Origin of the sequence: Archangium minus (genome assembly GCF_044360475.1) — a bacterium.
Lineage (GTDB): Bacteria > Myxococcota > Myxococcia > Myxococcales > Myxococcaceae > Archangium > Archangium minus.
In genome coordinates this window covers 4,422,330-4,480,000 of the sequence record NZ_CP043494.1, presented here as the reverse complement: position 1 = coordinate 4,480,000, position 57,671 = coordinate 4,422,330, and the positions used below count along the sequence as shown (strand labels likewise).

49 protein-coding genes (2 of these 49 cut by a window edge) are annotated in these 57,671 nt (G+C 66.4%); 33 read left to right on the top strand and 16 right to left on the bottom strand.

Annotation, left to right across the window (positions count from 1 at the left end; genetic code table 11):
* On the bottom strand, window positions 1-2,132 hold the 5' portion of the coding sequence (locus tag F0U60_RS18490) for a protein kinase (protein WP_395821676.1). Its footprint begins 163 nt before the window's first position; the window shows 2,132 of its 2,295 coding nt (coding positions 1-2,132); the start codon lies at window positions 2,130-2,132; its stop codon lies off the left edge, out of view.
* A gap of 162 nt (window positions 2,133-2,294) precedes the next feature.
* On the opposite strand from F0U60_RS18490, the gene F0U60_RS18485 reads away from it, so the two are divergent.
* From F0U60_RS18485 to F0U60_RS18475, 3 genes are all read left to right on the top strand, one after another.
* Window positions 2,295-3,104 (top strand): glycerophosphodiester phosphodiesterase, encoded by an 810-nt coding sequence (locus tag F0U60_RS18485; RefSeq protein WP_395821673.1) that lies wholly within the window; start codon window positions 2,295-2,297, stop codon window positions 3,102-3,104.
* A 24-nt stretch (window positions 3,105-3,128) separates the two neighbouring features.
* Complete coding sequence (locus tag F0U60_RS18480; RefSeq protein ID WP_395821670.1) at window positions 3,129-3,920, top strand: deoxynucleoside kinase; 792 nt, start codon at window positions 3,129-3,131, stop codon at window positions 3,918-3,920.
* 62 nt (window positions 3,921-3,982) lie between these two features.
* Window positions 3,983-4,456, top strand: a complete 474-nt coding sequence (locus F0U60_RS18475; protein WP_395825298.1) for an acyl-CoA thioesterase — start codon at window positions 3,983-3,985, stop codon at window positions 4,454-4,456.
* Between the two features lie 371 nt (window positions 4,457-4,827).
* Here the strand turns inward: F0U60_RS18475 and F0U60_RS18470 are convergent, their stop codons facing one another.
* Window positions 4,828-5,418 (bottom strand): hypothetical protein, encoded by a 591-nt coding sequence (locus F0U60_RS18470; protein ID WP_395821667.1) that lies wholly within the window; start codon window positions 5,416-5,418, stop codon window positions 4,828-4,830.
* Between the two features lie 162 nt (window positions 5,419-5,580).
* Here F0U60_RS18470 and F0U60_RS18465 point away from each other — a divergent pair, with 162 nt between their 5' ends.
* The 8 genes from F0U60_RS18465 to F0U60_RS18430 all read left to right on the top strand — a co-directional run bounded on the left by F0U60_RS18465 (window position 5,581) and on the right by F0U60_RS18430 (window position 13,149).
* Complete coding sequence (locus tag F0U60_RS18465) at window positions 5,581-5,880, top strand: helix-turn-helix transcriptional regulator (RefSeq protein ID WP_395821664.1); 300 nt, start codon at window positions 5,581-5,583, stop codon at window positions 5,878-5,880.
* A gap of 65 nt (window positions 5,881-5,945) precedes the next feature.
* Window positions 5,946-6,272: a hypothetical protein gene (locus tag F0U60_RS18460; RefSeq protein WP_395821661.1), complete on the top strand. Its 327-nt coding sequence runs from the start codon at window positions 5,946-5,948 to the stop codon at window positions 6,270-6,272.
* A 158-nt stretch (window positions 6,273-6,430) separates the two neighbouring features.
* Window positions 6,431-6,700: a hypothetical protein gene (locus tag F0U60_RS18455; protein ID WP_395821659.1), complete on the top strand. Its 270-nt coding sequence runs from the start codon at window positions 6,431-6,433 to the stop codon at window positions 6,698-6,700.
* Window positions 6,701-7,053: 353 nt separating this feature from the next.
* Window positions 7,054-7,947 (top strand): class I SAM-dependent methyltransferase, encoded by an 894-nt coding sequence (locus F0U60_RS18450; protein WP_395821656.1) that lies wholly within the window; start codon window positions 7,054-7,056, stop codon window positions 7,945-7,947.
* 719 nt (window positions 7,948-8,666) lie between these two features.
* Entirely contained in the window at window positions 8,667-9,023 is a 357-nt protein-coding gene (locus F0U60_RS18445) for a hypothetical protein (RefSeq protein ID WP_395821654.1), read from the top strand.
* 69 nt (window positions 9,024-9,092) lie between these two features.
* Window positions 9,093-10,445 carry a tyrosine-type recombinase/integrase gene (locus F0U60_RS18440; RefSeq protein WP_395821651.1) on the top strand — a complete coding sequence of 451 codons (1,353 nt, stop codon included), beginning with the start codon at window positions 9,093-9,095 and terminating at the stop codon, window positions 10,443-10,445.
* Between the two features lie 606 nt (window positions 10,446-11,051).
* Window positions 11,052-12,134 (top strand): protein kinase, encoded by a 1,083-nt coding sequence (locus tag F0U60_RS18435; protein ID WP_395821648.1) that lies wholly within the window; start codon window positions 11,052-11,054, stop codon window positions 12,132-12,134.
* Between the two features lie 694 nt (window positions 12,135-12,828).
* The gene (locus tag F0U60_RS18430; RefSeq protein ID WP_395821645.1) at window positions 12,829-13,149 is read left to right on the top strand and encodes a MarR family transcriptional regulator; all 321 of its coding nucleotides are present in this window, start codon (window positions 12,829-12,831) and stop codon (window positions 13,147-13,149) included.
* A 221-nt stretch (window positions 13,150-13,370) separates the two neighbouring features.
* On the opposite strand, the gene F0U60_RS18425 is transcribed toward F0U60_RS18430, so the two are convergent.
* Entirely contained in the window at window positions 13,371-14,159 is a 789-nt protein-coding gene (locus F0U60_RS18425; RefSeq protein WP_395821642.1) for an SDR family oxidoreductase, read from the bottom strand.
* A gap of 220 nt (window positions 14,160-14,379) precedes the next feature.
* The gene (locus F0U60_RS18420; protein ID WP_395821639.1) at window positions 14,380-14,763 is read right to left on the bottom strand and encodes a HesB/IscA family protein; all 384 of its coding nucleotides are present in this window, start codon (window positions 14,761-14,763) and stop codon (window positions 14,380-14,382) included.
* Window positions 14,764-15,009: 246 nt separating this feature from the next.
* On the opposite strand from F0U60_RS18420, the gene moeB reads away from it, so the two are divergent.
* A complete protein-coding gene (gene moeB / locus F0U60_RS18415) occupies window positions 15,010-16,170 on the top strand; it encodes a molybdopterin-synthase adenylyltransferase MoeB (protein ID WP_395821636.1) in 1,161 nt (386 codons plus the stop codon).
* Between the two features lie 11 nt (window positions 16,171-16,181).
* Window positions 16,182-16,514: a rhodanese-like domain-containing protein gene (locus F0U60_RS18410; protein ID WP_395821633.1), complete on the top strand. Its 333-nt coding sequence runs from the start codon at window positions 16,182-16,184 to the stop codon at window positions 16,512-16,514.
* 6 nt (window positions 16,515-16,520) lie between these two features.
* On the opposite strand, the gene F0U60_RS18405 is transcribed toward F0U60_RS18410, so the two are convergent.
* Window positions 16,521-18,878 carry a serine/threonine protein kinase gene (locus F0U60_RS18405; protein ID WP_395821631.1) on the bottom strand — a complete coding sequence of 786 codons (2,358 nt, stop codon included), beginning with the start codon at window positions 18,876-18,878 and terminating at the stop codon, window positions 16,521-16,523.
* A 129-nt stretch (window positions 18,879-19,007) separates the two neighbouring features.
* On the opposite strand from F0U60_RS18405, the gene F0U60_RS18400 reads away from it, so the two are divergent.
* From F0U60_RS18400 to F0U60_RS18340, 13 genes are all read left to right on the top strand, one after another.
* Window positions 19,008-19,652 carry a hypothetical protein gene (locus F0U60_RS18400; RefSeq protein WP_395821629.1) on the top strand — a complete coding sequence of 215 codons (645 nt, stop codon included), beginning with the start codon at window positions 19,008-19,010 and terminating at the stop codon, window positions 19,650-19,652.
* Window positions 19,653-19,829: 177 nt separating this feature from the next.
* A complete protein-coding gene (locus F0U60_RS18395; RefSeq protein ID WP_395821626.1) occupies window positions 19,830-21,062 on the top strand; it encodes a hypothetical protein in 1,233 nt (410 codons plus the stop codon).
* A gap of 15 nt (window positions 21,063-21,077) precedes the next feature.
* Entirely contained in the window at window positions 21,078-21,791 is a 714-nt protein-coding gene (locus F0U60_RS18390; RefSeq protein ID WP_395821623.1) for a VTC domain-containing protein, read from the top strand.
* Between the two features lie 6 nt (window positions 21,792-21,797).
* On the top strand, window positions 21,798-23,504 hold the full coding sequence (tmk, locus tag F0U60_RS18385; protein WP_395821620.1) for a dTMP kinase: 1,707 nt from the start codon (window positions 21,798-21,800) through the stop codon (window positions 23,502-23,504).
* Between the two features lie 19 nt (window positions 23,505-23,523).
* Window positions 23,524-24,231 (top strand): DUF4956 domain-containing protein, encoded by a 708-nt coding sequence (locus tag F0U60_RS18380; RefSeq protein WP_395821618.1) that lies wholly within the window; start codon window positions 23,524-23,526, stop codon window positions 24,229-24,231.
* Window positions 24,228-24,980 (top strand): hypothetical protein, encoded by a 753-nt coding sequence (locus tag F0U60_RS18375; protein ID WP_395821615.1) that lies wholly within the window; start codon window positions 24,228-24,230, stop codon window positions 24,978-24,980. Before F0U60_RS18380 ends, F0U60_RS18375 begins: the two co-directional genes overlap by 4 nt.
* A 180-nt stretch (window positions 24,981-25,160) precedes the next feature.
* On the top strand, window positions 25,161-26,588 hold the full coding sequence (locus tag F0U60_RS18370; protein WP_395821612.1) for a metallophosphoesterase family protein: 1,428 nt from the start codon (window positions 25,161-25,163) through the stop codon (window positions 26,586-26,588).
* Window positions 26,589-26,726: 138 nt separating this feature from the next.
* Window positions 26,727-28,127 (top strand): RsmB/NOP family class I SAM-dependent RNA methyltransferase, encoded by a 1,401-nt coding sequence (locus tag F0U60_RS18365; RefSeq protein ID WP_395821609.1) that lies wholly within the window; start codon window positions 26,727-26,729, stop codon window positions 28,125-28,127.
* Between the two features lie 68 nt (window positions 28,128-28,195).
* On the top strand, window positions 28,196-29,962 hold the full coding sequence (locus F0U60_RS18360) for a M61 family metallopeptidase (RefSeq protein WP_395821607.1): 1,767 nt from the start codon (window positions 28,196-28,198) through the stop codon (window positions 29,960-29,962).
* Between the two features lie 132 nt (window positions 29,963-30,094).
* Window positions 30,095-31,447: a tol-pal system YbgF family protein gene (locus F0U60_RS18355; RefSeq protein ID WP_395821604.1), complete on the top strand. Its 1,353-nt coding sequence runs from the start codon at window positions 30,095-30,097 to the stop codon at window positions 31,445-31,447.
* Between the two features lie 44 nt (window positions 31,448-31,491).
* Window positions 31,492-31,875 carry a carboxypeptidase regulatory-like domain-containing protein gene (locus F0U60_RS18350; protein WP_395821600.1) on the top strand — a complete coding sequence of 128 codons (384 nt, stop codon included), beginning with the start codon at window positions 31,492-31,494 and terminating at the stop codon, window positions 31,873-31,875.
* A gap of 75 nt (window positions 31,876-31,950) precedes the next feature.
* The gene (locus F0U60_RS18345) at window positions 31,951-32,805 is read left to right on the top strand and encodes a ribonuclease HII (protein WP_395821597.1); all 855 of its coding nucleotides are present in this window, start codon (window positions 31,951-31,953) and stop codon (window positions 32,803-32,805) included.
* A gap of 2 nt (window positions 32,806-32,807) precedes the next feature.
* A complete protein-coding gene (locus tag F0U60_RS18340; RefSeq protein WP_395821594.1) occupies window positions 32,808-33,437 on the top strand; it encodes a hypothetical protein in 630 nt (209 codons plus the stop codon).
* Here F0U60_RS18340 and F0U60_RS18335 read toward each other — a convergent pair.
* From F0U60_RS18335 to F0U60_RS18300, 8 genes are all read right to left on the bottom strand, one after another.
* Window positions 33,418-34,098, bottom strand: a complete 681-nt coding sequence (locus tag F0U60_RS18335; protein WP_395821591.1) for a hypothetical protein — start codon at window positions 34,096-34,098, stop codon at window positions 33,418-33,420. The genes F0U60_RS18340 and F0U60_RS18335 overlap by 20 nt on opposite strands.
* Before the next feature lie 15 nt (window positions 34,099-34,113).
* On the bottom strand, window positions 34,114-35,949 hold the full coding sequence (locus F0U60_RS18330; protein ID WP_395821588.1) for a hypothetical protein: 1,836 nt from the start codon (window positions 35,947-35,949) through the stop codon (window positions 34,114-34,116).
* Window positions 35,950-36,068: 119 nt separating this feature from the next.
* Entirely contained in the window at window positions 36,069-36,452 is a 384-nt protein-coding gene (locus F0U60_RS18325) for a hypothetical protein (RefSeq protein WP_395821584.1), read from the bottom strand.
* A gap of 474 nt (window positions 36,453-36,926) precedes the next feature.
* Entirely contained in the window at window positions 36,927-37,754 is an 828-nt protein-coding gene (gene istB / locus F0U60_RS18320) for an IS21-like element helper ATPase IstB (RefSeq protein WP_395817573.1), read from the bottom strand.
* Entirely contained in the window at window positions 37,751-39,238 is a 1,488-nt protein-coding gene (istA, locus tag F0U60_RS18315) for an IS21 family transposase (protein WP_395804709.1), read from the bottom strand. The genes istB and istA overlap by 4 nt, the downstream gene beginning before the upstream one ends.
* 369 nt (window positions 39,239-39,607) lie before the next feature.
* The gene (locus F0U60_RS18310) at window positions 39,608-40,525 is read right to left on the bottom strand and encodes a DUF2381 family protein (RefSeq protein ID WP_395821581.1); all 918 of its coding nucleotides are present in this window, start codon (window positions 40,523-40,525) and stop codon (window positions 39,608-39,610) included.
* A 102-nt stretch (window positions 40,526-40,627) separates the two neighbouring features.
* Complete coding sequence (locus F0U60_RS18305; protein ID WP_395821578.1) at window positions 40,628-42,916, bottom strand: serine/threonine protein kinase; 2,289 nt, start codon at window positions 42,914-42,916, stop codon at window positions 40,628-40,630.
* Window positions 42,917-43,009: 93 nt separating this feature from the next.
* Window positions 43,010-44,728 (bottom strand): alkaline phosphatase family protein, encoded by a 1,719-nt coding sequence (locus tag F0U60_RS18300; protein WP_395821575.1) that lies wholly within the window; start codon window positions 44,726-44,728, stop codon window positions 43,010-43,012.
* A gap of 290 nt (window positions 44,729-45,018) precedes the next feature.
* On the opposite strand from F0U60_RS18300, the gene F0U60_RS18295 reads away from it, so the two are divergent.
* The 4 genes from F0U60_RS18295 to F0U60_RS18280 all read left to right on the top strand — a co-directional run bounded on the left by F0U60_RS18295 (window position 45,019) and on the right by F0U60_RS18280 (window position 51,165).
* Window positions 45,019-46,341, top strand: coding sequence for a sodium:proton antiporter (locus F0U60_RS18295; protein ID WP_395821572.1), 1,323 nt, complete (start codon window positions 45,019-45,021; stop codon window positions 46,339-46,341).
* A gap of 1 nt (window position 46,342) precedes the next feature.
* Entirely contained in the window at window positions 46,343-47,278 is a 936-nt protein-coding gene (locus F0U60_RS18290) for a universal stress protein (RefSeq protein ID WP_395821569.1), read from the top strand.
* A 142-nt stretch (window positions 47,279-47,420) separates the two neighbouring features.
* Complete coding sequence (locus F0U60_RS18285; RefSeq protein WP_395821567.1) at window positions 47,421-49,934, top strand: PAS domain-containing protein; 2,514 nt, start codon at window positions 47,421-47,423, stop codon at window positions 49,932-49,934.
* Between the two features lie 136 nt (window positions 49,935-50,070).
* Window positions 50,071-51,165, top strand: a complete 1,095-nt coding sequence (locus F0U60_RS18280; protein WP_395821565.1) for a glycoside hydrolase family 76 protein — start codon at window positions 50,071-50,073, stop codon at window positions 51,163-51,165.
* 24 nt (window positions 51,166-51,189) lie between these two features.
* On the opposite strand, the gene F0U60_RS18275 is transcribed toward F0U60_RS18280, so the two are convergent.
* Window positions 51,190-51,582, bottom strand: coding sequence for an alpha/beta fold hydrolase (locus F0U60_RS18275; RefSeq protein WP_395821562.1), 393 nt, complete (start codon window positions 51,580-51,582; stop codon window positions 51,190-51,192).
* A gap of 298 nt (window positions 51,583-51,880) precedes the next feature.
* Here F0U60_RS18275 and F0U60_RS18270 point away from each other — a divergent pair, with 298 nt between their 5' ends.
* Both F0U60_RS18270 and F0U60_RS18265 read left to right on the top strand, forming a co-directional pair.
* Window positions 51,881-52,846 carry an SH3 domain-containing protein gene (locus F0U60_RS18270; RefSeq protein WP_395821558.1) on the top strand — a complete coding sequence of 322 codons (966 nt, stop codon included), beginning with the start codon at window positions 51,881-51,883 and terminating at the stop codon, window positions 52,844-52,846.
* Between the two features lie 47 nt (window positions 52,847-52,893).
* A complete protein-coding gene (locus tag F0U60_RS18265; protein ID WP_395821555.1) occupies window positions 52,894-53,304 on the top strand; it encodes a hypothetical protein in 411 nt (136 codons plus the stop codon).
* Here the strand turns inward: F0U60_RS18265 and F0U60_RS18260 are convergent.
* Together F0U60_RS18260 and F0U60_RS18255 are read right to left on the bottom strand one after the other, a co-directional pair.
* Window positions 53,259-53,480 (bottom strand): hypothetical protein, encoded by a 222-nt coding sequence (locus F0U60_RS18260; RefSeq protein WP_395821552.1) that lies wholly within the window; start codon window positions 53,478-53,480, stop codon window positions 53,259-53,261. The genes F0U60_RS18265 and F0U60_RS18260 overlap by 46 nt on opposite strands.
* Window positions 53,477-54,091 (bottom strand): transglutaminase domain-containing protein, encoded by a 615-nt coding sequence (locus tag F0U60_RS18255; RefSeq protein WP_395821549.1) that lies wholly within the window; start codon window positions 54,089-54,091, stop codon window positions 53,477-53,479. Before F0U60_RS18255 ends, F0U60_RS18260 begins: the two co-directional genes overlap by 4 nt.
* A 92-nt stretch (window positions 54,092-54,183) precedes the next feature.
* Here F0U60_RS18255 and F0U60_RS18250 point away from each other — a divergent pair, with 92 nt between their 5' ends.
* Window positions 54,184-57,671, top strand: partial view of a hypothetical protein gene (locus F0U60_RS18250; protein WP_395821546.1) — the 5' portion only. The gene runs 514 nt beyond the window's last position; the window shows 3,488 of its 4,002 coding nt (coding positions 1-3,488); the start codon lies at window positions 54,184-54,186; the stop codon falls past the right edge of the window.

Below are 57,671 nucleotides of genomic sequence, written 5' to 3'. Positions count from 1 at the left end.
GGCTTTACCCTGTTGGCTCCCACCTTTATCGACATGCTCGACGGAGCTTGGAACTGGACGCGAATCTGCGAGGCGGCCATGAGCGCCGAAGGGGGTTCGGCCGACCCCTCATCCGTTCCGGCGATCGGTACAATGGGAGCCGAGGACTCGGAAGTCTGGCCGGCTGCTGAGGCACCGTTCGTGTCCGCGCCGGTTCCCCTCACCGTCGAACCTGCGCCTGTGTCGGTCCCGCTCCCACCCGGGCGAGCTGTCGTTCGTCCCGTCCCCGACTCTGGAGTGGGAGCGCCGGTGCCCGTGGCGGTCCCGGTTCCGGTGGAGGCTGGAGGCTCGGCGGGTTGCTCCGCCTCGGACGAACGGGGCGCCGCGGTGGCTTTGGCGGGCGAGCGAGGAGCCGCCTCGGGCGCAGGCGAGAGGAACATCCACGCGGCCGCACCAGCGATCACGACGAGCAGCGTCACGCAAGCGACGAGCAGCATGCGCATGCCGCGGGATCTGCTGGAGGAGGCAGGGGCTCGCTCCGCCTTGTCGTTGCGAGTGAACTCGTCGTCCTCCGGATCCTTCTTGGGGAGTTGTGGTCCCTTGCGCGGCAGGTCCAGCGTCTCCGACACCTCGGCGTCATCCACATCCGAGACCTCGGAGCGGGTGTCGGGCACGGAGTCCTCGTCACGAAACGCGGACAGGGCCCGCGCGGGCACCCGATCATTCACCGTGGAGCCCGTGAGGGAGCCGGAGTGCGAGGCCTCGTCGTCCACCACCGGGGGCGAGCGGCGGCGGTCCAACGAGGCGACAGAGCCGGAGAGGGCCGGCTTGCGGACGGGTGTGGCTCTCCGAGCCGCCGCGGCAGCACCTCGCGCTGGCCGCTCCTGCAAGGTGGCTTCAGCCGAAACAGTGCGGGGAGAGGACCGGGCCGGTGCGACCGGAGGCTCGGGAGCACGCCCGAGGGGCACGGTGCGGATGGCCGTGGGCTCGTTGTCGTCCTCGTCGCCCAGGGCCGCGGCGGCGCGCAGGTCTGCCGGACGGGCCATCTCCGTGGCCGGCTCCGCGCCTTCGGGATCTACCGCGGAGGGAAGGTTCTGCGCGCTGGGCCGGCGCGTGGGGCGCGCGACGAGACCCGAGGGATGGGACCCAGAGGCCGACTCCTTGCGCCCGGCGGGGATCGGGACGTGGAGGACGGTGCGCTCCTCCTCCTCGCCCAGCAGTCGCGCGATATAGGCCTGCACATCATCGCTCTGCCGCATCACGCCCGAGGCCAGCAGCGCCTCCAGGTCCGCCTGCACCTGCGCCGCCCGCTGGTAGCGCTGGTTGCGGTCCTTCACCAGGCACTTCATCACGATGCGCGACAACTCCTGCGGGTAGTCGTCGCGGATGAGGTGGGGCGCCGAGGGGTTCTCGAAACGGATGGCGTAGAGGATGGCCTCCGTCGTCGGCCGGGCGAAGGGCGAACGCCCCGTGGTGATCTCATAGAGCATCACCCCCAGCGCGAAGATGTCCGAGCGGTGATCCAACCGCTCCTGCATCACCTGCTCGGGCGAGAGGTAGAGGAACTTGCCCTTGATGACGCCCGGCTTGCTGCGCTCGGCGAAGGCCTCGGCCTTGGCGATGCCGAAGTCCACCAGCTTCACCGAGCCGTTGTAGGCCACCATCACGTTCTGGGGGCTGACGTCGCGGTGGATAAGGCCCAGCGGGCGGCCATCCACGCCCTTGGAGTTGTGGGCATGCTCGAGGCCCGCGGCCACCTGGGCGCAGATGCGCGAGGCCACTGCGTAGGGCACCGCGGACGAGAACTTCGCCTCCTCCGCGAGGACGCGCCGCAGGTCCACGCCCTCGACGAATTCCATCGCGATGAAGATGCTCTCGTGGATGCGCCCCAGCTCGAACACCTGGACGATATTTGGGTGGTGGAGCTGTGCGGCGATGCGCGCCTCGTCCAGGAACATCTGGACGAACTCCGGCTCCTCCGTCAGGTACGGCAGGATGCGCTTGATGACGAACAGGTCCGGCCGAGGAGGCTCTTGCGCGAGGAAGAGCTCCGCCATGCCCCCCATCGCGAGCCGCTTGATGAGGAGGTACTTGCCAAAGGGGGTGGCAATCTGAGGAGAGTTCTCGGAAATGGGAGCCCCCTGAAGTCGCATAGACTTGAATAAAGCCCGAGGTTCTTCCCGAGCTTACCCGGAATTACCACCTGAAAGGTGGGGGTGGAAACCAAAGGTGGGATACCAGACCAGACCCCCCTCCGGCTACCCGCCCCACCCCACTCTGCCAGCATCCCACACGCCCGCGAGATCTCTCCCGCCATGCCGCCTCCCAGACATCCCTACTTCCGCGGCCTCTCTCCCACCCTGCACATCTCCCACCGGGGAGGCTCGCTGCTGGCGCCGGAGAACACCCTGGCCGCCTTCCGCATGGCGGTGGAGCGCTACCACACCCAGGTGCTGGAGACGGACGTCCACCTCACCCGCGACGGCGAGCTGATCGTGGCCCACGACAGCACCCTGGAGCGGTGCACCAATGGTGTGGGGAACATCGCGGACCACACGCTGGCCGAGCTCCAGCGACTGGATGCCGGCCACGGCTTCACCCCGGACGGGGGTCGCACCTTCCCCTTTCGCGGCCAGGACGTGCGCATGCCCTCCCTGCGCGAGCTGCTGCGCGCCTTCCCGGGGATGCGCTTCAACATCGAGGTGAAGCCGGACGTGCCGGGCATCGAGGACGCCTTCTTCCAGGTGCTGCGCGAGGAGGGCGCCCTGGAGCGCGCGTGCGTGGGCAGCGAGCTGGACTCCGTGGGCGAGCGGCTGGTGCGGGTGATGCCGGACGCCTGCCACTTCTATCCGCGTGACGCGCTGGCCGCCTTCGTGCTCTCGGTGCGGGCGGGCGAGCCGCCGCCGGAGGACTCGCACTACACCGTCCTGGACATGCCCCTGTACTTCGGCGACGTGCGTCTGGTGGACGAAGCCCTCCTGCGCGCCGCGGACGCCCGGGGGAAGTGGATCAATGTGTGGACGGTGGATGACCCCCAGGAGATGCGTCAGCTCGTCACCGAGGGCGTGGGCGGTATCATGACGGACAGGCCGGACCTGCTGCGCCAGGTCTTGGACGCGCGTTAAAACCCGAGTTAAGCCCCATCCTGCATGCCTCGCTCACCCCCGCGTAAGCGCGCCTCGAAGGCCGCGACAGCGCCTAACGCCGTACTGACTCCCGCCGCGCCCGAGCCGGCCCTGGGGTCCCGCCCCGCCGACGCTCCGGTCCCCGCGCCCGAGGCCCCCACGCGCAACACCGTGCGCCGCCTGCGTGCGCCCCGCACCAAGCGCTTCGTCGCCCTGGCCGGCAACATTGGCGCGGGGAAGACGACGGCCGCGAAGATCATCAGCCAGACCTTCGGCTTCGAGCTCTTCGACGAGCCCGTCATCGATAACCGCTTCCTCAAGGACTACTACGCCAACATGGGGCGGTGGTCCTTCACCCTCCAGCTCGAGTTCCTCATCCGCCGCGTCGAGCACCACGAGCTCATCCACTCGGTGAAGAAGAGCTGCGTGCAGGACCGCACGCTCTACGAGGATCCGGAGATCTTCGCCAAGTACCTGCACGGCCTGGGGCACATGACGAACCAGGAGCTGGACTTGTACTTCGAGTACTTCCAGCGCCTGACGAAGAGCATCGTGCAGCCAGACAAGGTCATCTGCTTCGACGTGCCCACGGTGGACGTGCTGCTGGGGCGCATCCTCGAGCGCGGCCGCGAAGAGGAGAAGGGAATCCAGAAGGGCTTCCTGCGGGGCCTCAACGGCTACTACGCCACCTTTCCCATGGTGCTGCAGAACAAGTACGGCGTGGACTGCCTGGTGCTCGACGTGACGAACCAGGACATCCGCACCGGCCGGGGACGCGAGGAGTTCCTCGACCGGGTCTCGACCTTCCTCGCTTGAGGTGTGACGTGTCCGAGCAGTCCGAGCTCCCCGCCAAGAGCGCGCGTGAGTCCGAAGTGGTGATGACGCAGATGATCCTCCCCTCGGACGCCAACTCGGTGAACACCGCGTTCGGCGGCAAGGTGATGGAGTGGATCGACGTCTGCGCCGCCATCGCCGCCCAGCGCCACTGCCGGCAGGTGGTGGTCACCGCGTCCATGGATGACCTGCACTTCCACGCCCCCATCAAGGTGGGCTGGAACGTGACGCTGCACTCGCGGGTCATCGCCACGTTCCGCACGTCGATGGAAGTGGGCGTCACGGTGACGGCGGAGAACCCGCTCACCGGTGAGAAGCACCTGACCACCAGCGCCCTGCTCACCTTCGTGGCGCTCACCTCCGAGGGCAAGCGGATTCCCGTGCCGCCCCTGAAGATCGAGACGGAGGAGGAGCGCGCCGCCTTCCGCGAGGCCGAGCAGCGCCGCAAGGAGCGGCTCTCGCGCAAGCAGACGAGCCTCGCCTGGCAGAAGGTCATCAAGCCCGGCGCGGCGGGGTGAGACGCCGAACCTGAGTTCCTTCAAACTTCCCCGTGGCCATTTCCCCTCTCCCCCTGGGAGAGGGACGGGGTGAGGGTATCGGGTGAACCCAGGTTGAATCCCCTGTCCACACTGTGGGCCACGGGCTGAAGAACGGGCTCGACTACCCTCACCCTAGCCCTCTCTTAGTGGGAGAAAAAACGCTTCCTCAAGAGTTTCAGGCACTTAGACCGAATTGATGGGGGGTCAAAAACCATCAATTCAGGTCTCCTCTGGCGCTCGTAGCTACATCCGCAACTACACGGGACACGCACCGGAGGTGAAAAGACTGCCGGGGTCATTCTGGCGGGGTATCTCGGCAAGTCGGCTCGGTGCGTGCCCTCCTGGCCCGCTTAGGTGGGCCCGGGAGCGACCGGCGGAGTCTCCTTCGGCGCCGTTCCTTGAACGTTGAGGGCCTGGGGGGCTTGTTCCTTCGGCTCCTTCGCCTTACGCCCCTTCCGGTCCTTCACCTTCCGCCCCTCCGGACTCTTCGCCTTCCGTCCCCGGGGCTCCTTCGCCTTCCGCCCCTCCAAGCCCAGCGCCTGCCGTTCCTCCACTTCCTTCGGGTCCAGTCCCCATCCAGAGGGGCGGGCGAGTACCAGCGGCATCCCACGGGCGTTCCAGGGGAACAGGACAATATCCCCGTCAACGTCGGCCAGTGAATCGGGAATGGAAATCGCGTTGTGGGCCCCCCAAAGCCGTTCCGGGTCCTCCTCCCCCCGAATCACCCGCCGTACTTGCTCAAGGCGACCCCCCAGCAAGGAGAGGATGGAGAACACGCACTCCGGCGCATCGACCTCCGACTCTTCATCCAGGTAGCCCTGACGCATCTGGTAGTCCGCGAGGATCTCCGCGCCCCTCATGGCGGCCTCAATGGTGGATAGCTCCAAGTCCAGGCTAACCACCATCGGGTCCCGTCTCGTGACTTCGGTCTCTTCGGTCATGTAGGCCGTCCTTTCGTCGGTTGGGCCTGAGAGCATGGTAACTCATGAGCAGTGCAACTCAACTGTTAAGTTACCTGTGAGTTAACGTGCTCCTGGCCCTCCAGTCAGGTCGGCAACATACGAGTTGTGTAACTCGAAAGTTGACCCGGCCAATGTCGCCCTGTGCCTACATCCGGCAAGTCACCTCACTCCCACGGACCTTCCGAAGTACGGACGCGGAAGGACTTGGCCCCTGTCATCAAGCGGGAGCTAAAGCGCCTCGGGACGCGCCTCCGAGAGCTTCGGGAACAGCGGGGGCTCACACAGGAGCAGGCAGCCGAGCTTATGGGGGTTCACCCTAAGTCGATGCCGCGCATAGAAGGTGGCACCGCGAATCCCACCGTTGCCACCCTGGTAGCCGCGTCCGTGGCCTACAAAGTGCCGCTACGTGAACTGTTCCCCGAGGAAGCGAAGGAGCACTGATCTAGCGGGCTGGCCTAGGGAGGCCGGGAGCCCTAAAAGCGTGTTTGGAAGAGGAGAGTGAGAGAATGGCGAAGAGCATCAAAATCCCGCGTTCCCGGATGTCTGCGGTTGACCGCTTGATTCGATTCGACTTCGAGGTGCCTCGCGGCGCAACGCCAACGCCAGGGGGGCTCCGTGAAATCATCGCGCAAGCCGAGCAAGCAGGGGAGACCTTGGAACTCCTCGATCCGGAAGGTTCCATTTCGCTGGGGCGAGTAACGGTGTTCGAGCAGAGGGTGCATTCCCTTGAAAACACGGGCCTTGATCAATGGGTTGTTCGCTTACGAGCGGAGGACGAGAAGGCTCAAGACACGCTCGCAGCGCTTCCTCCTGGTCCCCCGGATCCGTACTAAATCGTGCCAGTTCCAAGAGCGCCTAACAGAAGTAAGGGCTGGGCCCTTTTCCTGAGGAGAGGACTCCCTCAGACCGGACTTCTGCTAGGCGTTCCAAGCTGATGATTGGTTTTACATCGAAGATATTCATCGTGCTAGAAGAGAAAGGACCTCACCGCATGACCAAGAAAACAGACCTTGAGCAACTTACAGCTCACTTTGGAATGCGTATTATTTCCCGAAGAGGGAAACATCGTTCGCCAGGTGGTGACTACGTCTATGGCGCAAGTGGTTCTTTGCACCGCCTTGACGATGAATCTCTCATCCACAGCGCACATTGTTATGGCGATGATGCACAGGAGGCCGACGACAACGTACGAACTCAATTACTGGCTTTTGCGGAAGCCGAAGAACTCAAACTTAGAGCACCTGACAAAAATAAGGACTGAGCACTCCTCCCGGAGGCTGCTTGGATGAGCACCCACTGCTTGCTTGTCGGGCAGGTCCGCTTGCGAAATAGGCTTATATGTTAGGCGCTCTAAATGAAACTGGCTCAGCCAAGCAGACGTACGGGAATGAGTGAGACACAATTCGCAGGAGCCCCGTAGAGCACCGCAGCGCCAGGGGGGATGACCGGGGCCAGGGGGTTGGCCTTCGTGGCTTGGCGAGCCCTTCCCATCAGCGTGGAGAGCATCACGGTTTGTGCTCGCCGGAACAGCGAGCCCTCCTAGTGATGTCCGTATTTCTCAAGGTGCGGCAGGTAGAAAGATACGCAGTGCTCTGAACACGGAGACAACTGAATATGGGCAAGCAGTCTCGAAAGAAAAAGCTCGAACGGGAGCGAAAGCAGGCGATAGAGGCCGCGAAAACCCTGCCTGGACTAACTCACGAGCGTGAACTATATGCGAAGTCATGGAGCCAGCATGATGCCGCCAAGTTCGCACAAGATGCGCACTACGCTTGGATGGCTTCATTCACTGCGGGCTATGATCGCATTCTTGAAATCGGCACTGGTGATGGGCGCGGCACGATCGAGCTGCTTCGCGCCGGTCATTCGGTCGTAAGTATCGATGAGAATCCTGCGTGTCTCCATATTGCACAACGAAAAATAGAAGCGGCTGGATTTGCTGTCGCAGTGGAGCAACGAGAAACGCTTCAGCAAGGCAATGATGGCTACGCGATCACGTATAAGCCACCAACATCGAATATGCCTGTCTCGGGGGCACTCCTCCTTGAAGGAGATTTGCTTAACGATCCTTCCCTGCTCGCGTGGCTCAAGGGCCTGCCGCGATTCGACGCGGTAGTTTGCTGGCTCATGGGGAGTCATCGTGCGCGGCCATTCAATACTGCGCTAGAGCCACTGCCCGCAGGGGCTTACCGTCTACGTGTTCAGAATCAAGTTTATAGGCTCGCTGATACTGTTCTTCGAACTGGTGGAATACTTCACATTGTTGACCGAGCCGAGATTAGTTCTTCGGAGAAAATGGCGGAGCTTCTGAGGCTTGATACGCAGAAAGCCCATGAAGAACAGGCTTCAGCCTTTTCGTCTCTGCGTGTCGATCCGAGGATTGAGGCACGACCCTACGAACCACCAGAAAAGCCCGGCGTTTTGATGGGAATGACTCCCGGACTTTCTGGCAGAATTCCTATGAGCGACAAAACTGGACTTGTGTCGATCATTTCGCGGAAGCCGTAAATGAGTAGCGGCTCAGACCGAGCATGGGGATTTGTTGATTAATCGTTTGTGGGTCTGAGCCCTCTCTTGGGGCCCCCAGCGCCCTGATGGCGTTTTCCCTGGGGGCGATACCCCAGGCCCTGCCCCCTCCCCACTGTCCGGTCCTCTTCCGGCCTTCCGCGCCACGTCACCCACCAGCCGACCGGGCCCGGGAAGCTGCCCGCGAGCCGTTCCGCTCCCATCCCCTGCCGACTGAATAGTGGGAGATTGGCGCCTTTCCTCTGCGCTTTCGAGGGGTTAGCGGCGACCGGGCGAGCGGATGTAGTGGATTCTGTAGTTACGGGCTCCGGAATGAGCGAGCGGGCGACCATGACCGGGTTCCGCACCACCACCAGGCCCCCGCCAACCTGTCCCGCTCCGGGCCCGCTGTAGCCGTCCGGGCCCGAACTGCTCCCCATGGCCGTCCAGATGCACGATCAATTCCCTACGGCCTTTCTAGGGCCCTTGGGGCGCGTTCCCGTTGAAGGCCACCCACGCTCCCGGACCCCTCCCGGTCCGGGCCTGTTCGCCGCGCCGTCTGTTAGGCCCCTGTTCTCAGGGCTGGCGCTCCCTTGCCCCACGTCCGGCGCTTCCTGAACCCCCGGACCGGGCGGTATAGGCGTCCCATGCCTTCCGAAACTGCCTCTTGCGATGCCCAGCGCCACCGGGAGCCTGTACCGGCTGAGCGATGGTCCCCGGTCGTGGAAATGCGCCTGTGCGGTGCCTGCTACCGGAAGACCTACCGGGAGACGAAAGCCAATGGAACGGGCCCCGAGGTCGTCTCGGCGCTCCGGGCATGGCTTTCCGAGGGCGGCAACGTGGACCGGGCCCGGACGGTCCGGATGACGGGGGCGCAGATGACCCCCGAGAATGCCCAGTTACTCGACGTGATGGCATCTGAGCGCGGACAGACCCAATACGGCTACGTGGGCGACCTAATCGAGCGAATTTGCGAGTTACGCCGGGCGGTTGAGTCTGGCGATGCTGGCTTAACGGACGCTGAATTGGCGCGAGTTTTTGCAATGGTTGACCCTGACGAGCCCAAACTACAAACCTAGTGCGTTGACATGGCACAAACCGCGTGTCACAACAATCCGCGTCGGCAATTCATGCCGCACGGAGAATTTATGTTTGACACGAGCATCCCCGACACTTCCGCCGCTCTCTCCCTTCCTCCTCTCCCGACCGGGCCTGTAGCGTCCGAGTCCACCAGCAAGCCCGCCAGCCCTAAGACCAAGCGCAGGAAAAAGCCCCGTTGCGCTTCCGGGCTGGGGAGCGTGTATTTCCGCGAGTCCGATAACCGTTGGTGCGCAACCTGGAAGACCAGCGGAACCGATGGCAAGGCAAAAACCCGCGTCGTCTACGGTGCGACCCAACGCGAGGCCATCGAAAAGCGGGAAGCGGCCAGGAAGGAAGCCGAGACGGTAGCCGAGAACGCCACGAAGGAAACCGTGGGGGACTTCCTCCGGCGCTGGCTTGATATTGTCAAAACGAAACTCCAGCCCACCACTGTCGCGGCCTACTCGGAGCAAATCCGGCTCTACATGGCCCCAGAAAAGGACGTGGGCATGGGGCTGGGCATCGGTCAAATCCCTCTGTCCAAGCTGTCCCCGTTCGATATTGAGACGTGGCTTGCATCGCTCGAAAAGCGCGGTGTCTCGGCTGCCCGTCGTCGGGGCTTGTGCGTTCAATTGAAATCCGCTCTCGGGCGCGCGGTTGCATGGCGGCAGTTGAAGGAAAACCCCATGGCCGGGGTGGAGTACCCCACGGTCAAGCGCGAGCAGATGAAGGTTTGGGACTCGGACGAGGTGGCCGCGTTCCTCCTGGCCTGTGATGGTGAGCGGTTGGAGGCGCTGTTTGTCCTCGCGATTGAAACCGGGATGCGTCAGGGCGAATTGCTGGGGCTCCAGTGGGATGACGTGGAATTGAAGGAGGACACCGACCCCACGACCGGCGCCCCCCGCTACTCCGGGCAAATTCACGTCCGGCACAACCTGCAAGAGGTCAACGGCAATCATCAACCGTTGTCGGGCCCCAAGACCCAAGCGGGCAACCGGATTGTCACCCTCTTTCCTGAAACCGTGCACGCCCTCATTCAGCACAAGGAGCGCATGAGGAAGGAAGGCAAGGGAGCGCATCCCTACGTGTTCCCGAGCACGACCGGGCGACCCGTCTTCAAGCGAGCGCTTCGGGATGCCTTCAACCGGATTATCAAGACGGCCGGATTGAAACAGATTCGGTTCCACGACATGCGCCACACGAATGCCACGATGATGATTAGCGATGGCGTAGACGTCAAAACCGTATCCTCGCGTCTCGGGCACTCGACCACGAGCATTACGCTCGACATTTACACCAAATTCATGCGTAAGGCGGACGAGCGCGCGGCGGGAGTGATGGCCAGCATCATGGCCAAGAAGAAAATCCTAGCAGCCGGTTCTGGCATGGGCGATAGGTCCGGCGCCTCTGTTCCGAATTGATGGGCGATTCTGAGGGGCTGGGCCTGGAAGTGGGTCCGGCCCCTCTGCTTTTGAGAGGCCCGGGGGCAGCCGTCTCTAAGGACGCTGGCGTAAATTACTTTGCCAACCTCTATGCCCGTTGCACAGCGGAGCAATGCCATAAGGTGGAAAATTAATTTACGCCAGCATCCTAAATTAAGAGTGTTGGCGTACGTGAAGGGAGCAGGAGGGGTGAGAGCGATTGTGGAGCACCTGGGGTTGCCCAGGGCGAGTGCGTACTTGGCCCCTTCGCTAGGGCCACCCCAGAGCGCGTGGTGTTGAAGCGCAAGTCGCCCCATCCAGCCAAGAGAGCCAAGCACCTGCCGCGCCCCTCCTGGGAAAGCGGCTGGGCTGGACAGGCGTGTGTCTGCTGGAGATGAAAGGCTCTGCGCCAGCTCGGCGTGCGGCTCATGGGCTCCCCGTCAGCGTCCCTCACCTCCCGCTCTGCTCCCACTCACTACGCCCAAGGGGGCTCCTGTCCTTCCTATGCTCGCCAACGAAATTGTCTTTCCGAAGGGCCCTACTCCGCCATAAGATCCACACGAAAAGCTAAGTCTGCTCAGCTTAACCCGAACCGAGAATTGACATATGGCATTCCTACTCGACTCAGGCTTTCCCGAAGAAGAGATCCAGCGCTTCGTCGAAATTTTGCTTTCAAAATACGGGAAGGTTACTCACAGAAGCGGAGGAATGTGCGGTTCCGTCTTCTTTTTCGACCAAGGAGAAAACGCTCATCCCCGATACATTGCAGTTAAGGTGCCAAGAGCGCCATCCGACAACCCAGCGGAACGCCACCGGAGATTTCTGCGCGAAATCCAAATTCAACACAATACTTTCTCTCATGAATTTGTCTGCCATCCTTTTGATTATGAGATCGTGTTTGACACCCCTGTAGCACTCTATAGAGCCACGAGCGGTGATCTTTCTAAATGGATCCCGCAGGCAGGTTTCTCGAATGCCGGTCGGCTTTCTACCCTGTCATATCTCTGCGCTGCCCTGATCCATTGCAGACAACGAGGTGTTCTTAATCATCAGGATCTGAAGCCACAAAATGTGCTCATGAGAGATTATCGCTCCGACTTCGACGGCCTCCCAGTTGAAGACGTGTATACGGTCCCGCTCCTCGCCGATTTTGGGCTCGCGAACATGAGTTTGGAGCATGATCGAGCAGATGGGCCAAAGCCCTATATGTCCCCGGAGCAGTGGTCCGAAAACAAGGCTAATGGTGCTTCGGATGTCTTCTCATTTGGCGTCATCATGTATGAAGTGATGACCCGTGGCATCCACCCTATTGGCGAACGCGTTAGTGACTGGTGGCCGACCCCGCGTGAAGGAAATTCAAAGAAATGGTTGAGGGACGATCATTGGAAGCGATGGGCGAAAGCGGGTAACGCCATCGCGCCAAATCCCCAAGTTTCGGGCGACTTCGAGCGCCTTGTGCGCGACTGCATGTCGCCGAAGCCGGAACTACGGCCTTCATTTGAGGAGGTTCAGGGACGTCTGCTTCGGCTTTTGCGTTCCCTTGATAGCAGAGCATACGCTCAAGCAAATTTTCGCATCAACTATGCAAACAGTAACGTCGGGACCGTTGATGATTGGCCGTACCGCAACCACCGGCTTGAGAGGCTTCTGAAACTTCTGGAAATCGACGAATCCGGCATTGTCGGTTAATAAGGACGCTGGCGTAAATCACTTTGCCAACTTCTATGCCAGTCGCACAGCGGAGCAATGCCATAAGGTGGAAGTTTAATTTCCGCCAGCGTCCTAACGGACTACAGAACGCGGCGCCTCGGGCCTCCGCTACTTTGCAAAGGGCCCATCTCGCATTTGTTCTTTCAACAAGTGGCCTCGGCGCCATGGCTGGGCAGAGTCGGGACAAGGGCCACCCATCCAATTTCTAGGTGTCTAACCCCTTGTACTCTCTACTCTTCTTCTTTCTTCTTCTCTTCTTGGTAGGGTAGGAAGAGGAAGAAGAGAGTAGAGAAAGATGCAGCAAGAGATAGTTGGTAGAGTGATATAGCAGTAAGTAGCTCTAACTGTAGCCACATATAGACGAGGGATGGGACAGAGGGGATAGGCCAGCCCAACCCAACCGGACCGGGCGCGGGGCCTAGCTGCTGCCGGTGATTGGCGGCACGTCCGGCGGGCATCCCAGGGAGCTAATGAAAGCCGGACTCCCCACCTATCCGCCCTCCCGAGGCTCTTTGACAGCGCAAATAAGCGGTCGTAACCGGTTGGGATGGAATCGAAGCAACCGAATTTCCGCAAGCTGACCTTTGCCGACGCTCAAGCCATCCGCACGGCAAGGGAGCAAAACCCCGCCCTCTCCCTGGCCGATTTGGCGGCCAAGTTCGGCGTTACGCCCATGAGCGTTTCCCGAGTGCTTCGCGGGGTGGTCCACCGGAAGGAGCGGGCGCGCAAGCTCACCCCCCAGGAAGTCCAAGAACTTCGCTACTTGGCGCGGACGGGCACCTTCACCCAAGAGGACTTGTCCATGCGGTTCGGTCTCTCCCAGGGCGAGGTGTCGCGCATCGTGAACGGGGAGCTTTACGCCCACGTACCGCCCGCCACGAAGGAACAGGAGCAGGCTGCCCGGAAGAAGGCGAGGGACGAGTGGATTGAGCGCGAATACGCCAGGGCGATGGCGAGCATCCCGCTTGAGGACGACAGGCCCCCCAGGATGTAGGAAGGTCCGTTGCAGCCCCCTGATACCGGACAGCAGCAGACCGGACCGGGGGGGCCTTCACAGAGAGTGCACAGCGATGCGTTGGCCCGATTCGCTACAGCACCCGCCAAGCTACAGATTCACTACACGAACAATTTGCAATAGGGCCTAACCTCTCGGAATCACAGGCCCTTTCAACAAAGCTCATCGTACCCCTCTCCCAGAGGGAGAGGGGACTTCCGCTAGACCTTGCGCCAGTCGTCGTTCTTCAGGCCGTGCGCACCGATGGCGGCCATCAACTCAAGGCCCCCGTCGATCACGAGCGACGTCCCCGTGATGAAGGCCGCCGCCGGGGTGGTGAGGAAGACGACCAGGCCCGCCACCTCGCGCGCATCACCCGGCCGGCCCAGCGGATAACCCGGTCTCCTGACAGTGCGCGGGTTCACGTTGTCCTGATCCGTCATCGGGGTCGAAATCTCCCCCGGGGCAATCGCGTTGACGGTGATCTGGTGCTGGCCCAGCTCCGCCGCCATCACCTTGGTGAGCAGCCCCAGCCCTCCCTTGGCCGCGCAGTACGCCGAGGAGCCCATCAGCGGCACGTGCTCGTGCACCGAGGTGATGGTGATGATGCGCCCTCCTCTCCCCTGCTTCACCATCCGTCTCGCCGCGCGCTGACAGCAGATGAACGCGCCATCCAGGTCCACGCGCACCGTGTGGCGCCACTCCTCCCAGCCCAAGTCGAGGAACGCGGCACTGCTTCCCGTTCCCGCGTTGTTCACGAAGACGTCGAGCCCTCCGAGCGCATCCGCCAGCTCGTCGATGACGCCTCCAGCCTCCGGAAGCTGGTTCAGGTCCAGCCTGCGCACCTCGGCCCGGCGCCCCTTCGCCCTCACCTGGGCGGCGGTGTCCTCGGCACCCTTCTGGTCCTCGTGCCACGTGATGCCCACATCGAAGCCCGCCTCGGCGAGCGCTACCGCGGAGGCCTTCCCAATTCCCGAGTCCGACCCCGTGACGATTGCCACACGCGCCATGCTTCCTCCCGGATTCGCGTTGTGGCCGCACCGTAGTCACGGCGCTGGAGGGAGGCCGACGCGCGTGCATGTCGTGGGTCCACGTCTCGACAGCTCCGGAGCGCTCCGCGCGGAAGTGCACACAGGCCCTTGAAATAGAAAAGGGGCGAGGGGCTCGCTCAGGAAGCGGCTACCCTCACCCCGACCCTCTCCCGGAGGGAGAGGGAGTGGCGTTCCGTTATCAGGTCGAGAACGAGGTCCCGCAGCCGCAGGACGACTTCGCGTTCGGGTTGTTGAACTTGAAGCCCGCCCCCGTCACGCTCGACACGAAGTCGATCTCCGTGCCCGCCAGGTACTTGTTGCTCAGCGCGTCGGTCGCGATCTTCACGCCGTCCTGCTCCCAGGTCAGGTCGCCCGACTTGGTCTCGCGCACCAGGTTCAGATCGTAGCCCAGCCCGCTGCAGCCGGCCGGCACCACCCGAATCGAGAAGAAGTAGCCCTGGAAGCCCTGGTCCTGGATGACCTTCTTCACCTGGGCCACGGCGGCCTCGGTGAGCTTCACCGGGATGGCCGGCGTGCCCTGGGGGGCGGGGGTCGTCTGAGCGGAAGTCGTGGTCGTATCCATGTAGGTCGGTCTCCTTACAGGCGCCTTATAACGCCCCTCGCCAAAATTGCCATCCAGCCCGTCCACCGGCGGAATCTGTCCCAGACGGAAGGTGTGCCCCGTGTGGAAGAAACGCACGGCCCTCCCCCAAGGTCCTGGGGTAGACCCAGGCGATTCTGGACAATCCGCTTTCGCGCCAGGCCGGATGTCGGGGTGGCGAGCATCGGAAGGGAATTCACCCCGGGCACGGGTTATACGAGAGCCCCCATGAGCGCTACCTTCCGCGAGCTGCTGTCCGCTACGAAAAGGGAGATCCGCGAGGTCTCCATCGAGGATGTCAAGCGCCTGCTGGACGCACGCGCCCCCATGAAGCTCATCGACGTGCGCGAGGGCGACGAGTACGCGGGCGGCCGGCTGCCGGGCGCGGTGCACATCCCCCGCGGCTTCCTCGAGCTGCGCATCGAGGACAAGGCCACTCGCGACGAGGAGCTCGTCCTCTACTGCGCCGGAGGCACCCGCTCGGCCCTGGCCGCCCACACCCTTCAGCAGATGGGCTACACGCGCGTGGCCTCGCTCGCGGGCGGCTTCAACCGCTGGAGCGACGCGCACCTCCCGGTGGAGAAGCCGGTGGTGCTCACCCCCGCCCAGAAGGAGCGCTACCGCCGCCACCTCATCCTCCCCGAGGTGGGCGAGGAGGGACAGGCGAAGCTCCTCAAGGCCCGGGTGCTGCTGCTGGGCGCGGGTGGGCTGGGCTCGCCGGCCGCGCTCTACCTCGCCGCCGCGGGTGTGGGCACGCTGGGCATCGTCGACGCGGACGTGGTGGACCTGAGCAACCTCCAGCGCCAGGTGCTCCACACCCACGAGCGCGCCGGCCAGCCCAAGGTCGAGAGCGCCCGCGCCACCCTCGAGGCCCTCAACCCCGACGTGAAGGTGGTGCCCTTCGCGGAGCGGCTCACCTCGCAGAACGTGCTGCGCATCCTCGAGGGCTTCGACCTCGTCCTGGATGGCGGGGACAACTTCCCCACCCGCTACCTGCTCAACGACGCGTGCGTCATGCAGGGCAAGCCCAACCTCCACGGCTCCATCTTCCGCTTCGAGGGCCAGGTCACCACGTTCGTCCCCGGCCAGGGCCCCTGCTACCGCTGCCTCTACCCCTCCCCTCCGCCTCCCGAGCTCGCCCCGTCCTGCGCCGAGGCCGGCGTACTCGGCGTGCTCCCCGGCATCATCGGCCTCTTCCAGGCCAATGAGGCCCTCAAGCTCCTCCTCGGCGTGGGCGAGCCGCTCGTGGGGCGCCTGCTCACCTTCGACGCGCTCGGCACCCGCTTCCAGGAGCTCAAGCTGCGGCGCGACCCCAAGTGCCCCGTGTGTGCCCCCGGAGCGAAGGTGGAGCTCATCGACTACGAGCGGTTCTGCGCCGCACCCGCCTGAACGGAGACCCCGTGCCCATCCCGGAGATCGACCCCGCCACCCTCGCCGCCCAACTCTCCGGCCCACCCGAGTCGCGCCCTGTGCTGCTCGACGTGCGCTTCCCCGAGGAGCACGCCTATGTGGCGCTCCCAGGCTCGGTGCTCATCCCCTTACCGGAGCTGGACGAGCGCGCCGAGGAGCTGGAGTCCTTCCGAGGCAAGCCCGTCGTCGTCTACTGCCACCATGGCGTGCGCAGCCTGGACGGCACCGCGTACCTGCGCTCGCGCGGCCTGGAGGCGGTGTCCCTGCGCGGGGGAATCGACCTCTACTCCCGCGCGGTGGACCCCAGCCTGCCGCGCTACTGACGCACGCTACTGCTGGAGGTACTGCGTCACGTCCACCATCTTCTGCTCGGTCTCGCCGGCCTTCACCACGACATCCACCGGCACCGGCTCCTTGAAGGAGGTACCGCGGAGCTCCAGGTGGTGCTCTCCCTCGGCCAGCTCGTACTTCTGCCCGGGCTGGTAGAGGTAGAGCTTCTCCCCCTCACGGAAGATCTCCGTGTTGGGGAAGCTCTTGTTGGGGTTGGAGCGCAACGTCAACTTGAAGTGACCCGTCTTGAACTCCTCGTGGATCGTCTTCGTCTCGTTGGGCTCACCGTAGTTGAAGGTGATCTCCTTGCGGATGCCCCGGGACTTGTTCTCCAGGATGACGGTGTCCTGAAGGTGCGCGCCCGCCGCATGCTTCAACGAGCGGGTCGGCTCCATGGTCATCTGGGTGATGGGCACAGGGCTGCCGCAGGACTGGCTGTGCCTGACGGAGACCTGAACGGGCTCATTGGTCTCCATGTCGATGTAGATGCCCTGCCCGTCCATCGCCGTGCTGCCGAGCATGTCCAGCAGGGACTGGCGATAGAGGAACCCCACGACTCCCACGGCCAGCACCACCGCCACTTGGAGCAGGGTCTTCAGGGGCAGCGACCGGCCGCCCTTGGCTGGCTTGGAGTTGGAAGTGCTGGCCTCGTCGTCCGCCTCCTCGGCCTTCTCCACATGGGACGTACGCCGACGGGGCGAGGGCGGCGCCTCGGGCATCTCCGTGCGGCTGCTCGTGCGCCGCCGCACAGGAGGCTCGGCCTGTTGGGGAGAAGGCGCTACACCCGTGCGCCGACGCGGAGGCTCTGCGGGCTCCGGCGCTGGCGGCGGAGGCAACATCGTGCGCTCGGGATCCTCGTCGTCCTCAAAGGGCCGCGAGCGCGGGTTGACGGCCGCAGCCCCCCGAGAGAGCCGGGGCTGAGGCACCTGCGCGTCCGCTGCCGGCTCGGCAGCCACCCGGGTCCCGGTGCGCCGTGGGACGGCAGACTCAACGCCCGTGCGCCGCACAGGGGGAGCCTCGGTGCTGCTGCCGCGCGTCACGTCCACGCGGCTGGGCGCGCGCCCCACCGCCGTGGAACCCACCCCCGTGCGTCGCGGAGCGTCGTTGTTCGTGCGACGGCGGTTGGGGACCTCCGTGGCCGGAGGCGCCTCCCACTCCTGCACCTCGGGCGTGTCGCGCAGGGGCGAAGGGGCCGATTCGGCGCGCTTGTTGACGACCCCCGTGCGAGTACCCGTGCGCCGCTGCTGCGGCATCTCTCCCGGTGGCGCCTCCCAGTTCATCTCCGTGGCAGGACTGGAGGAACGAGGCTCCACACGTGAGCTGCTCCGCTGCGACGGAGCGGGCTCCTCGGGCGGAGGCTCCACCGGCACGGGCTGCGCCGTCATCGAGTCCTCGCTCCGAGGCTCCGGATTGCCGCTGCGCCGCTCCTCGTCCAGCCGATCCGCGAAGAGCGTCTCCATCAGCTGGGAGATCTGCACCGAGCCCGCCACCCAGCGCTGGCTGACGAGGAACTCCTCCAGGGCGAGCTGGAGCTGGCGCGCATCCCGGTAGCGATCGTCCGCTGCCTTGGCCAGCGCCCTCATCACCACCTCGTCCAGCTCCGGCGGCACATCTGCCACCTGAGAGGGCGGGAGGATGTTGCACTCCATCGCGGCCTGCAGCGTGCCCAGCTCCGAATCCCGCTTGAGCGGGCGCGTGCCGGTGAGCAGCTCGTAGAGCACCAGCCCGATGGCGAAGATGTCCGCGCGGTGATCCAACGGCTTGCCCGCGGCCTGCTCCGGCGCCATGTAGGCGAACTTGCCCTTGATGGCGCCCGACTTCGTCGCCGAGGCCTGGTCCGCCGCCTTGGCGATGCCGAAGTCCACCAGCTTCACCGAGCCGTCAAAGCTAATGAGGATGTTCTGCGGCGAGATGTCCCGGTGCACCACCTTCAGGGGCTTGCCGGTCACCTCATCCACGCGCGTGTGGGCGTAGTAGAGGCCCTCGCACGCCGAGGCCACGATGCGCATGGCCAACGGGAGGGCGATCCACCCCCCGGCGTTGTACGCCTTGCGCATCACCCGGCCGAGGTCCTCGCCGTGGATGAACTCCATGGCGATGAAGTAGGTGCCGTTGGCCTCGCCGAACTCGTACACCTGGGCGATGTTCGGGTGGTTGAACTTGGCGGCGATGCGCGCCTCGTTCCCGAACATGTCCACGAACTCAGCGTCCTCGGCCAGGTGCGGGAGGATCCGCTTCACCACCACGTTCTTGGCGAAACCCTCGATGCCCTTCTGGCGCGCGAGCCACACCTCGGCCATGCCACCGGTGGCGAGCTTCTTGAGGAGCTGATATTTGCCGAAGAGTTGAGGGTTCATCCCGGGTGGCTCGCCGGGGGGAGCAAGCGCGAAGTGGAAGACGTCAGGGCGTTGCATCTTAGGCGACGTGCCAGGGCGAGGCAAAGACGACCCGCGAGAAACCCTGGATTTCTGCTGATTGCCGGTCTGTTGCTGGCCACCGCCGCCGTCGCGGACTCGTGGCTGCCCCGGGGACCCTCCGATCAGATCGAGGTCGCTCCCCATGAGGATGGGCTGGAGCTCTCCTGGTCGGACACCGAGGAGCTCCTCAAGGGGAACATCCGCCCGGCCGTGCCCCGGAAGGGTGAGCCCCTCCACGTCAGCCTCGAGGTGGGCAGCTTCGAGGGCGCCCCCTTCGAGGGTCCGCTCATTCTCACTCTGCGTGAAGCGGGTGCCCACCATGGGCAGAGCGTCACCGTGAAGCGGGGTGCGCGCCACTGGGAGGCGACCTTCACGCCCGAAACCGAGGGCCCCTACCTCCTGGATGTGGGCTTCCGGACGACCCGACACAAGGTGCTCCATGCCGCCTTCACGGTGGGCGCCTCCCCGGTGCCCCGAATGCTCGGATGGGGCGTACTCGGACTCGGGTGCCTGGCACTGCTCGGGTACACCGTGCGCAACCTCCTGAAGGGAGACGCGCAGAAGGAGCGAAGCCCCCCCGCCTCCGCCGCAGAGCCAACACCCGCACCTCCCCCGGAGCCCTCTCCGGAGCCCTCCGCGGTCTCCGAGCCCGCGGCAGCTGATCCCTCCCCCGCCACGACGGAGGCTGAAAACAAACCTCCCGTGGAGCAGTAACTTCGAAAGCCTCTGCCTCACCCTCGGTTGGAAATTTCCTTCCTGGTAACGGCTGCGTAACGCCCCGGTGGCGGTGGCTTTTGGACGCCAGGGGGCTGGGCTGTCGGCTCCTGGACGCCTTCCACCCGGGCACCCCGGTTGCACAGCCCTCCCACGGATTGGGGCGGGGAGGCGAGCATGGGTGAGGGAAAATGGGGCGGCAAAGGACGTCGGGGGCTCCTCGCCACGGTCATCCTTCTGGGCACGCCCGTGTTGGCGGCAGAGCCTGTTCCGGAGGCGGAACCGGCACCGGAAACTGAACCGGCACCGGAATCGGCACCCGAAGCACAAGCGGCACCGGAGGCTGAGCCAACGCCCGAAGCAGAGCCGACAGCCGTCGCGGAGCTGACGCCGGGAGCGCAGCTGACGCCGACGGTGGACGCGCCGAAGCCCAAGGAGAAGAAGCCGAAGCCCGGGGCTGGCGCGGTGACGGAGCCCATCTCCGAGGGCGGCGAGGGCCAGTCCGCGAACCAGGAGAAGACGAAGGGACTGCAGGTTCGCCCCTTCGGGCGCGTCTACGCCCGGGTGAGCGCGGACGAGCGCGATCAATACGAGCGCTCGCTGTCCATCGCGTCCGCGCGCGTGGGCCTGCAAGCCTCGCTGTCCCACGTGGACGCGGAGGTGACGGCGGACCTGTCGTCCAAGTCGATCCTCAAGGACGCCTTCGTGCGCGTCGCCGATGGAAAGAAGCGGCTGCGCCTCTACGGTGGCCAGTTCAAGGCACCCTTCCTGGAGCGCGAGCTCGAGTCCTCCTGGCGGCTGCCGTTGATGCGGCGCGGACTGGTGGCGGACTACCTGGAGGATACACACCATCTGGGCGGTCGCCGGCTCGGACTGATGGGCGAGGCGAGCATCAAGCAGGCCTGGAAGCTGAAGGTGTCCGGTGGCGTCTTCCAGGGCGCCAGGGACGAGGACACAGACACGATCAACGGCGAGGACGCCGCGCTCCGAGTGAGCGTGCGTCCCTTCAAGGTCCTCACCATTGGGGCGAGCGGCTACATGACGGAAGTCTTCAAGGGCATCCGCAACTACGCGGTGACAGCGGATGCGGCGCTGCGGTTGGGAGGGTTGGAGCTGTCAGGTGAGTACGTCAACGGGGTGCTCTCGGTGGGGCCCTTCAACGCGCAGCTGGGGTTGGCCAGCTACACGCTGCCCGTGGGCGAGGACGGGTGGGCGGTGCAGCCCGTGGTGGGCGCCGAGACGCTGCAGCTCCTCGGCCCGCTGAAGGCGCGTGGCTATGGCGTCGTGGGGGGCTTCAACGTCCTCTACTCGGAGCACTTCAAGGCCCAGCTGCAAGCCGAGCACGCGCTGCGCCCGGGCGACGAGGCGGCGGGCCTGGAGTACTCGCTGCAGCTCGCCATGCGCTTCTAGGAACGGAGATCGACCATGCTCCAGTTCGCAGAAGGACAAGTCACCAAGCTGCGACGGGAATTCAAGCTGGTGGTGGACATGAACGAGGCGGTGGCCCTGTGCACGCGGCTCTCCGCGTCGCTGGGCGGCTACCTGTCTCCGCCCACGCGCATCACCTCCGTCTACTTCGACAAGCCGGGCTACCCGCTGGCCATGCGCTCGCTGCGCACTCCGAATGACTGCCTCAAGGTGCGCACCAAGGAGTACTCGCCGGACGTGGGCGCCGGTGGCGTGGAGCGCGTGGTGCTGGAGGTGAAGCGCGAGCGCAACGGCGTCACGCAGAAGCGCCGGGTATGGGTGCCGCGTGCGCAGCTCGGCCAGGCCCTGCAGGGCGGTGTGCGACTGCTGCCGCTCATCGCCGGGGGCGGACTGATTCCGGTGCTCGCGGTGACCTACCGGCGGCACGTGTACCAGTGCTCTCAAGCGTGGCGGGTGACGGTGGACCGGGACATCGGCTTCCACCGGGTTTCATCAGAGCTGGCACTCAGCGAGAGGACGCTGAGCGCGGAGCGGTTGGGCGAGCCACTGGCCCTGGACGGGCGGGTGGTGGTGGAAGTGAAGCACCTGGGAGAGGAGCTGCCCGAATGGCTCGCGGCACTCAACCCCGGGCGCGAACCGGCGTACAGCAAGTTCGCCGAGGGCATGGCGAGGGTCCACGACTTCGTCGCGGACGGGATTCTGGGGGGCTGAGCAACCGTGTTTATCGACTTCGAAGGCATTGACGGCAGCGGCAAGACGACCCTGTCCAACCTCCTGGCGCAGCGGCTGCGGCGGCTCGGCTACCGGGTGGCCCACGCGCGCGAGGGCGGGGAGCTGCGCTCTCCCATCGCCCGGCGTATCCGCGAGCTCACCCGGGACTCGACGCTGCTGGAGATGTCGCCGCGCACCGAGTTCTTCCTCAACCTGGCCCGCGACGCGCAGCAGCTGGAGGAGGTCATCGCTCCCTCGCTGGCACGCGGAGAGGTGTGCATCAGCGATCGCTACCTCTACTCCCAGCTGGCCCTCAGCGGTGGCGGGCGGGGTCTGCCTGGCCAGTCGCTCGAGCCGGCGTGCGAGCTGGCCTCGCAGGGGCTGTGGCCGGATCTCGTCATCCTGGTGGACGTGGAGCCGGACCTGGCTCGGCTGCGCAAGCGGCTGGGGAAGAACAAGAGCGAGCGGGCCTCGGACTCGGACAGCCGCAAGGGACTGGCCGGAGCAGGCCTGGCCGTGCGCACGCGAGAGGCCTTCCTCGACATGGCGCGGAGGGATCCAGCGCGCTGGCTCGTCATCGAGAACAATGATCAGCCGCTGCACGTGCTGGAGCAGCGCATCGTCGAGGCGGTGGTGGCGCGGCTGGAGGGGCGGGAGCTGCCGACGCAGCGGATAACCCCTCCTCGCGACGCGCCGGTGCGGGTGCCGACGCAGGTGGATGACGTGGAGGAGCACTTCTTCCGCCTGCTGGACGACCTCGAGGTGCGCGAGCCCCAGCTCGCGGTGTGGCTGCTGGGCGGCATCCCCGGCTTCGCCGCGCACCAGCGACGGCTGGGCTTCGTGGAGCGCTTCCCGGGACTCACGGTGCGCAGCCTCATTGGCCTGGACGACGAGCCAGCCTGGGCCCTGCGCGAGCTGCTGGCGGAGGTGGTGCCGCAGGAAGTGGCCACGAGCCTCGGCGCCAGCTCGGTGCCGCAGGCCATGGCCCTGCGCGAGCGCCTCTACACGCACGCGCCCGCGGAGGTGCTCTCGGGCCTCAAGCGCAACGACTCGCCCGAGGCCTGGGCCCTGCGCGAGCACGCCCTGCGTGAGGGGCGCCTGGGCGAGGTGCTCTGCGGACTGGCCGGGGTGGATGACGAGCCCGCCTGGGAGGCGCGGGAGCTGGGCGTGCGGCGCGGGCTGTACACGGACGTGGCGCGAAGCCTGACCGGCCTGGACTCGGCCCGAGCGGACACCCTGCGCCAGAGCCTGCTGTCCCACAACAGGCTGGCGGTGCTGCGCAGCATCCAAGGCTTGGACACGCCCTTCGCGCGAGAGCTGCGCGTGGCACTGGAGGACAAGGCGCTGAAGCTGGTGCTGCGCTCACTGACGGGACTCACCACCGAAGAGGCCTACGCCCTGCGCGAGCGCGGCGCTCCGCTGACAAAGGAGGCCCTCGACTCGCTGGACGGGCTGGATGACCCGCGCGCGTGGAGCTTGCGAGAGGCCTTTGTGTCGCGCTGGCCCGCCACGGTGGTGTCCTCGCTGGAGGGGCTGCCACTCTGCGAGCGTGCCGAGGCGCTCGTGCTGCGCGCGCTCACGCTGACCTCCAGCCGCCTGCCGGTGCTGCGCAACGCCTACCGCATCATCGCCGCCGCGCACACGGCCGTGCAGCCCTCGGAGCGCATGGCCCAGCGGATGGCAGCGGACGACGCACAACGGCCGGCGCTCTGAACCAGAAAGGAACGGGACCATGGAGCCGTTCTTCTCGGAGCTCGCCAACGATGTGTCCTCCGGAATCTCCCTCCAGGACGCGGGCATGATGGTGCCGCGTCTGCTGGCGGCGGTGACGCTCGGCACGGTGCTCGCGCTGCGACCGTGGCGACTGCTCACCGGCAAGCCGTTGCCCAAGGCGGAGATGGTGCAAGCCCAGGTGCTGCTGTGCACCGCGGCGGCCGTCATCACCGCCGTCATCGGCAACAGCATGGCCAAGGCCTTCGGCCTGGTGGGGCTCGGCGGCTTTGTGCGCTTCCGCTCGGGACTGAAGGATCCGCGCGACGCGGCCATCCTCTTCCTGGTGATTGGCCTGGGCATGGCGTGCGGACACGGCAGCCTGGGACTGGCCGGAGTGGGCACCGTGTTCGTCGGCGTGCTGCTGTGGGTGCTGGACTTCTTCGACAAGAAGGAGGCCACCGCGCCGAAGCAGCGGATGCTGGTGTCGGCCCAGGCGGATGACCTGGTGGGCGCGGAGGCGATCCTGAGGAAGGCGCTCGGCGAGCGCAACGTGCTGGTCCGCAGCTGCGCGCTGGACTTCGACGGGCGGCGGCTGGAGCTCGAGGTGGAGGAGAAGGAGCCGGGGATGCTCGCGTCGGCGCTGAGCCGCACGGCGGGCGGCCCCCTCCGGGGACTGCGGTGGATGGAAATGCCCTCTGGCAAGGGCAGTTGGGAGGAGCGGGGATGAGGCGTTGGAGGTGGGCCGCACTGGTGGCGGTGGGATGTTGGGTGGGGTGTGGCGAGGGCGGGAGCCTGCCCACGCAGAATCAGGATCCGCCGGCCGTGACGAACCCGGATGGGACGGTGGATCTGCCGGACACCCCTCCGGGAGATGGCACGGACACACCGGCCACGCTCACGACTCTCTGGCCGCTCACGAAGGATTCGACGTGGACGTACCGCATCGACGACCCGAAGCTGGGGCGATTCGAGAAGCGGGTGGAGGTGCTGGGAGAGCAGCCGGTGCCGGAGACGACCATGACGGCCGTCGCGATGCGCAGCACGCAGCCCCACCTGGAGGAGCTGTCCTGGCAGATCGCGAAGGACGGAGTGGTGTACCGCCTGCGCGAGGAGGACCACAAAGCGGGCGCGCTGGCGCGGGTGACGACCTGGAATCCCGCGGCGATGAAGTCGCTCGACCAGGAGCGGCCCATGGGGTGGAACGTCGAGTCCAGCCTCAACGAGCTGACGCGCTATCCGAACAGCTCCCGGGAGGATGACACCGACAAGAAGAAGTACATCTGGAGCGTGGAGGCGGTGAACGACACCGTCACGACCCAGGCGGGCACCTTCACGAACGCCATCCGCCTGAAGCGCGAGCGCAAGGACAAGAACGAGCCGGTGCGCACGTACTGGCTGGTGCCCGGCGTCGGCAAGGTGAAGGAGACGGGCGAGCGGACGGAGGAGCTCATCTCCTACGACGTGAAGAAGCCCTGAAGCACACGACCTGGAGGCAGGGGAGCCCTCTCCCCTCCTCCATTGTGTGAAGCCTCGGAAGAGGCCCATCAAGCCCTCGCCGCCCCGCCGCTCAGCGAGCGAGCGACCGCGAGTGAGCGGATGGATGTCCAACGGTGGACGGTTGCAACCCCGGTCCGAATGGCTCGGACAGGAGGCTCCATGCACCGTCTGTATTCCCTGGCGCTCGGCGCCACAGCCGCCGCGCTCACCCTCACCGCGAGCAGTGCCAGCGCCGCGAGCCTGACCCGTCAGCCCTACCTCCAGAGAGTGGGCCCGGATACCGCCACCATCGCCTTCCGCCTCGATGCCTCGTGCGTCCCCTCGGTTCGCTACGGCACCAACGGCCTCACGGATCAGTCCGCTCAATCAGCGTCCAGCAGCCGTAACCACGCGATCGTCCTCAACGGCCTGCAGCCTGGCACCGAGTACACCTACCTCGTGGATGCCTGCGGCGCCCGCACCAACCCCGTGCGCTTCTCCACCGCGCCTGTCCCCGGCACGCGCCGCGTCCACTTCACCGCCGTGGGCGACTTCGGCATGAACAATGCCAACCAACGCAACGTGGCCAATGCCATGCTCGCCCGCAAGCCCGAGCTCTTCCTGATGCTCGGCGACAACGCCTACGATGCTGGCACCGAGGCCGAGTTCCAGAACAACCTCTTCGTGCCCATGGCGCCGCTGCTCTCGCAGGTGCCCTTCTTCGCCGTCCCTGGCAACCACGAGTACGTCACCAACAAGGGCCAGCCCTACTTCGACAACCTCTACCTGCCCACCAGCAAGAGCGGTGGGGAGTACTACTACTCCTTCGACTGGGGCCACGTGCACTTCGTGGCCATCGACTCCAACTGCGCCATCGGCCTGTCCTCGACGGACCGCTGCACGCTCGCCGCACAGAAGAAGTGGGTGGAAGAGGACCTCGCCGCCAGCACCGCCCCCTGGAAGGTCGTCTTCTTCCACCATCCGCCCTGGAGCAGCGGTGAGCACGGCTCGCAGCTCCTCATGCGCCGCGAGTTCACCCCCCTCTTCGAGAAGCACGGGGTGGACCTGGTGCTCACCGGGCACGACCACCACTACGAGCGCACCCATCCCATGAAGGGCACCTCGGTGGCGCCCTCGAATACCCGCCAGCCCGTCTACCTCGTGGTAGGCAGTGGCGGCGCGTCCCTGCGCCCGCTCGAGGGCAGCAAGCCGTCCTGGGCCGCTCTGCGCAACGACAAGGACCACGGCTACCTCGACGTGACAGTGGAGGACGGCACCCTCTCCGCCCAGGTGCTGACGCCCTCGGGCAAGACGCTGGACAGCTTCACCCTCACCAAGGAGCTTCCTCCGCTCGAGGCGGAGCCGGAGCAGCCGGGCCCGTCCGAGCCCTCGGGCCCCCCGGGAACCGAGCAGCCGGGTCCGACCCCGCCGTCCACCCCCAATCCGGACCCTGTGACCGGGAACCCTGGGCTGCCCACAGGCCCGGATGACTCGGAAAACCTGGACCCGAACTCGCCTCCGGGCTGCTCGGCCGGGCCGGCCATGGCGCTCTTCCCCATGGGCGCGTGGGTGCTCGCCGGAGTCCTGCGCCGCCGTCGCCGCCGCTAGCCGGGAGGCCAGGGGAGAGGGCGGAGGCGCCCTGGAAACGCCAAGGAGCGCCTCCACCCTTGTCATTGAGCCCCCGGGATGCGATTCGCCTGCCTGCCGACAGTGCAGGCCCGCCTTCCGGGCCCCCCGGAGCCTTTCATGAAGAAGAACCCCCGCCCGCCTACCCGGGCCCCCCAGCCCCGACGAGACTCCCCCGCCGGTGAGGCGTCGCGCGCGCCTCGCCCGGTACGTGAGGACCTCGTCCTTCAGGCGTGCCTCGAGGCCTACGGCTTCGTCCGCCACGAGGGTCGCCTGGCCGACCGGGCCCTGGACTTCACCCTCCGTCACAAGCGCAACCTCTACTCCAACGAGCGCCGGGCCGTCGCCGAGCGGGTGTACGCCCTGCTGCGCCGCCAGCGCACGGTGGACTTCCTCCTCGAGCACGCCCACCGCGGCTTCATCCGCCTGGACAAGACGCGCCAGGACGTGCTGCGGCTGGCCGCCTCGCGCATCCTCCACGGCGAGCCCCCGGAGGTGGTGGCACGCACCTCGGCGCTCACGGGCCAGGACGCGGACGCACTCGCCGCACTCCCCACCGCGGCCCGGGCGCTGGAGTCCCTCCCGCCGGAGAAGCGCTTCGCCATCGCCGCCTCGCTGCCGGACTTCCTGGCCAGGCGCTTCCGCGAGGTGTTCGGCGCGGACGCCGAGCGCGCCGCCGAGGCGATGAACGAGCGGGCGCCCCTCACCGCGCGCCTCAACGGCTTCAAGGGTGACCGTGAGCAGCTCCGCGCTCTGCTGGAGAAGGAGGGCGTGAGCGTCACCCCCACCCCGCTGTCACCGCTCGGGCTCGTCCTGGACACGCGCACCAACGCCTTCTCGCTGGACGCCTTCCGCGACGGCTGGTTCGAGCTCCAGGACGAAGGCAGCCAACTGCTCGGCATGCTGGTGGACGCGCCGCCCACGCGGGTGGTGGACGCGTGCGCGGGAGCGGGGGGCAAGACGCTGCAGCTCGCCGTGCAGATGAAGAACCGGGGCGACCTGCACGCACTGGACGTGGACGAGGGCCGCATCGACGAGCTGCGCAAGCGCGCGCGCCGGGCCGGGGTGCACAACGTGCGCACCCAGGTCATCCCCGCCGAGGGCCCCGAGGCAGACGCGGCGCTCGAGCCCCTCAAGGGCAAGGCGGACCGGGTGCTGGTGGACGCGCCGTGCAGCGGCACGGGCACCTTCCGGCGCAAGCCAGACGCGCGCTACCGCCTCACGCCCGAGATGATTGAGGACCACGTGGCGCGGCAGAAGCGGCTGCTGGAGCGCTTCTCCCAGATGGTGAAGCCGGGAGGCCGGCTCATCTACGGCACGTGCAGCATCCTGCGCGAGGAGAACGAGGCCGTGGTGGAGGACTTCCTCGCCAGGCACCCGGACTACTCAGTCCGTCCGGTGGCGGAGGAGCTCGGTGCGGAGCTGGGGGCGAAGGTGGGCCCGGGGCCCTTCCTGCGGCTCGCCCCGCATCAACACGGCACGGATGGATTCTTCGGGGCCATCCTCGTGCGCGCGAAGTAGCGTCCCAGGGAGGCGGCCCGGCCCGCCCCGTGGGATGATGTCACCTTCGCCCGATTGGAGGGCTCGGTATGACGGAAGCGGTCCACTATCGCGTGTCGATGCTCCGCCCGCACTCGCACCTCTTCGAGGTGGAGGCCACCTTCCCCGCGGGCCCGGACGCGCTCGAGGCCGTGCTGCCAGTGTGGACGCCGGGCAGCTACCTGGTGCGCGAGTTCTCGCGCCACGTGCAGGACATGAGCGCCTCGGGCCCGGGCGGCGAGCCCCTCCAGGTGCGGCGCCAGGACAAGCGCACCTGGCGCGTCCAGGCGCAGGGGCGAGCAGTGACGCTGCGCTACCGCGTCTACGCCAACGAGCTCACCGTGCGCACCAGCCACCTGGATGGGAGCCACGGCTACTTCAACGGCGCCACCCTCTTCCTCTACACCGAGGCCACGCGAGGCCTGGAGCACCACGTCACCGTGGAGGCCCCCTCGGGCTGGACGCCCTTCACCGCATTGGAGCGCCGGGGAGAGGCCTTCGTCGCGAAGGACTACGACGAGCTGGTGGACAGCCCCTTCGAGGTGGGGCCCCACACGCCCCACACCTTCACGGCGGCGGGCGTGCCGCACGAGGTGGTGGTCTGGGGGGACGTGGTGCCGGACGCGGGCCGGCTGTGCTCGGACCTGCAACGCATCTGCGAGGCTCAGGCGCGGATGTTCGGCGGCCTGCCCCTGAAGCGTTACGTCTTCCTCGTCTACCTCACCGACAAGGGCCGCGGAGGGCTGGAGCACAAGGCCTCCACGGCGCTGCTCTTCCCGCGCGCGGGGCTGCAGAGCCCGCGAGGGTGGGAGGACTTCCTCACCCTGGCCGCCCACGAGTACTTCCACCTGTGGAACATCAAGCGGGTGAAGCCCCGGGCGCTCGTCCCCTTCGATTACAGCCAGGAGAACTACACCTCGCTGCTATGGGCCTTCGAGGGGGCGACGTCCTACTACGACAACCGCTTCGTGCTGCACGCGGGGCTGATGAGCGCGAGCCGCTACCTCGTCCGCCTGGGCGAGACGCTCTCCACGCTGCACGCCACACCGGGCCGTAAGACGCAGACGCTCGCCGAGGCCTCCCTGGTGAGCTGGGTGAAGCACTACCGCCCAGACGAGCACTCGCCCAACAGCGCCATCTCCTACTACCTCAAGGGCGAGGTGGTGGCCGCGCTGCTGGACCTGGAGCTGCGCCGCGCCACGAGCGATGCGCGGGGCCTGGACGATCTGATGCGCCTGCTGTGGCAGCGCTACGGCGATGAGTCCGGCGTGCCCGAGGACGGCGTGGAGGCAGCCGCCTCGGAGCTTGCGGGCAAGGACCTGAGCGCCTTCTTCGACCGGGCGGTCCGGAGCACGGAGGAGCTGGACTACTCCGTCTTCTCGCACGTGGGCCTGGAGGTGCGCTTCCGCCCGCGCGAGTCCTCCAGCGACAAGGGAGGCAGTCCTCCTCCCCGCGTGAAGGGCGAGGTGAAGCCCAAGGGCTGGCTGGGTGTCACCACCAAGGGGAACTCCACGCTCGCCACGGTGCTGGACGGCTCGCCGGCGCAGGAGGCGGGGCTGTACGTGGATGATGAACTGGTGGCGCTCGACGGCTGGAAGGTGGACGCGGCGGGGCTGCTGTCTCGCACCGAGGACAAGTCCCCCGGTGACACGGTCCGGCTCACGGTGTTCCGCAGGGACAAGCTGATAGAGGTACCCGTGACGCTCGGCCAGAAGCCCGCGGACGCCGCGTGGCTCGCCCGGGTGGACAAACCCACCGACGCGCAGAAGGCCGCGTACCAGGCGTGGCTGGGCACGCTCTGGGAGGATCCGGGATAAGCTCCGCGCTGGAGCCTGCCCATGCCGCCGAAATCTCCCGCTCGCTGCAAACGCCACCCCTCCTCTCTTGCTGGCTGGCGCTGCGACGGTTGCGGAGCCGCACTCTGTCCGGAGTGCGTGGAGGCGCGACGGATGCAGACCGTGGATCTCCTCGCCTGCCGCGCGTGTGGCGGCCGGGCCGAGCTGCTGATCCTCCACCGCGCGGAGCAAGCCTCCTTCTCTGACCGGCTGGGCCAGGTGTGGCGCTATCCCTTCACCCGGCAGGGCCTGATGTTCGCGGCGGGGCTCGGGGCGGTGCTGGCCATCGTCGGCTTCGTGACACAGGTCACGTTCATCGGGGCGCGGATGCTCCCCGCCACCATCGGTGCCGGCCTCTTCTGGGGCAGCTTCTTCACCATCATGCGCTCCACCACGCGCGGTGAGACGGAGGTGCCCCTCCCGGACTACGGCGACGTGTTCCACGACTGGCTGCTGCCGGCACTCAAGGGCGTGCTGGCCACCAGCGTGGTGTGGCTCCCCCTGCTGCTCTACCTGGTGTTCGTCGGCGGCTGGGACGTCGTCCAGTACAAGGATCGCCTGCTGAACGATCCCATGTTCTACACGACCGGCAGGTTCCACTCGCTCCCAGGCGAGACGCTCCTGGACGACCCCATCGCGTGGCTGCTGGGACTCACCACCCTCGCCTACCTGCCCATGGCGCTGATGCTGGCGATGACGAGCAACAGCCTGCTCGACATCTTCAACCCGCTGAAGGGCGTGCACGGCATGGTGCGCCTCGGGCGGGACTATGGGGTGGCGCTGGGCGCCCTGCTCACCCTGGGTTGCGTCTACGTCGTCGTCCACCTGGTCAGCTCCAGCCTGCGCGAGGTGGCCTTCGAGCTCATCGTGTCGCGCTGGCTCGCCCAGGTGCTCGAGTGCCTGGTGCTCTTCGTGATGGCGCGCGTGCTCGGGCTGCTCCTCTACACGCGGGGAGACGCCCTCGGGTATGGCGCCCCAAACGACTACCTCCAACCCGTGTTGCCCAACGCGGCGCCGAGCACCGTGCTGAACGTGGGCCCCACCACCCTGCCCCCGGCCCAGGAGCCCGCAGCGGCCAGTGGGGAGCCCGCCCTCTCCACCGAGGCCCGGGTGCAAGAGCTCGCCGCGGCGGTGCGCGCCCGCAACGTCTCCCAGGCGCTCTCGCTCTACTCCGCGCTGGGCTTCCTGCCGAAATCCGCCATCACCCCGGAGGTGCACCTCTTCGTCGGACAGGCCGCGGCCTCCCTGGGGAACAACGACCTGGCCGTGCACGCCCTGGAGTCCGCGGCGGACTCCGCCCCGGAGGATCCGCTCGCCCCGCGCGCCCTCGTGCTCCTGGCCCGCGTCCTCGGCGAGCGCATGCAGGAAGCCGCACGGGCCCAGGACGTCTACCGCTACATCGTCGACCGGTACCCGGATACGGACGCCTCGCGCTTCGCCCAGGCCCGTCTTCCGCCCACCAGCTGACATCTGGCGTTGCCGCCGCGGAGGGTCGTGCGCAATCCCTCCGCATGCTCCTGGCACGCCAGCGATTTCTCTTTCTGGGCCTCGTGCTCCTCGCCTCATGTGACGGGGGCCTGCGGGTGAAGCGCGAGGGTGATCCCTGCTCCGACAACCTCGTCACGCTGCGGGTCGAGGTGGTGGACGCGGGAGGCGGTACGGTCCGCGACGCCATCGTCACGGCCACCAACGTGGACACGGGGCACACCATCACCAGCACCACCGGTGAGAAGGGTGTCACCACGGCGGTGAACGAGGACATCGGCGAAGGCCTCGTGCGACTGACGGCCACCGCGGGCTCCAAGGTGAGCGCCCCCGCGGAAGTCACCTGGACGTGCGACGAGTGCCACTGCAACCCCGCTCCCGACACCGTCCAACTCCAGCTCAACCCGTAGGACGCTGCGCTCGAACGGCTGATTGCTTAATCAGCGTTTGTCGGGGGCGCCCCGACTCGCTAGGTTGAGGAGGTCATGTCGAGTGTGGAAGACCTCCTCCGTTGCTCCCTCGTGGAGCTGACCGAGCGCTTCGTTACCCAGGCCCGCTCCGTACCCGTGGGCCTCCTGGAGGCACTGGAGGCGGATCCACGCCAGGGCGCGAAGTCGCTCGCCCGCCGCATCCGAGGCCGTCAGGGGAAGAACCGCGCCGAGGGCCAGCGCCTGCGCCACCTGCTGCGCTTCGAGACGGAGCTGTGGGAGCAGGGACACACCCACATTGCTGGAGTGGACGAGGCAGGCAGGGGCCCGCTCGCAGGCCCCGTGGTCGCAGCGGCGGCCATCCTCCCCAAGGGCTGGAGGCTGGAGGGCTTGGACGACTCGAAGAAGATCGCCGACGAGGAGCGCCGGGACGAGCTGGCCGAGGCCATCAAGCGGGGCGCGGTGGCGTGGGCGGTGGGGAGCGCGGACGCGGAGGAGATCGATCGGCTCAACATCCGTCGGGCGAGCCTGCTGGCCATGCACCGGGCGGTACAGGGGCTGGGCATCCAACCGGACTACGTGCTGCTGGACGCCTTTACGATTCCCGAGTGCACCCTGCCCCAGCGCGGCATCATCAAGGGAGACGCGCTCTCACTGAGCATCGCCGCGGCGTCGGTGCTGGCGAAGACGACGAGGGACAGGATGATGCGGGAGCTGGACGCCCAATACCCGGGCTACGGCCTGGCCGAGCACAAGGGCTACCCCACGGCCTCGCACGTGCAGGCCATCCGGGAAAGAGGGGTGCTGCCCATCCACCGCCGCAGCTTCGCGCCGGTGCGCGAGGCCCTCGGCGTGAGCGATCCACCACCCGCGGGGTCCATCCAGGGAGAGCTCTTCACGAGGAACGGCTAACGGTGAGTGCGGACAAGGACATCGATGGATGGTTCGCCGAGCGAGGCATCACCCTCACTGACTCGCGCAACCGCGCCCGCACTGTTCTGGAGGAGGCGGGACTCACCAGCGCCCGCAAGGTACGCATCAGCGAGACCAAGCTGCCGAGGGCCGAGCAGCTCCTGACCGAGCGTTTCTACCGGGTATGCGCCGCGTCCGAGTGCCAGCAGGTGGCGAGGGCGAGCGGGCGGGAGCCACTGCTGGTGGAGCCACGCAGCCACTGTGAGCACTGCGGGGGCTCGAACAACCGGCGGGCGGAGGTGGCCTTCCTGGATGCATGCAAGCGCCACGGGGTGAGCCGAGTGGTGGTGGTGGGAGGCTCGCCGGCGGTGCGCGAGGAACTGGAAGACAAGCTCGGCGGGCGCATCGACCTGCGCATGGTAGACGGCACCGAGCGGCGCACGGCGGGCAAGGCGCAGAGTGACCTGGAGTGGGGAGACCTGGTGCTCGTCTGGGGCGCCACGGAGCTGCACCACAAGGTGAGCAGCCACTACACGGCACCGGGCACGCCCCACCGCCACAAGGTGGTGCACGTGGCCCGAAGAGGTGTCGCCGCGCTGCTCGAGGCAGGAATCACCCACCTGAACCGCTGACCCGAGTGCCCATGACCCTGGCGGCCCAGCGGCGCGTCGAGTCGTCCCCATTCTTCATCAACGAGTTGAAGCGGCCCGCACGCATCAGCTCCACCAACCACTCGTCCCGCGCGAGAATCTCGGTCGCATCCCAGGGGAAGAGAAGCTCCGTCTCTCTCGACTTTTGGTAGCGCACGTCCGCGACCAGATTTTCCAGGTAGCGTGAGTAGCTGTCGAAGAACCGGTCCACGTTCGAGGCTATCGGCATGACGTGGGCATCGGGCTCGTAGGTGTCCACTCGCACCACAGGCTGCCTTCCCCACTCATCCGCGAGTTCGGGCACCGTGGCATAGGTATGGATATCGCCACCGAAAACAATCATGGGTGTGCCCAGCTCTTGCCACCATCTCTCCCGCCACGACTTGTTGTTTTCTTCCAGTTTGTGAACCTGGTCGTCGGAGCGGTCGAGGATCCACCCTTTCCCCATCAAGTCTGTGGCGAAAGCCGCGTGCCCCAAGCGAGCATAGACACTCGCCAGTACCGGGTCGAAGGGGAGTCCCTCCAACAAGCACCCAGCTCTCAACGGTTCACGAGCGGGCGGCGAGGTCTCCAGCCTCAAATTCAACCGCCGGCATACCTCCATCAGCCGCTTCAACCCAGGCAATGCCATGAGCTGCTCCATCCGTTTATCTCCCTTCTACTCGAGCCCACGGAATCGACTCCGCAGCTCGCGTAATGCAGCCTCTCTGGCATCGTCTACGGTCTTCAACATTCCAGGCGAATCAATAGCGCGGTGGTACCAGGGCTCGAACTGCCTATCAATGGCTTCGGCTGCTCGTCTCACGTCATCCGCTGTCGGGTTGGGCCTGGCCTTTCGGAACTTGCCCCACAAGAGGTTGATTTCCTCATGGACGTACTTCTGCAACATCGCCAGGTTTTCCCCGGCATTGATGTTTTCATCCGGGAAGAGGTGCGCATATTGAAGCGGACGCCGGTGGTGGATGGGAAGCTCCTTGCCCTCCTTCTCCAAGAGTTCGGCGAACTGAGGGTACAGCTCCGCGTAATACTTGCGAGCCTCTTCTCGAAGCTTTCCTTTCAGGTCAACATCCAACGGTTGCTGGACGGCCTGCTCGAGTCGAACAAAAAAGCCCCGCAGCGCCTTGCGTTCGCTTCGGCTCAGCGCTTGCTCGCCTTCCAGTAGCACCTTCCCCCAGAGCTGCTCGAAGGTCGCCCGCTCCTCTCCCGGCAGGCGCTTGAGCGCGGTGCGCAACCACCCGGCCGCCACCTCGGGCTCGCGACCCAGCGCCCGCGTCACCCACTCCAGCCCGTCAGTCGCGAAGAAGCCCAGGCCTTTCGCGATGATGCCTCCCACCAACCAGAGGGTCAGCTCCTCCACGCCCCACTGCGCCAGCCAGGCCGAGCCCTCCACCACGCCCTCCCGCCAGCGCAGCAGGACGGATTCATGCATGGACAGGTACCAGCTCGGCCCGGGTGGCTGCGGCGAGCGCTCCACCCGCGCAGACTCCACGCGGCCCCGCACCTCCGCCTCACCCAGCCGGTGCTCGGCGCTCAGCACCACGTGCACCGTGCGCGCGCCCAGCCCCTCGGTGAAGGGCAGCAACACCTGGACGAGAGGCCCCATCGTCTCGGGCGAGAGCGGCCGTGGGTTGCCTCCCGCCCCCTCGCGAGTACGCCGCACCTCGCGCAGTTCCCAACCAGCGAGCCGACCGTCCTCCAGCCGAACCTCGAGCTCCACCCGAGCACCGCCGCCAACCGGCACCCGTACAGCGCTCGCCCACTTCCCGGCCGCTTCGTGGAAGGCAAGGAAGGTATTCGCCGGGGTACCTCGAGTACGCACCGGGAGGGTCCTGGCCTCGGGAGGCCGGGCTGACGAGCGCGTGGCATCGTAGGCTATCGCCCAGCGCGTCTCCTCGCGCCGCAGCCTCAGCACCACCTCTCCCGTTCGTCGGCCCGCGTACTCGGTGAAGACGCGGCGCAGCATCCGCGCCAGGCCCTCTGCGTCCACGGGCCGCCCAGCGCGCCCGCCGCCGCGCTGTTCCTGGTACCCCACCTGTGTCAGCGCGCCGCCTTCCACCCAGAAGGTGAAGGCCAGCACCGCCTCCAGCTCCTCCACTCCACTGCAGAGACCCACCACCCGCGCCACGGCCCTGTCCACTTCGGATTCCCTTGCCGCCTCGTCCTCCTGCGGGCCACGCCCCTCCCGCCGAAGCTCCAACACCAGCGCCTCCGCGCGCGCCGCCTCCACTTGCCGCGCCCGCTCTCCGACCCTTGCCCCGCTGAGGACTTCGACATCCTGCGCCGGGCTCGGACGCTCTGGAGAGCCCCTCGAGGACGGAGCTGCCTTCACACCATGGGGCACCAGCGGCCGGTACCGGTAACCTCCGTGGCTGCCTTCCAACGGCGCACCCGTTGCGCAGCCCATCTGGAGCGCGAAAACAACCAGGGCCAGCACGAGCAATGCGAGACGCTGCCAGGATTCCGCCGGGCGCGGCCCAACGAGACGGGTGGACATGCCGCACCTCCCAGCGAACCGCGAAGCCTGGAAACCGTGGCCTCGGGAGTACAGGAAACGCAGGCACGTCCGTCAACACATGGGGAGGAAAAGAGTTGGAGGCCCCGCAGGAGAGGAGCTCAGAAGAACGAGACGCCCAGGGTGCCACTGAAGAGGAAGCCCCCGTGCTGGATCAGCGAGATGGCGGCGTCCGTGAGGCCATCGGGCGGTTGGCCATCCCGCATCTGGAAGTTGTCCTGACGCAGCCGCCAGCCCCAGCCCACGCGGGAGGAGACGAAGAACAGACGACCCAGACTCAAGCGCGAGCCCACCGCCAGGGTGGCCACGGGTGTGAGCAGCATGTCGCCGTCGCGCCGAACGCCGTTGACCTCCACCCACGTCCCACCGCCGAAGTTGAGGCTGGTGCCCGCCTCGAGGAAGGGGCTGAGGGGCACCTCCCCGAGCGGGTAGAAACGCACCTGCGGGCCCACGCGCACGCCCCACATGCCGCTGCCGCCGCTCACGTTGAGGCCCAGGGTCGGAAGGATGCGGTACTCCAGCTCCGCGCCGTAGATGCCCGAGGGACTGTTGAACCCGAGCGAGGCTCCGAAGTCGAGCTGGGTGGACCCGACCTTGTCCGAATAGCGCCAGAGGCTCTTCTTGGGGGCCGGAGCACTCTCGAGCTCGGGTGGAGGAGTGGACGGTGCGGCCTCCTGCTGAAGGCTGGGGGCATCCGGAGGAGGGCTGGATGCGTCCGGAGAGCTCTCCGTCGATTGAGCGAGAACAGACAGGGGCAGCAGTGCCCAGCGTCAATTACTTTTTCCCCTTGGCGACAATTACACTTCCCCATCGGGTTGATGCCCTGACTGCGTTCACTTCGTCGTCGCCGTAGTCGTCGTCACGTCCATCGAAGCCTCTGGGTCGGTCACCTCCTGTGCTGTGGGCAGGGCTGTGGATGAGGGGGCCCGGGGGGAGACTCAAAACCTGTGGACAGGCTGTTACTCGTCCCCGGGCGCCTTGCGCGGGGCCTTGTCGGCCGTCTCCCGGCTCCTGGCCTTCTCGCTGCGGTAGCTCTCCCCGGTGAGCTCCAGAATCAGCGCGTGGTGCACCACCCGGTCAATCGCCGCCGCCGTCGTCATCGCGTCCTTGAAGATTCGGTCCCACTGCGAAAACACCAGGTTGCTCGTAATCAGGACGCTCCTGCGCTCGTAGCGCTGGGCCAGGAAGGTAAACAGCACCTCCATCTCCTCCCTGTCCTGCTGGATGTAGCCGATGTCGTCGATGATGACCGCGTCGTACCCGTCCAGCCGCCGCAGCTCCTTCTCCAGCAAGAGGCTCTTCTTGGCCGAGAGCAGTCGCTGCACCAGCAGCACCGCCGGGATGAAGAGCACCTCGTAACCGCGCTGCACCAGCTCGTGGCCTATGGCGCTCACCACGTGCGTCTTGCCGCGGCCCGGCAGCCCGAAGGCCAGCACGTTCTCCGCGCGCTCGACGAAGCCGCCCTCGCACAGGGCCGGTAGCTGGCGGCGCACCTTGGCCGGCAGCTTCTCCTGCTCGAGCGTGGCGAGCGTCTTGTCCGTGGACAGCCCCGAGGCCTTGAGCAGTCGCTCTATCCGCCGGCCCCGGCGCTCGCTCAGCTCCAGCTCCACCAGTTGGCGCAGGTAGTGCGGGCACGTCCATCCCTCCTGCCCGGCGCGCCTGGCCAGCTCCTCGTGGTGGGCTGCAAACGCAGGCAGCTTCAGCGCTCGCAGCAGCATGGCCAGCGTCTGCTGCTGCTCGTCGGCGGCGCTCGCCGCTGCTCGCAGGGACGTGGAGGTGGTGCTCATGAGGCCACCTCCCGCTGCGCCACCAGCAGCGCGTCATAGCTGCTCAGGTCCACCTCGGGCTGTGCCAGCTCGGGCACCTCGGGCCTGGCTGGCGCCACCAGCGCCTTCACCTGCTCGGCACCGCGCAGTCCGCCCTCGGCCAGCAGTCGCGTCAGCACCTGCTCCACCTGGGACTCCAGCGTGGAGGCCGAAAGGTGAAGAATCCGCAGGTACTCCACATCCGCGGCTCTCCCCTCGTGCACCCGCTGCAGCTCGTCATACGCCTGGCGGAATACCAGCGAGGGGAAGAGGTCCTCCCGGTAGCGGTACTGCGCGAAGGCCCCTGGCTTCTGCACCAGCGACCAGATGATGTGCCGGTAGTTGATGCGGTGTCCGTTGCGGCCCACCAGCCTGTCCACCACCAGCTGCGGCTTTCCCGCGTGCAGCACCTCCAGCCTGTCGTCGTACACGCGCACCCGCACGCGCTGGCCCACCAGCCGCGAGGGTACCGAGTACGTGTTGTGCTGCACCCGGATGGTGCTCCATGCCGTGACGACTACCTCCAGCTCGCTGTACTCCACCAGCCGCTGCACCGACAGCGGCCTCATCGCCGCGAGCTCCTCCTCCACCTTCGCGCCGCGCAGCCGGTTGGCCTTCTCCAGCACGCTCTGCACCCAGCTCTCGTACGCCGCGGCGCTCTCGAAATCCCGGCTGCCGCGCATCAGCAGGTGCTGCAATAGCCGGCGTTTGAGCGCGCCGTTGAGCGCCTCCACGTCCCCGTTCTGCTCCTTCTTCCCCACTTCAATGGTGCGCGGCTCCATGCCCAGGTGCTTCATGAGCGCGAGGTACTCGGCGTTGAAGCCCCGCTTGCCGTTGCGCAGGTCGTGCGTGGCGCTGGTGGAGTTGTCCGTCTGGTGGTAGCGCGGCACCTTCCCCAGCCGGAAGACGGCCGCCTGCACTCCTCGCTTGATGGCCGCCATGGACTCCGAGTGGCACACCGTCGCCCATTCCCAGTTGGAGTAGGGCAGCACCGGGTGGCACAGCAGGTGCGCGAAGGGCTCGCCTCCCACCGTCACCTCCAACTCCTTGGCCCAGGTGAAGTCCGTCTGCATCGCTTCCCCGGGCCGATGCTCCTGGGCGAAGAACACCTGCTTCTCCGGTCCCTGCTGCGCTCTCCACTGGCGCACTCGCCGCTGCAACGTGCGCAGCTGCCCCGGCTTGTAGCGGCCCGGCTCGCGAGCACACAGCTCCTCGAAGAGCGTCTTGGCCTCCAGCTCCGGCGCCTCCTTCAGCCGCTCGGCCAGGCTGTCCCACTGCTCCTCGAACGGGTCCTCCCGTGTCCTCCAGGTGCGCTCCTGCTTGAGCTCCGAGGGGAACTTCCCCTCCTTCACGTACTTGCGTGCCGTCTTGCGGTCCATCCCCGCCCGGGCCGACGCCAGCCCGAGGCGACCGTGCTTCGCCATCTCTTCCATCAGCTTCCTCACCTGGGCATCCGTCGTCCTCACCCGTCCATCCGAACCTCCGGAGTCACCGGGTTTCTACCGACGGCTGCCGTCACTCTGGATGGGGAGGTGTAATTGTCGTTGATGGGGAGGTGTAGTTGTCGCTGAGCACAGCAGGGTCGCGGCCAGCAGAGTGCTGGCACGCGCCCGAAGGGCCAGGGTGCGCATGAATGAGTCCAGTTGTGTGGGATTGTGAACTGCGGCGAGATGGACTGTCCGTCCAGCCGGTTATTCACGGGGCGTATTTATTTTCGTCGCCAGGGGATTCCCCTCCGGTCCCGTGACGGAGGCACATGCGACGCGCCGCTCGCCAAACGACTGGGACAGGTTGCCCTGGGGGATGATGCCCACCTGGAAAGGACAGCCCGCCACCTACGGAAACATCACGCCCTCCACGACAACGCTCGCGGGCTCACCGTCCTGCCAGAGCGAGAGCGTGAAACGGCCCCGGGCCTCCGTCTCCGTCGCCTCGGCATCCACCACCACGCGCTGCCTCTCCGAGCCAGGGAGGATGGGCTCCAGCGGCCATATCCGCAACACCTTCAGCCGCACACCGCCCTCACCCACCAAGTGCGCCCCCGCCGCCGTCCAGGGGCGCGGGGAGAGGTTCTTCACATTCAACTCCACCGCCACCAGGCCCCGGGCGCGATAGCTCATTGCCTCGGATATCAGGAGCGGCTCGCTTGGTCGCTGGGTGAAGTCCTTCCCTCGCGACGCTCGCCGGGCGGTAACACCCTTGTCATCCAATTGCCCATTGGCAAGCAATCCGGTGAGCCCATCCGGCCTCTTTCGCATCCACTCCAGTCCCGCCCGACGCTCCTGGGTTTTCGCGCGCTCCTCTTCGACCGCCTGCCAGCAGGTGTCCGCTATGGGTTGCTGGAACTCCACGTTGACCTGACGCTCGGCCTGGAGGGAATCCACCACCAGCAGGAAGTCCGCGCTCGCGGGTACCGCTCCGTCCACGAAGCGCACCTTCAGCTTTAGAATCCTCCCAGCGTTGAGTGAATTGGAGGGAACGAGCAGGAGTGCATCCTCCAACACGGTTTTCCGAGAGAAGAGTCCCTGTTCCTCAAGCTCCACCCCTGCAAGTCTCAAGGGAGAGCCAAAAAGCAACGCGGTGAGGATATCCGGACTGATGCGCAGCTCGGGCACAGCCCTCTGACCCACCGCACCCAACACAATAGTACGGCGCGCGACACCCGATGTTCCAGATGGGGTGGATGGTTGCGCGGGAGCGCTACCCGCCAGGAGGACAAACAGCGGGACGGCAGTGGCGAACAAGACAGGCATATGAAACAGAACCTCCGGAGTGGTGAAGCATAACAGGGACCTCCGACGTTGGCCCCTGCCATCTCATCCCCTCCGACCACTCACGCCCAGACCAGAATGCCTCTACTCGAAGCGCTCCACCGCCATGACGTGCGGGTAGGCTTGTACCTTCGCGGTGTCCACTCCGCTATGGGGCTCTCGAACCATACCCCGCCCATAATCAGATCCCCAGCTCCACGCGTCCAGACAGACAGGGATCGAATCCCCGCCACCGGGCCTGTGTGCCTGGGTGAATCGGCCGTGCACCCGCTCCTTGCCGAAGATGAATGTCCCCGTCAGCACCGTGCCTGCCTCCAATTGTCCCAACGGTTCTCCCAACAAAAGCCGGGCTCCAGGCCCTTCACGTACGGTGACGAAAGAGGCTTCGCCGATGCCAGGGAACTCCGCTCCAGTCTCTTCACCGATATGGATGCCCAACTGCTTCATGGAATCCAGGGCTCCGACCGGGCACGCCTCGGGTTTGGGCTCGGTACGTACTTGAGCACCGGGGCAACCGGCAACAGTCGCTCCCACGGCGGCGGACCACAGGGCACGGGCAACGGTGTGACGCACCGGGCCCTGCTGCTGCTTCTTTTCCTGACTCTTCACGCGCGTGCTGTCCTTGGGGTGCATCGCAAAGGCGATGGGCGCGGGGGTTGCGGCCCACGCGGGCGCCGCGCCTCCTCCAACTTCGAGCGGACACCACGGGGGCGCCACTTCCTGGCCGGACAAGGCCCAGGCCACCACGGACACGGGTGTCGCGGACAACATGGGAACAGCACTGCCCTCCGGCCGCACTTTTCTCCAACTTGTCCGACTGTCGGACAGGTCGTCGAAGACCGAGCCCGGAGGGGTGCCTATCCCTCGAGCTCCGCTGGCCCCCCGGCCACACTTTTCTCCAACTTGTCCAACTGTCGGACAGGTCGTCGAAGACCGAGCCCGGAGGGGCTCCTGCTCTTGATTCGTTGGGTCCCCTGACGAGACTTTCTTCCCCTGGCCTGGCGGAGCATCCACCGGAGCTGGAGCGGACACGGGTTGCAGGTGCGCAGCAGCGAGCAAGGCCACCACCCCCAGCGACAGCGTGCGGTCCCGACACGCCCGCGCGAACCAGGAACTCCCCGGTGCTCGCGGCAGCACGGGAGCAGCGACTGCTCGTGTCTCGCCCTCCTCCGCCGTGAGCGGCACGGAGGCTGAGGGACCCCCCTCCTCCCCAGGCGACCGCATCCGCTCATCCAGTTCCAGGGTCGCGGGCCTGCCGCGCCGGGGCCGTTCACGCGCGAAAGCCGAAAGTCGATGGTGACGCGCCAGGGAGTGCTCCAGGTCCACCTTCACCGCCATGCCCCCGCCCTCCTGCTCCTGCCGGGTGGTGGCGTTGTCCGGCGCCCACGCCTCGCACAGCGGCACGGCCCAATTCGCGTCCGCCCCAGCCAGCACCGCGTTCAACGCCTCACCCACGGACTTCGCGTCCGGGTAGCGCGCCTCGGGTGCCTTCTCCAGCATGCGCAGGCACAAGGCGGAGAGTGCTCGGGGCACGCGCGGGTTGCGCTCGTGCGGCGCCACGGGCTCGGTGTGCAGCACCGCGTCCTCCACCTCCTCCTCGCTCTTCCCGTCGAAGGGCCAGACGCCCGTCAGCAGCCAGTAGAAGAGAACGCCCAGCGCCCACAGATCGTCGCGGACACTCGCCTCGTAGTGCGTGTCCCGCTGACGTTGGCGGCGGAAGAGCCAGGCTTCCGGAGCACGGTAGCGCGTGGTGCCTGGAACGAAGCCTCCCGTCACCTTCAGCGCCCCTGGGAAGGTGCCCACGCCGTAGTCCACCAGCACCGGCCTGCCGTCCCCCTCCCGCACCACCACGTTGTCGTTCTTGATGTCCCGGTGCACCACCCCCACCGAGTGAGCCACCACCAACTGCGCCGCCAGCAACCGCACCGCGCGCGCGACCTCCAGGGCCGTGGGGTTGTGGCGCTCGGCCCAGGTGTCCAGGGGGAGCCCGGGCACGTAGCCCGTGACAATGTAGAGGAAGAGCGGCCCGAAGCCCGGGAAGTGGCCATGGTGACCATGGCTGTCCACCCCCACCAGGCCCACGTGGTGCAGCCGCAGCAGCACCTCCAACTCCCGTTGGGCCCACGGTCCCGCGTGAGGAAGGTAGAGCAGCTTCACCGCGAACAGGGTGTCGCCACGCCGAGCCCGGTACACGGTGCCGTAGCTGCCCGCCCCCAGCCGCGCCTCCAGGGTGAGGCCGCCCACCGCCTCGCCCACTTGAGGAAGAAACTCCTCCCGCGCCCCCTCTCGCGTGAGCCGCCTGAGCAGCAGCCGCTGCCGTTGCTCGAAAGCCCGCCGCCCCTGCTCCGGACGCTCCACCGTGACCTGCGGCATGCACGCTACCTCCAAGGTGAGGCAGTTTAACATGACATCTGCCGTCACGGGTGGCGCCAAAGCAGGCTGTCCGGAAACGTCCCTTCTCAGCGCTCAGCGCGTCCTGAGCAGCTCACGCACCAAGGGGGTGACATGGAGCAGGGAAGGCGTTGGCCCCACCACGGGCTCCACCCGTGCTCGCAATTGGGCTCCATCCTCGCCGCGCCGCGCGACGACGAAGGTGACGCGACTGTCCTGGGCGCTGGGGCTGCCGTGCCAGGAGTGGTAATGGCCGGCAAAGTAGTAGCGCTCGGAGATGGGGCGCTCCATGCCTGTGCGAGTCAGCAGCAGCACGTCTCCAGCTCGGTGCCCCAGGGGGCCTGCGCCGAGCTGCTCCATCCGCTCGGTGAGGTTCAACAGTTCAGACCGTGGATGGGCCATGAGGTGCTCGGGCAGGGGCACCAGCCTCTCGCCATCGAACACCTGGAAGGCTGGGGCATCCTCGCTCACGGGGCGACCCGCGCGGGCGAAGACGAAATCCAATGAGCCCTTCATGTCCGCCGCGCCTTCTCCTGTTTGATTCGCTCGGTAGAAGGCCCGCGCCACCGGCAGCACGTCCTCCTTCCATCGGGGCGGGCGGCTCCAGTCGCAGCGCTGACCTGGCTCCGGACAGGTGGAGCGATCCGCGAGGTACACATAGGCCATGGCCCCTTGGTAGGCCACCACGGCCTGGAAGTCCTGCGCTCGCGGCTCCACCTCCAGCAGCAGCGGGCGCAGCCGGAAGCCCGCACGCTCGAGCACGGTGGTGGGCTCGTCATCCCCCTCGGCGGACAGCGCGTGCCGGTCATCGCCTAGCACGGGCGTGTGGCCATGATCCGAGACGAAGAGCACATACGTGTCCTCGAGCACTCCAGCCTCCGCATAGGCATCCAGCACGCGGCCCACCAGTGGATCGAGCACCTCGCGCACGTACCGGCGTTGCTGCTCCAATGGCTCCTTGGCCACATGGGTGTACAGGTCCACCCCCGGGAAGTAGACCACCTGGAGGCGAGGGACGCCGTGCCGACGGAGGACCTCCAGGAGGTGCGTTACGGACGCCTGATCCAGCGTGGCGTAGGTCTCCCGCTCGACATCCGGGGCTCCCACGAGGCCCCGAGCGAAGTTGACGAGCAGGTCCGTGGCGGAGTTCGGCTCCGGGGTGGTGAAGAGATCCGCGCCCCGGTACACGTGCGCGAGGCTGACGAAGGCGCGCACGTCGGCCAGTTCGAAGAGGGTGGGAACCTTCAGCGCATCGCCCACGAGCCCCTCCGTGAAGGTGCGCAACACATCCTGTCGGGCGTGCACGGAGACGGGCGCGGGGGCGTAGAAGCGGACCTCGTCGCGAGCGAACCATTCGTTGCCGGGCACCCCGTTTCGCGCGGGGGGCTCGCCCGTGTAGACGGAGGCCCAGGCAGCCACGGTGGTCGAGGGCAAGATGCTCAGCGCTCCAGGAACCGCGAAGCCATGCGCGAAGAGGTGCTCGCCTCGCTGAGGGCCCAACAGGGTGTGGATGGAACCAGAGACATGCTCGCTCACCGCCTGGCGGAACTCGGCATCCCCTACCCCATCGAGCGCGAAGAGAAGCACGCGAGGACCGGAGGTGAGTGGACGCATTGGCTCGCGCAGCACGCGGTCTCCGCCAGTGGCGGCCAGCTTCACGGCCTCCGTCAGCGTCTCCTGTGTGGGAGGGCCTAGCCGACGCAGGAGCCACCACGCGCCCACAGCTACGAGCAGGACCAGCACGGCGCCCACCATCACCCACCGTTTCGCGTGTCCGGAGGTCCTGGCTCCCATGCCTCACAGCGAAGCGTACCCGTGGCCCTCGCAACAAGAGCGGGACGCGTACGGCTGTCGGAGCAACGACACGAGGAGCTCCGTGGTGAACGGGCACCTGCTCGTCCATGTCCTCCGGCGCATCCACTGGCAGAAGGCCCCCACCCGCCCGCTCCCTGATCGGACGAATGGACCAGCCCCTGAATGAAGGGGCCCCCGCCCCGCTGGCTGGCGAGAGAGGGAGCAGCAGCTCTGATTCCGGCCGGCCCTTCCCCTACCTTCGACAACGAGGGGGAAGAAAGGGGTCCGCCATGCGCAAAGTCTTCATCTATTCCAGCCTGCTTCTCGGGGGACTGATGGCCTCGCAGGCGCTTCCAGCGCTCGGGCCAGGAGTCTACGAACCCCTCACGCACGTCATCCGGCTGCTCACCATGGTGGGGCTGGCCTTCATCATGATTCACGTCGGGCAGGAGTTCGACCTGGATAAGTCGAACCTGCGTCAGTACGGCTGGGATTACGTGGTGGCGGCCACCGCGGCCACCTTCCCCTGGATCTTCGTCACGCTCTACTTCGTCTTCGTGCTGGCGCCCCCGGAGTTCTGGGGACAGTTCGATTATTGGAAGGAGGCGCTGCTCCAAGGACGGTTCGCCGCGCCGACGAGCGCCGGGGTGCTCTTCTCCATGTTGGCCGCGGCGGGCCTGGGTGCGACGTGGGTGTTCCACAAGGCTCGCATCCTCGCCATCTTCGACGATCTCGACACCATCCTCCTCATGGTACCGCTCACGGTGCTGCTCGTTGGCTTCCGCTGGCAGCTCGCGGGCGTCATCGCCCTCATCGCCCTTCTTCTCTGGGCGGGGTGGAAATACCTGCACCGCTGGCGCATCCCGTACAGCTGGCCCTGGGTGCTCGGCTATTCGGTATTGCTCGCGCTCGTCTCCGAGCTCATCTACCTCGGGACGGGGTACATGGATCCCGACGCGGCGGTCCACTTCGAGGTCCTCCTGCCCGCTTTCGTTCTGGGCTGCATGATCGCCAATCCCGAGCACGGACTGCACGAGCAGGACGGACTGGAAGGGGAGCAACCTGGGCTCGATGCGCGCAACGAGCAGCGCGTCGCGACCCTCATCTCCGGTTGCTTCATGGTGCTCGTGGGGCTGTCGATGCCCGCGCTGGGCGGGGCCGGCGCGGCCCGGGAAGCCGAGCAGAGCGTCAGCGCCGCAGCGGGTGGCAGCCCGGGCTGGGGCCTCATCGCCCTCCATGTCCTGGCGGTGACCCTCCTGTCCAATCTGGGAAAGATGTTCCCAGCGCTGTGCTATCGCCGAGAGGCGAGCCTACGTGAACGGTTCGCCCTCGCGGTTGGTCTCTTTCCACGCGGAGAAGTCGGCGCCGGAGTGCTCGTCGTGTCCCTGGGCTATGGCATCAGTGGAACGGCGACAACGGTGGCCCTGCTGTCCCTGGCGCTCAACCTTCTGCTCACGGGTCTCTTCATCCTCGTTGTGAGGCGGCTGCTGGCCGCGCCTCGCTCCGAGGCCACTCCCGCCTCCACGCCCGAGCCCACCCAGGCGCCTCGTCCACCTCGAGGCCAGGTACCTCGGCCCACCCGGCACATTCCCGCGAGCGAAGGAGGACGCTGACATGATGACGCACGAACCGCTTGCGCACTTGGGCCATGGGCCAGGAGGGACGATGGGCCTGCGCCGTGTCCTGGTCGCCACGGACTTCGCCCCCCACTCCGCCTGTGCGCTGGTGCGGGTGCACCAGTTGCCCCTCCAGGAGGGGGCGGAAATCCTTCTCGTTCACGCGCTGCCCGTCGAGGCGACCGAGAGCGGTCGACACGAAGAAGAAGCGCTCGCCCGACACGCCCTCGAGGAGGCCGTGCACCACACCCAGGAATGGCGCGCGCGAGCCTCCTGCGAAGTGCGAGGCCTGCTGGTGAGGGGCAGGCCGATGGAGGCCATCACCCAGGCGGCGCGCGACTTCGGTGCGGAGCTGGTAGTGATAGGGAGGCCTCGCATCCCGGGTTCGCTCCTGGCACGGCTGCGTGAGCGGATGGCCGGAGGCTTCGTCGAGAGCATCCCCACCTCGCTCCTCGTCGTCGGGCCGCCGCCGGTGTGCCCGTACCAGCGCCCCCTGATCGCCGTGGACCTCACAGCGGCGTCCCGACAGGCCGTGGAGGCAGCGCTCCGCCTGTGTCCCAACGCGAGCCGCGTGGCCGTACTGCACGACTACGATACGTCCTACGAGCTCGTCCTCCACCAGGCGGCGCCCTCACGCATCCCGGAGTACCAGCGAGAAGTCAGGGCACGGGCCTGTGCCGAGCTGCACCGGTTCCTGACTCCGTACCGTGAGGCCGGGGTGCACTTCGACGAGCTCGTCCGCTCCGGCGAAACCAGCACCTCCATTCTGGAGCTTGCCCAGGAGGAGCACGCGGACCTGGTCGTCGTCGGGAGACACGCTCGTTTGGGGCTGGGCCGGCTCGTGCGCCCACATGTCGCGCGGCAGGTCATCAAGGAGAGCACCTGCGACGTGCTCATCTTGGAACCGGAGGCCGCCCCGAGGGAGGCGCCATGAGCACCCGGGCGTCCCACCCCGCTGGCCGTGGGTGGGACGCGTCCTCGGCAGGGCGAGTATGCGCGCGGACCCACCCGCGCAGGGGCCGTGAAGATCGGCGTGGCAGTGGACTGTTCAATGTTGACGGCTCGCGCCCCTCGCCATGTTCGCCATGTCCCTACCGTCCTCTCCTGACTTCCAGCGCCTCTTCGAGCAGCTCCCGGGCGCCTACCTGGTCGCCCTCCCGGACGCAGGCTTCACCCTCGTTGCGGTGAGCGAAGCCTACCTGCGTGCCACCTTGACGACCCGAGAGGGCATGCTCGGCCGCCCCTTCTTCGAGGTATTCCCTGACAACCCGGCGGACCGGAACGCCACGGGCGTGCGCAACCTGCGCGCCTCGCTCGAGCGGGCCCTGGCCACTCGCGCGCCGGACACCATGGCCGTGCAGAAATACGACATCCGGCGCCCCGAGGCCGAAGGAGGCGGTTTCGAGGAGCGGTACTGGAGTCCCATCAACACCCCCATCCTCTCTCCCGAGGGCGAGGTGCTCTACCTCCTGCACCGGGTGGAGGACGTAACGGACTTCGTGCGCCTGTCCCACTGGGGCGAGGAAGAGCGGGAGCGAACGGCTGCCCTCCAGAGCCGCAACCTGGAGATGGAGGTGGAGATCCTCCACAGAGGCCAGGAGCTCCAGGCCGCCAACCAGGAGTTGCGCGAGGCGGTGCGCGAGCGAGACGCGTCCCTGGCCCTGACCGCCCAGGCTCGCGCGGAGGCCGAGCGCCAGCGGGAGTGGCTCCATTCGTTGTTCATGCAGGCGCCCACCGCCATCGCCATCTTCCGGGGGCCTCGCTACATCATCGAGCTGGCCAATCCCCTGGTGTGCCGCCTCTGGGGCCGCCACCCCGAGCAGGTGTTGGGCAAGCCCCTGTTCGAGGCCCTGCCCGAGGCCGCGGGCCAGGGATTCGAGGAGCTGCTGAACGGGGTGCTCGCCACCGGAGTGCCCTACGTCGGAACGGAGCTGCCCGCCAGGCTCGCGCGCCTGGAAGGCGGGGCCCTCGAGGAGGTGTACTTCAACTTCGTCTACGAGCCCATGCGCGATGCCCAGGGACAGGTGGAGGCCGTCATCGTCGTCGCCTCGGACGTGACGGAGTTGGTCCAGGCGCGCCGGCGCATGGAGATGCTCGCCGCCGAGAAGGTGCGCGTCGCCGAGGAGCGGCTACGCCTGGCGATGGAGGCCACGGAGCTGGGGATCTGGGACATGGACCCCACCACGGGCGCGCTGCTCTGGGACAACCACCTGCGCGTCATGTTCGGGCTGCCAGCGGACACACCTCTCGATTACCCCACCTTCCTCTCGCTCGTGCATCCCGAGGATCGCGAACACGTGGACCGGCTCGTGCAGGAGGCGCTGGCGCCTGGCGGCACGGGGACTTTTTCCGTCGAGTACCGCAGAGTCCCTCTCGCGGACGGAACGGAGCGGTGGGTGTACTCGCAGGGCCGGGCCCACTTCGATGCCTCGGGGCGGCCCATCCGCTTCCTGGGCACGGGGTTGGACATCACCGAGCGCAAGTGCGCCGCGGCGCAACTGGTGCGCAACACGGCCATCCTGGAGGCCATCATCCAGAGCATTCCGGACGCCCTGTACGTGGGCGATGCCACCGGCATCAGGATAGCCAACACCCCAGCACTGGAGATGCTGGGCTTCGAATCGCTGGAGGAGCTGAATCAGCACGTCGCCACCCTGGGGGAGCGGCTCCAGAACCGCTCCGCCGAGGACGGCCACCGGCTCACGCCGGAAGAGGAGCCCTTCATGCGGGCCTTCCGCGGACAGCCGACCACTCAAGAAGTCATTGCCCGCCATCTGCGGACGAACAAGGAAGTGGTGGTGCGCTGCGCCGCCGCCCCCGTCCGCATTGGGGACGACATCGTGGGGGCCGTCGCCGTCAACACCGATATCACCGAGCGCAAGCGCGCCGAAATGGAGCTGCGGCAGACGGCGGAATTCCGCGAGCGCTTTCTCGGCATCGTCTCCCATGACCTCCGCAACCCGCTCAACGCCATCCTTCTGTCCGTCAACGCGATGATGCGCTCGGATTGCGTGGTCCAGCACCACCTGAAGGCCATACGCCGTATCGCCACCAGCGCGGAGCGGATGGGGCGAATGATTGGCGACCTGCTCGACTTCACGCGTGGGCGGTTGGGCGGCGGCATTCCCATCAGCCCTCGCCCGGCCAATCTCCTCTCCATCTGCCGGCAGGTGGTGGAGGAGCTGGAGGTTGGAAATCCCCAGAGGGAGCTCCGACTGAGCTCAACAGGAAACTTCCAGGGCGAGTGGGACCCGGACCGGCTCGCTCAACTCCTGGGCAACCTCGGCAAGAACGCCCTGGACTACAGCCCCGATGGTGCCCCCGTGGACTTCGTGCTGCGTGACGAGGGGGACACCGTATCCGTGAAGATCCATAACGCGGGACCGCCCATCCCGGTGGACCTGCTCCCGCGCATCTTCGAGCCCTTCCGGCGGGCCACGGACGAAGGCCATCCAACAGCCGGTCTGGGCCTGGGTCTCTTCATCGTCCAGCAGATAGCCCGCTCCCACGGGGGCAACGTCGAGGTGTCCTCCACCCGTGCGGAAGGCACCACGTTCACCTTGCACCTTCCGCGCTCCGTCGTCCTCTGAGCGCCCTGAGTTGCTACGAATTTCCTGACACCGTTTGCCGGCGCACCTTCCATCTTCTTTTCCACTCCCTGTAAATATGGAATAATAGGTTAGTCCTTCCGGACCCGTAACACCGGATTTCGAAGGAGTAACCCACATGACACAGCGGCTCCTGAACTTCCTGGCCGTGACCCTTGTCCTGGCTTACGCGCCCGTCTCCGTCGCACTCACCCCCGCGGAGAAGAACCTGGCGTTCGACTCCTACAACAACGCCTTCTATGTGCATAACGGAGGGAACGGCTACTACGTGGTGGATACGAACCGCGGCGTGCCTGGCCGGATCCACTTCTGGAAGGTCTGCGAGCAGATAGAGGCGGCCGAGGACGCCTACGACCGAACCAGGAACCCGGTCTATCGCGACATGGTGTTCTCCCTGCTCAATGGGTTGAACAACATCGTCAGCGGAACCACGGACTTCGCGTCGTGGAACGAATACAACGATGACATCATGTGGGCAGTCATCGCCCTGACCCGCGGCTACGAGATCACCGGCCATCGGCCGTTCCTTGATCAAGCGCAGTGGCAGTTCAACAAGGTCTGGGATCGCGCCTGGGACAACCAGCTCGGGGGAGGCCTCTGGTGGCGCACGGATAAGCAGACCAAGAATGCTTGCGTGAACGGCCCGGCCACCATCGCCGCGATGTTGCTCGCTCGGAACACAGTCAATACCGGCTACCGGGCGCAAGCAGACCAGATCTACAACTGGCTCCGTTCGACCCTCTTCAATTCCTCGACCGGGCAAGTCGCCGACCACATCCAGGCCAATGGCACAAAGGTCTGGTGGGCCTTCACCTACAACCAGGGAACCTTCGCTGGCGCGTCAACCCTGCTCTACCAGGCGACCGGAAACACGAGCTATCGCGACGCGGGCGGCTTGGCGGTGAACTGGGGCCGTCGCAACCTGACGGGCCAGCACATCGCGGACATCCTCAACGACGAGTACGATGCCAACGGCGGCCACGGAGATACCGCTGGGTTCAAAGGCATCTTCGTTCGATGGGCCAGCAAGTGGGCGAGCGCGACCAACGACGCTTCCATCAAAAGCTGGCTGAGCTACAACGCGAACACCGCGTGGTCGTACCGGAACTCGTCTGGCGTGATGTGGGGCCAGTGGTGGCGACGCACTCCGGACAACTACGTCACGTCCTGGGAAGCGAGCCCCGGCCTCGCGGTGACGCAGAACCCGTTCTGAGGCGCTGCATACACCGAGCCAGGCTCAGGTGAGCTGGCGCGCCAGGAAGTCGCGCACGATCGGCACGGCTTCCTCAAAATGCGTCTCCAGAAGCCAGTGCCCAGCGCCTTCGAGCAGATGCAGCTCAGCATCAGGAACATCACGCAAATAAGCTCGAGCCGCTGGCGCTGGCATGTAGCCGTCTTCGGGCCCCCAGAGGATCAACGTGGCGGGGTGATTCTCTCGAAGGTAGCGTTGGTAGTTGGGGAACCACGCCAGGTTCTCCTTCAGCTTCTCCATCAGCCCCACGGCGACCGCCCGCCGCACCGGTGTATTCATAAGCGGCCAGTGCAGCTTCCACAGATCGGGTGGAATTCGTTCTGCGCGCTGTGACGAAATCTCTCCGACGAACTCGTCCCGGAAGCCCTCCTCGCTCACGGCGGCTTCCAGTGGCTGGCGCGTTTGCACGCTCGGAGCGTTCCAGAACGCCTGGATGGTTTCGTATTTCGGACCCAGCGCATCTTCGTAGATGTCGCCATTCTGGATGATGACAGCCCTGACTCACCCCCACCGTCGACCCTTGCCGAGTGGATGAAGCCCGTGTCCCCAGGAGCACCCCACATGGGTGGGCAGCATGCAAGGGCTGGCGCATCCCAAGTGCTACGTGACGAACGGAGTGTACGGATGCTACACCCTCGCGCCCTTATTCCAGCATCCTCACACCGAGGAGTCTCTCATGTCTCAGCGATGTCTCCTGCTCGCCATGCTCGTGTTGCTGTGCCAGCTCACCCCAGCCTTCGCGGCCGAGCCACCGAAGACGGAGAAACAGCGCATCACCGCGGCGTCGGGCGTCAAGATGCGGGCCACGCCCCGCCCTGACGGACAGGAGGTGACCCGGCTCTTCATCGGTACGGAGCTGCGCGAGCTCGAGCGCTCCGAGCGCCAAGAGACAGTGGGGAGCAAGAAGGACTACTGGTACCGGGTCGCCACGCCCGAGGGACAGGAAGGCTGGGTGTTCGGCGCCTTCGTCCTGCCCTTCGAGCCGGAGCGCCGTGTGCAGACCGTCCTCGAGATTGCTGGGCAGCGCCTGGCGGACCAGAAGGCGCCCTTCGTGGACCGGGCGGACCTGGCCAACTTCCTGAAGGGCGCGGCGGAGAAGGCGCCCGACAAGGCGAGCGCCGCGCGGTTGGAGCTGGCGCGCTGGCGCGCGGTGCGTTGGGCCCTGGGCGCCCTCGCGACGGAGGAGGTGCCGAAGAAGGCCTACGAGCCCTGGGTGAAGCGCCAGGGAGAGGGGCTGGTGTACAACGAGCTGGGGGCGGAGTGGCTCGTGGACAGCAAGGGCCTGTGGAAGCTCGAGGAGAAGTACCGGGGCCTGCCCGAGGCCGAGGCGTTCGCCTGGGAGGCGGCGACGACGCCCCTCCTCGGCGAGTGCGAGGGCTATACGCCGTGCTACTTGGCCGCAGCCAACGCCACGGAGGGTGAGTACTTGCGGCGCTACCCCAGCGGCCCCCAGGCGGGAAAGGCCCTGGCGATGCTGGAGGAGACACTGGGGACGGACGGATTTGAGCTCGACCAGGACGGACGCGCCGAGCTGCGCAAGGAGCTAGACAAACTGGAGGCGACGCTCGGCAAGGTGGAGCCCGCGAAGAAGAAGAAGGTCATGGAGAAGCTCCAGGCCCTGCGAAAGGCCGCGGGCCGCTGACCTTCCCCCGCTATAAACACCTCGTGCGCTGAAAGGAACGGAAGCCGATGAACGACGAAGAGTTGATGGCGAAGACGCTGCACGTGGCCAAAGAAGCGGGCATGCTCCTGCTGCACAAGCACGGCACCGTGCTCCCGTTCGGGCTGACCCTCGACCCGGCGGGCGACAATCCAAGAACCTATTTTCCCCGGGACCAACTGCCACGCGCCTCCTGGGACGAACTGCTCGATGCCACCATCGCGCACCTCGAGCGCAGCATCGACTCGGGCGGCATCGGGGCCATCGCGCTCGTCACCACGCTCGAATCCGGAAGCGAGTCCGGCCTGGGCGTCCAGGTTGAAACACGCGACTCCTCGCTGTTCCTGGTGTACCCCTACAAAGGAACCGGGCAGAGCAAGAGTCTTGGGGAACCTCAAACGGCGGAGGGATTGCTTGTAGGACCGCTCCTGTCGTCATAGCGTGTGCTCAGGCTTGTGGGCGTGATGTTCCTGCATTGCGTCTCCTTCAGCCGGAAGGCCGCGAGCACCGCGCAGCCCAGCATCAGGAAGAGCGCGGACTGGTCAATGGCAACTCCGAGGGCAGCCAACTCCTTATCATGCACCAGCTCGAGCTCTCCCTGGAGGATGAGAGTCATTGAAAGCCAGAGGGCCTTCTCATCCTAACCAGGCTTCGCGAGACTTCGGCAGCGGTGATGCACGCCTCACGCACACGCCAGATGCGCTCGGCGTCCAGCCTCCGTCGGGCCGCCCAGTCCCGGATGAATGCTCGGAGCATCTCCTCTTGGGGGGCGCCGATCTCCTCCGGTTCGATCTGCCCCTCGATGAAGAAAACGGCCACGGCGGCAATGGACTCGGCGGCGGGCACGTTGCGCGAGAGATCCACGCGGCGCTGGTGCACGACCAGGTAACCGTGCGCCTCGGGGATGCCCGACAGGCCCTCGTGCTCCAGAACGGCGCCCACACCCGGCGTGTTGCGCTCGTGCATCTCGTAGATGCCGAGCGTCAACTTGACGGGCTGTCCGTGCGCGCGAGCCAGGGCGGCCAGGAGGGCGTGCCTGGTCCAACAGGTGCCTCGCCCTTCGGATAGGACAAGGCGGAAGTCCGCCGGGTCCGAGTTGCGCCCGTAGGGCAGCTCCCAGACATACCGTGCCGCGTCCACGAACCCTCGCAACCCGAGCGCGAGGAAGCCCTGGGACAGAGGCTCGTGCTCCGAGAGGGGGAAGTCGGGGAGCGTATGCAGGGGCATGTCAGACGTCCGCATGGATCCCAGGATAGCTCGTGCCTCACAACCGTGACGAGCCGACTCACTCCTCCTTGGGCGCGGAAAAGGGGGACGTGATGCGGTGGTGGGAAGCCCTTGCCATGTTGCTCGCGGTGGCACTGCTCCTCGTCGAGGGCTTTCGGAACCTAGGCCTGGGAAGACGCAAGAAGAGCGAAGGGGATGACCCGAAGGACGCGCGGCCCGAAGGCCAGCAGCTCCTGCTGGGATGGCTCGGCCTCTTGATCGTGTTCCTGGTCTGCATCGCGGGGCTTCTCTCCTCTGCAGGCAGGCTGGTATTCAGCCCCGAGCTGGGCTTCATCATGGCCCAGGGAGGACGCTTCACCGCCTGGCTCCTGCGGGTATTGCTCCTGACCAGCTCGATGGCGGCCGGGCTGGCCTGGTGCGTGGGCCGCTCCAAGCGCGATGCCCATGACAGGAAATACCCATGGTGGTTGTGGTTGACCCTCGTCATCGGACTGGGGTTGGGAAGCTGGGCGGCGTTTCAGGTCCAGATCCTGGGCCAGGATGACATGGGGCCCGTCCACATCTACGCCTATGACCTGTGGTGGCCTCCCCTGCTGCTCTGGTACGGCGTCTGCCTGGCGGGATGCCTCCTGGGCCTCCTGGGAATTCTAGAGCCCATTTCCCAGACATGCCGAAGGGAAATCCCCTGGTGGGTGGCGACAGTCCTCCTCTTCGCCCTCACGCTCTTGATGGCTCGCTATTGGCTCCCTCCAGTCATCCGGCAGGGCGAGGGCTCTTACCCGGCCTGGCCCCTCTGGCTCTTCCGAATCGGGCTGCTGCTCTCCGTGCCCACCAGTATCGGCCTCACGGCCAGATTGCTCCTGGAGTCATCCAGAATGCCCCCCCAAGGAGAGCTATCCCATGAGCACGTTGGCAGGCACAAGCTTGCCATCGCCGCCCGGGTCGTGCCTGGGCTCTTGGCGGCGCTCGGCGTTGTACTCGTGGTGGTATTCAGCTTCGACAGCCAATGGGAGACGCCCCTCCTCGACAGCAGGTTGCTCGTACTCTGGGCTGTCTTCTGGCTCTCCCTGCTGAGCGTCCTCCTGTGGCTCGCCCTGCTGAGTGCCCTCCTGGCATTCGCGCGCTCCTTCTTGGCCCTCGACCTCTTCGCCCTCAACCTCCATCAGGGCGGCACGACCAGAAGCGACATCCCCGGCTTCTTGCGTCTCAAGTGGCGCGTCGCGTTCATCATCCTGTTCTCCCTCAATGTCCTGTCGCTGACCCCCGCAGCACCGCTACTGCCATTGCCCTCGTTCTCGCTGGGTTTGCAAATGGCCGCCCTGTTCTTCGCATGGAGCGTGCTCCTGGAACCGGACCCGAAGAAGGGGCTGAGGGAGGGGTGCATGGAGACCATGGAGACCCTCGGAGGGCGCCTCGGACAGACCCTCAAATCGATGAAAGACAAGATGGCTCCGGCTCCGCAGAAGCAATCCCTCCCGGAGAGCAAGGACACCCTCTGGTCTCGTGTGACCAGCGCTGCGAAAACCCTGGTTGTCATCGGGGCCATCATCCTCGTGTTCTGTGCCGTCATTGACGTGCCGAATGCCCGCAGGACGATCATCCAGCCCTTCAAGGTGACCCACCTGGAGCTCGCAGCCCCCTCCGGCCATGACGCGTCCAAGACCCAGGCGCTCGGCACAGCGCTCTCAGACAGGCTCTTGAACGCCCTGAATGCCCAGCTGCTGCTCAGCCAACCGTCTGTCGTGCTCCAACCTCGAGTCCTGCACCCCCAGAAAGCGAACGTCCCCAAGCAACTCCCCAACACCACCATGTCCGAGCGAAGACAGCGCGAGGCGTCCACGCTCACCCCTCTCAAACAGCGCGAGACGTCCACGCTCCCCCCGCTCACCACCAGCGCCACGGGGAATCCGGATGAATTCTCCGAGGAGCTCAAGCTGGAGCTCGGCCTCATCAAAGTTCCCGTTAACTTGATCACCGCCCAGCTGCGACCGCCCCTGCGCAAGCTCCTGGGAGGGCGCTTGCTCCAGGGCAGCCTCCAGGAGGAACGAGCCGGATATACCCTGCTGGTCAAATCGAGCACGGGGTGGGGCACGGGGCAGAGCTGGAATATCTTCCTCGAAAGGGAGCGCGCGCCCACGCTCGAGCAGGCCCTCCCGATACTCGCGGATCGAATGGCCTTGAAGATCCTCTCGGAGGACCCCGCCTGGGCGGGCATGGGCCTCACGGGCTCCTGGGAAGCCTTCGAGAGTTACCGGTTGGGAATGGCGTCCTGGGCACGTTTCCATGAGGCCCAGGACTACAGCGCGTTGACCCAGGCCATCCAGAACTTCTGGGCAGCGGTCCACGCGGACCCCCGCTTCGCCCTGGCCGCCTACCACCTGGGCTTGGCGCTGCAACTGAACGGGGATGTTGACGACGCCGCACAAGCCTTCCGGGACAGCGTGGAGGCCAACCCGCAGTTCATTCCAGGTCACGTCGCCCAGTTCCTCGCCTCCTCGTTAGGCCAGCCCCCCTACTCCCACCCCGTCGCCACACCTCCGCCCAAAGCTCCAACGGCCGATGCGAAACAACCGGGGGCCACCTCCTCGCTTCCCCTCTACGTCGAACGGCTCCCCCCTCTGGAGCGTGCCCAGTTCTACCATGGGCTCTGCATCCAAACCCTATCATCCTGGGAGAAGCATCGGATGGACATGCCTCCCCAGGAGGAGCTGCTGGCGCAAGCCTTCTTCTATTGCACCCAGGCCGAACGTGAGTACGCGCAAGTCCCAGCCACCCTGCGTGCCGAGCCCGATACCCAGACGAGCCAGGCCTCTGTGCTGAACCAGCTCGGAACCATCCTCGTCCTCCACCTGATACGCTCCGAGCCCTTCAAGCATCCCGAGCAAGTCGAGCCGCCCAAGCCGTTCGAGAAGAAGAGCTGGTTCTGCGCCTCGGAAGACACCTATGGAGAGCCCATCGAGCCAACTGGGAGGCCTGCTCGCCTCACCAGGTGGAGTCTCCGTCTCCAAATGGCCTCGAGGTATTACAAACGAGCGGCAGCGCTCACAACGCATCCGACGATCCGCTGTGACGCGGCCATGCTGTCCTTCCAGATGGGCAAGGAGAAGTGGATGGCCAGCCTCGAACAAGATGTCGCCGCGCACGTCAACTTCGCGGAGTTGCATCGCGCCGATGCCGAGGACCTCTACTGGAAACGGCGGCAGGTGACCCAGACACTGGGGGCTCTCTTCAGATTGAATTGCCTCCTCCAGAAGCCGGAGACGGACGTACTCGAGTGTAGGCCCCCTGACCCAGACGCCTTCCTCGAGGTCTCCCGGAAGCGAATCGCTCAGGCCCTCCAGGAGTCCCGGAGACAAACCAGCGGAGTGGATGACCCCTTCCGGCTGCCGGAGTCGAATCAGCTCAAGCGCAGGAAGCCCACCGAGCAGAGTGCCTTCCTCGAAGCCTCGCGGCAACAAGTGGTCCAATACATTGAGGACACCCGAAAACAGCTCGACTCCGACCATGCGAGGGCGCTTGAAAAGTATCGAGCCGCTGTCAAGCTCAACCCCACCAACCTGGATGCCCTGGCCGGCTTCGC

Bases quoted from the DNA above. Each gene is read 5' to 3' on its own strand.
- F0U60_RS18485 (WP_395821673.1), top strand. From the start codon at position 2,295: ATGCCGCCTCCCAGACATCCCTACTTCCGCGGCCTCTCTCCCACCCTG.
- F0U60_RS18480 (WP_395821670.1), top strand. From the start codon at position 3,129: ATGCCTCGCTCACCCCCGCGTAAGCGCGCCTCGAAGGCCGCGACAGCG.
- F0U60_RS18475 (WP_395825298.1), top strand. From the start codon at position 3,983: ATGACGCAGATGATCCTCCCCTCGGACGCCAACTCGGTGAACACCGCG.
- F0U60_RS18470 (WP_395821667.1), bottom strand. From the start codon at position 5,418: ATGACCGAAGAGACCGAAGTCACGAGACGGGACCCGATGGTGGTTAGC.
- F0U60_RS18460 (WP_395821661.1), top strand. From the start codon at position 5,946: ATGGCGAAGAGCATCAAAATCCCGCGTTCCCGGATGTCTGCGGTTGAC.
- F0U60_RS18455 (WP_395821659.1), top strand. From the start codon at position 6,431: ATGACCAAGAAAACAGACCTTGAGCAACTTACAGCTCACTTTGGAATG.
- F0U60_RS18450 (WP_395821656.1), top strand. From the start codon at position 7,054: ATGGGCAAGCAGTCTCGAAAGAAAAAGCTCGAACGGGAGCGAAAGCAG.
- F0U60_RS18440 (WP_395821651.1), top strand. From the start codon at position 9,093: ATGTTTGACACGAGCATCCCCGACACTTCCGCCGCTCTCTCCCTTCCT.
- F0U60_RS18435 (WP_395821648.1), top strand. From the start codon at position 11,052: ATGGCATTCCTACTCGACTCAGGCTTTCCCGAAGAAGAGATCCAGCGC.
- F0U60_RS18430 (WP_395821645.1), top strand. From the start codon at position 12,829: ATGAGCGTTTCCCGAGTGCTTCGCGGGGTGGTCCACCGGAAGGAGCGG.
- F0U60_RS18425 (WP_395821642.1), bottom strand. From the start codon at position 14,159: ATGGCGCGTGTGGCAATCGTCACGGGGTCGGACTCGGGAATTGGGAAG.
- F0U60_RS18420 (WP_395821639.1), bottom strand. From the start codon at position 14,763: ATGGATACGACCACGACTTCCGCTCAGACGACCCCCGCCCCCCAGGGC.
- moeB (WP_395821636.1), top strand. From the start codon at position 15,010: ATGAGCGCTACCTTCCGCGAGCTGCTGTCCGCTACGAAAAGGGAGATC.
- F0U60_RS18405 (WP_395821631.1), bottom strand. From the start codon at position 18,878: ATGAACCCTCAACTCTTCGGCAAATATCAGCTCCTCAAGAAGCTCGCC.
- F0U60_RS18395 (WP_395821626.1), top strand. From the start codon at position 19,830: ATGGGTGAGGGAAAATGGGGCGGCAAAGGACGTCGGGGGCTCCTCGCC.
- F0U60_RS18390 (WP_395821623.1), top strand. From the start codon at position 21,078: ATGCTCCAGTTCGCAGAAGGACAAGTCACCAAGCTGCGACGGGAATTC.
- F0U60_RS18380 (WP_395821618.1), top strand. From the start codon at position 23,524: ATGGAGCCGTTCTTCTCGGAGCTCGCCAACGATGTGTCCTCCGGAATC.
- F0U60_RS18375 (WP_395821615.1), top strand. From the start codon at position 24,228: ATGAGGCGTTGGAGGTGGGCCGCACTGGTGGCGGTGGGATGTTGGGTG.
- F0U60_RS18370 (WP_395821612.1), top strand. From the start codon at position 25,161: ATGCACCGTCTGTATTCCCTGGCGCTCGGCGCCACAGCCGCCGCGCTC.
- F0U60_RS18365 (WP_395821609.1), top strand. From the start codon at position 26,727: ATGAAGAAGAACCCCCGCCCGCCTACCCGGGCCCCCCAGCCCCGACGA.
- F0U60_RS18360 (WP_395821607.1), top strand. From the start codon at position 28,196: ATGACGGAAGCGGTCCACTATCGCGTGTCGATGCTCCGCCCGCACTCG.
- F0U60_RS18355 (WP_395821604.1), top strand. From the start codon at position 30,095: ATGCAGACCGTGGATCTCCTCGCCTGCCGCGCGTGTGGCGGCCGGGCC.
- F0U60_RS18350 (WP_395821600.1), top strand. From the start codon at position 31,492: ATGCTCCTGGCACGCCAGCGATTTCTCTTTCTGGGCCTCGTGCTCCTC.
- F0U60_RS18345 (WP_395821597.1), top strand. From the start codon at position 31,951: ATGTCGAGTGTGGAAGACCTCCTCCGTTGCTCCCTCGTGGAGCTGACC.
- F0U60_RS18335 (WP_395821591.1), bottom strand. From the start codon at position 34,098: ATGGAGCAGCTCATGGCATTGCCTGGGTTGAAGCGGCTGATGGAGGTA.
- F0U60_RS18330 (WP_395821588.1), bottom strand. From the start codon at position 35,949: ATGTCCACCCGTCTCGTTGGGCCGCGCCCGGCGGAATCCTGGCAGCGT.
- istB (WP_395817573.1), bottom strand. From the start codon at position 37,754: ATGAGCACCACCTCCACGTCCCTGCGAGCAGCGGCGAGCGCCGCCGAC.
- F0U60_RS18310 (WP_395821581.1), bottom strand. From the start codon at position 40,525: ATGCCTGTCTTGTTCGCCACTGCCGTCCCGCTGTTTGTCCTCCTGGCG.
- F0U60_RS18305 (WP_395821578.1), bottom strand. From the start codon at position 42,916: ATGCCGCAGGTCACGGTGGAGCGTCCGGAGCAGGGGCGGCGGGCTTTC.
- F0U60_RS18300 (WP_395821575.1), bottom strand. From the start codon at position 44,728: ATGGGAGCCAGGACCTCCGGACACGCGAAACGGTGGGTGATGGTGGGC.
- F0U60_RS18295 (WP_395821572.1), top strand. From the start codon at position 45,019: ATGCGCAAAGTCTTCATCTATTCCAGCCTGCTTCTCGGGGGACTGATG.
- F0U60_RS18290 (WP_395821569.1), top strand. From the start codon at position 46,343: ATGATGACGCACGAACCGCTTGCGCACTTGGGCCATGGGCCAGGAGGG.
- F0U60_RS18285 (WP_395821567.1), top strand. From the start codon at position 47,421: ATGTTCGCCATGTCCCTACCGTCCTCTCCTGACTTCCAGCGCCTCTTC.
- F0U60_RS18280 (WP_395821565.1), top strand. From the start codon at position 50,071: ATGACACAGCGGCTCCTGAACTTCCTGGCCGTGACCCTTGTCCTGGCT.
- F0U60_RS18270 (WP_395821558.1), top strand. From the start codon at position 51,881: ATGTCTCAGCGATGTCTCCTGCTCGCCATGCTCGTGTTGCTGTGCCAG.
- F0U60_RS18265 (WP_395821555.1), top strand. From the start codon at position 52,894: ATGAACGACGAAGAGTTGATGGCGAAGACGCTGCACGTGGCCAAAGAA.
- F0U60_RS18260 (WP_395821552.1), bottom strand. From the start codon at position 53,480: ATGACTCTCATCCTCCAGGGAGAGCTCGAGCTGGTGCATGATAAGGAG.
- F0U60_RS18255 (WP_395821549.1), bottom strand. From the start codon at position 54,091: ATGCCCCTGCATACGCTCCCCGACTTCCCCCTCTCGGAGCACGAGCCT.